At 67.8% G+C, this 54,587-nt stretch carries 57 protein-coding genes and 1 pseudogene (1 of these 58 only partly in view); 27 read left to right on the forward strand and 31 right to left on the reverse strand.

The features are described from left to right. From D5301_RS16685 to D5301_RS16695, 3 genes are all read left to right on the forward strand, one after another. On the forward strand, positions 1-141 hold the 3' end of the coding sequence (locus tag D5301_RS16685) for an arylesterase (RefSeq protein WP_049444410.1). 504 nt of this gene lie to the left of the window's left edge; only the last 141 of its 645 coding nucleotides appear in the window; its start codon lies off the left edge, out of view; it ends in the stop codon at positions 139-141. An 87-nt stretch (positions 142-228) separates the two neighbouring features. Then, on the forward strand, positions 229-942 hold the full coding sequence (locus tag D5301_RS16690; RefSeq protein WP_002811889.1) for a response regulator transcription factor: 714 nt from the start codon (positions 229-231) through the stop codon (positions 940-942). 156 nt (positions 943-1,098) lie between these two features. Continuing rightward, positions 1,099-2,370: a HAMP domain-containing sensor histidine kinase gene (locus tag D5301_RS16695; protein ID WP_110711077.1), complete on the forward strand. Its 1,272-nt coding sequence runs from the start codon at positions 1,099-1,101 to the stop codon at positions 2,368-2,370. Positions 2,371-2,665: 295 nt separating this feature from the next. On the opposite strand, the gene D5301_RS16700 is transcribed toward D5301_RS16695, so the two are convergent. Continuing rightward, entirely contained in the window at positions 2,666-3,367 is a 702-nt protein-coding gene (locus tag D5301_RS16700) for an SGNH/GDSL hydrolase family protein (RefSeq protein ID WP_153856320.1), read from the reverse strand. Between the two features lie 213 nt (positions 3,368-3,580). On the opposite strand from D5301_RS16700, the gene D5301_RS16705 reads away from it, so the two are divergent. The 10 genes from D5301_RS16705 to D5301_RS16750 all read left to right on the forward strand — a co-directional run bounded on the left by D5301_RS16705 (position 3,581) and on the right by D5301_RS16750 (position 11,548). Beyond that, complete coding sequence (locus D5301_RS16705; RefSeq protein WP_049435654.1) at positions 3,581-3,976, forward strand: diacylglycerol kinase; 396 nt, start codon at positions 3,581-3,583, stop codon at positions 3,974-3,976. Between the two features lie 32 nt (positions 3,977-4,008). Next, on the forward strand, positions 4,009-4,758 hold the full coding sequence (locus tag D5301_RS16710; RefSeq protein ID WP_153856321.1) for a TerC family protein: 750 nt from the start codon (positions 4,009-4,011) through the stop codon (positions 4,756-4,758). Positions 4,759-5,023: 265 nt separating this feature from the next. Next, a complete protein-coding gene (locus D5301_RS16715) occupies positions 5,024-6,184 on the forward strand; it encodes an MFS transporter (protein ID WP_153856322.1) in 1,161 nt (386 codons plus the stop codon). A gap of 566 nt (positions 6,185-6,750) precedes the next feature. Beyond that, positions 6,751-7,371, forward strand: a complete 621-nt coding sequence (locus tag D5301_RS16720) for a LemA family protein (protein ID WP_032130538.1) — start codon at positions 6,751-6,753, stop codon at positions 7,369-7,371. Between the two features lie 3 nt (positions 7,372-7,374). Then, the gene (locus D5301_RS16725) at positions 7,375-8,259 is read left to right on the forward strand and encodes a TPM domain-containing protein (protein WP_110711080.1); all 885 of its coding nucleotides are present in this window, start codon (positions 7,375-7,377) and stop codon (positions 8,257-8,259) included. Then, entirely contained in the window at positions 8,259-8,753 is a 495-nt protein-coding gene (locus D5301_RS16730) for a TPM domain-containing protein (RefSeq protein WP_153856323.1), read from the forward strand. The genes D5301_RS16725 and D5301_RS16730 overlap by 1 nt, the downstream gene beginning before the upstream one ends. Before the next feature lie 51 nt (positions 8,754-8,804). Continuing rightward, on the forward strand, positions 8,805-9,692 hold the full coding sequence (gene lgt, locus D5301_RS16735) for a prolipoprotein diacylglyceryl transferase (RefSeq protein WP_153856324.1): 888 nt from the start codon (positions 8,805-8,807) through the stop codon (positions 9,690-9,692). After that, positions 9,689-10,483: a thymidylate synthase gene (locus tag D5301_RS16740; RefSeq protein ID WP_153856325.1), complete on the forward strand. Its 795-nt coding sequence runs from the start codon at positions 9,689-9,691 to the stop codon at positions 10,481-10,483. The genes lgt and D5301_RS16740 overlap by 4 nt, the downstream gene beginning before the upstream one ends. A gap of 8 nt (positions 10,484-10,491) precedes the next feature. Continuing rightward, complete coding sequence (locus tag D5301_RS16745) at positions 10,492-11,043, forward strand: hypothetical protein (protein WP_032129921.1); 552 nt, start codon at positions 10,492-10,494, stop codon at positions 11,041-11,043. A 13-nt stretch (positions 11,044-11,056) separates the two neighbouring features. Next, positions 11,057-11,548, forward strand: a complete 492-nt coding sequence (locus D5301_RS16750; protein ID WP_153856326.1) for a dihydrofolate reductase — start codon at positions 11,057-11,059, stop codon at positions 11,546-11,548. Positions 11,549-11,637: 89 nt separating this feature from the next. Here the strand turns inward: D5301_RS16750 and D5301_RS16755 are convergent, their stop codons facing one another. The 10 genes and pseudogenes from D5301_RS16755 to D5301_RS16800 all read right to left on the reverse strand — a co-directional run bounded on the left by D5301_RS16755 (position 11,638) and on the right by D5301_RS16800 (position 21,530). Continuing rightward, positions 11,638-12,285, reverse strand: coding sequence for a DUF1287 domain-containing protein (locus D5301_RS16755; RefSeq protein ID WP_153856327.1), 648 nt, complete (start codon positions 12,283-12,285; stop codon positions 11,638-11,640). Further along, positions 12,282-13,307 (reverse strand): symmetrical bis(5'-nucleosyl)-tetraphosphatase, encoded by a 1,026-nt coding sequence (locus D5301_RS16760; RefSeq protein ID WP_121504905.1) that lies wholly within the window; start codon positions 13,305-13,307, stop codon positions 12,282-12,284. Before D5301_RS16760 ends, D5301_RS16755 begins: the two co-directional genes overlap by 4 nt. A 15-nt stretch (positions 13,308-13,322) precedes the next feature. Continuing rightward, positions 13,323-13,706, reverse strand: coding sequence for a Co2+/Mg2+ efflux protein ApaG (gene apaG / locus D5301_RS16765; protein WP_005412297.1), 384 nt, complete (start codon positions 13,704-13,706; stop codon positions 13,323-13,325). 13 nt (positions 13,707-13,719) lie between these two features. After that, positions 13,720-14,523, reverse strand: coding sequence for a 16S rRNA (adenine(1518)-N(6)/adenine(1519)-N(6))-dimethyltransferase RsmA (gene rsmA / locus D5301_RS16770; protein ID WP_049398140.1), 804 nt, complete (start codon positions 14,521-14,523; stop codon positions 13,720-13,722). Continuing rightward, a complete protein-coding gene (pdxA, locus tag D5301_RS16775) occupies positions 14,520-15,500 on the reverse strand; it encodes a 4-hydroxythreonine-4-phosphate dehydrogenase PdxA (protein WP_049398141.1) in 981 nt (326 codons plus the stop codon). Before pdxA ends, rsmA begins: the two co-directional genes overlap by 4 nt. A gap of 18 nt (positions 15,501-15,518) precedes the next feature. Continuing rightward, positions 15,519-16,847, reverse strand: a pseudogene (locus D5301_RS16780) (peptidylprolyl isomerase); the annotation flags it as partial. Then, positions 16,844-19,345, reverse strand: coding sequence for an LPS-assembly protein LptD (gene lptD, locus D5301_RS16785; RefSeq protein WP_324187341.1), 2,502 nt, complete (start codon positions 19,343-19,345; stop codon positions 16,844-16,846). The pseudogene D5301_RS16780 and the gene lptD, both read right to left, overlap by 4 nt. 89 nt (positions 19,346-19,434) lie before the next feature. After that, a complete protein-coding gene (locus D5301_RS16790) occupies positions 19,435-20,373 on the reverse strand; it encodes a histone deacetylase family protein (RefSeq protein WP_110711090.1) in 939 nt (312 codons plus the stop codon). Positions 20,374-20,382: 9 nt separating this feature from the next. Continuing rightward, positions 20,383-20,937 (reverse strand): cob(I)yrinic acid a,c-diamide adenosyltransferase, encoded by a 555-nt coding sequence (locus D5301_RS16795; protein WP_110711091.1) that lies wholly within the window; start codon positions 20,935-20,937, stop codon positions 20,383-20,385. An 8-nt stretch (positions 20,938-20,945) separates the two neighbouring features. Further along, positions 20,946-21,530, reverse strand: a complete 585-nt coding sequence (locus D5301_RS16800) for a hypothetical protein (protein ID WP_088024424.1) — start codon at positions 21,528-21,530, stop codon at positions 20,946-20,948. A 108-nt stretch (positions 21,531-21,638) separates the two neighbouring features. Here D5301_RS16800 and ubiH point away from each other — a divergent pair, with 108 nt between their 5' ends. Next, positions 21,639-22,847: a 2-octaprenyl-6-methoxyphenyl hydroxylase gene (gene ubiH / locus D5301_RS16805; protein WP_110711092.1), complete on the forward strand. Its 1,209-nt coding sequence runs from the start codon at positions 21,639-21,641 to the stop codon at positions 22,845-22,847. Continuing rightward, on the forward strand, positions 22,844-24,025 hold the full coding sequence (locus D5301_RS16810) for a UbiH/UbiF family hydroxylase (RefSeq protein WP_153856330.1): 1,182 nt from the start codon (positions 22,844-22,846) through the stop codon (positions 24,023-24,025). The genes ubiH and D5301_RS16810 overlap by 4 nt, the downstream gene beginning before the upstream one ends. Before the next feature lie 202 nt (positions 24,026-24,227). Here D5301_RS16810 and D5301_RS16815 read toward each other — a convergent pair whose 3' ends face one another. The 6 genes from D5301_RS16815 to D5301_RS16840 form a co-directional block, all read right to left on the reverse strand. Continuing rightward, on the reverse strand, positions 24,228-24,626 hold the full coding sequence (locus D5301_RS16815) for an EF-hand domain-containing protein (protein WP_153856331.1): 399 nt from the start codon (positions 24,624-24,626) through the stop codon (positions 24,228-24,230). 64 nt (positions 24,627-24,690) lie between these two features. Continuing rightward, positions 24,691-25,758 (reverse strand): 23S rRNA (cytidine(2498)-2'-O)-methyltransferase RlmM, encoded by a 1,068-nt coding sequence (gene rlmM / locus D5301_RS16820; protein WP_153856332.1) that lies wholly within the window; start codon positions 25,756-25,758, stop codon positions 24,691-24,693. Further along, complete coding sequence (locus tag D5301_RS16825) at positions 25,742-26,302, reverse strand: nucleoside deaminase (protein ID WP_004154307.1); 561 nt, start codon at positions 26,300-26,302, stop codon at positions 25,742-25,744. The genes rlmM and D5301_RS16825 overlap by 17 nt, the downstream gene beginning before the upstream one ends. 97 nt (positions 26,303-26,399) lie before the next feature. After that, complete coding sequence (locus D5301_RS16830; RefSeq protein ID WP_153856333.1) at positions 26,400-27,122, reverse strand: DUF6348 family protein; 723 nt, start codon at positions 27,120-27,122, stop codon at positions 26,400-26,402. Between the two features lie 50 nt (positions 27,123-27,172). Further along, positions 27,173-27,826 carry a hypothetical protein gene (locus D5301_RS16835; RefSeq protein WP_110711096.1) on the reverse strand — a complete coding sequence of 218 codons (654 nt, stop codon included), beginning with the start codon at positions 27,824-27,826 and terminating at the stop codon, positions 27,173-27,175. Positions 27,827-27,869: 43 nt separating this feature from the next. Continuing rightward, entirely contained in the window at positions 27,870-29,618 is a 1,749-nt protein-coding gene (locus D5301_RS16840; protein ID WP_049398150.1) for a glutamine--tRNA ligase/YqeY domain fusion protein, read from the reverse strand. Between the two features lie 212 nt (positions 29,619-29,830). Between D5301_RS16840 and D5301_RS16845 the strand changes: the two genes are divergently transcribed. Further along, on the forward strand, positions 29,831-30,094 hold the full coding sequence (locus D5301_RS16845) for a DUF2007 domain-containing protein (RefSeq protein WP_010481810.1): 264 nt from the start codon (positions 29,831-29,833) through the stop codon (positions 30,092-30,094). A gap of 30 nt (positions 30,095-30,124) precedes the next feature. Then, entirely contained in the window at positions 30,125-30,790 is a 666-nt protein-coding gene (msrA, locus tag D5301_RS16850) for a peptide-methionine (S)-S-oxide reductase MsrA (RefSeq protein ID WP_049460935.1), read from the forward strand. Between the two features lie 567 nt (positions 30,791-31,357). Here msrA and D5301_RS16855 read toward each other — a convergent pair. From D5301_RS16855 to ahpC, 5 genes are all read right to left on the reverse strand, one after another. Beyond that, positions 31,358-32,314 (reverse strand): transaldolase, encoded by a 957-nt coding sequence (locus D5301_RS16855; RefSeq protein WP_153856334.1) that lies wholly within the window; start codon positions 32,312-32,314, stop codon positions 31,358-31,360. A 50-nt stretch (positions 32,315-32,364) separates the two neighbouring features. Continuing rightward, positions 32,365-32,769, reverse strand: a complete 405-nt coding sequence (gene rnk / locus D5301_RS16860) for a nucleoside diphosphate kinase regulator (protein WP_065722817.1) — start codon at positions 32,767-32,769, stop codon at positions 32,365-32,367. Between the two features lie 123 nt (positions 32,770-32,892). Beyond that, entirely contained in the window at positions 32,893-33,855 is a 963-nt protein-coding gene (locus D5301_RS16865; protein ID WP_094000372.1) for a LysR substrate-binding domain-containing protein, read from the reverse strand. Between the two features lie 85 nt (positions 33,856-33,940). Continuing rightward, positions 33,941-35,533, reverse strand: coding sequence for an alkyl hydroperoxide reductase subunit F (gene ahpF / locus D5301_RS16870; protein WP_153856335.1), 1,593 nt, complete (start codon positions 35,531-35,533; stop codon positions 33,941-33,943). A 225-nt stretch (positions 35,534-35,758) separates the two neighbouring features. Continuing rightward, positions 35,759-36,322: an alkyl hydroperoxide reductase subunit C gene (gene ahpC / locus D5301_RS16875; RefSeq protein ID WP_014036055.1), complete on the reverse strand. Its 564-nt coding sequence runs from the start codon at positions 36,320-36,322 to the stop codon at positions 35,759-35,761. Between the two features lie 322 nt (positions 36,323-36,644). On the opposite strand from ahpC, the gene prmC reads away from it, so the two are divergent. Together prmC and pip are read left to right on the forward strand one after the other, a co-directional pair. Then, positions 36,645-37,502, forward strand: a complete 858-nt coding sequence (gene prmC, locus D5301_RS16880) for a peptide chain release factor N(5)-glutamine methyltransferase (RefSeq protein ID WP_153856336.1) — start codon at positions 36,645-36,647, stop codon at positions 37,500-37,502. 48 nt (positions 37,503-37,550) lie between these two features. After that, positions 37,551-38,492 carry a prolyl aminopeptidase gene (pip, locus tag D5301_RS16885; RefSeq protein ID WP_014646006.1) on the forward strand — a complete coding sequence of 314 codons (942 nt, stop codon included), beginning with the start codon at positions 37,551-37,553 and terminating at the stop codon, positions 38,490-38,492. A gap of 167 nt (positions 38,493-38,659) precedes the next feature. Here the strand turns inward: pip and D5301_RS16890 are convergent, their stop codons facing one another. Then, positions 38,660-39,544 carry a LysR family transcriptional regulator gene (locus D5301_RS16890; RefSeq protein ID WP_110711101.1) on the reverse strand — a complete coding sequence of 295 codons (885 nt, stop codon included), beginning with the start codon at positions 39,542-39,544 and terminating at the stop codon, positions 38,660-38,662. 105 nt (positions 39,545-39,649) lie between these two features. On the opposite strand from D5301_RS16890, the gene D5301_RS16895 reads away from it, so the two are divergent. Both D5301_RS16895 and D5301_RS16900 read left to right on the forward strand, forming a co-directional pair. Next, a complete protein-coding gene (locus D5301_RS16895; RefSeq protein WP_153856337.1) occupies positions 39,650-41,068 on the forward strand; it encodes an MFS transporter in 1,419 nt (472 codons plus the stop codon). Further along, positions 41,065-41,736, forward strand: coding sequence for a hypothetical protein (locus D5301_RS16900; RefSeq protein ID WP_110711103.1), 672 nt, complete (start codon positions 41,065-41,067; stop codon positions 41,734-41,736). The genes D5301_RS16895 and D5301_RS16900 overlap by 4 nt, the downstream gene beginning before the upstream one ends. Before the next feature lie 83 nt (positions 41,737-41,819). Here D5301_RS16900 and D5301_RS16905 read toward each other — a convergent pair whose 3' ends face one another. Genes D5301_RS16905 through D5301_RS16920 form a run of 4 tightly spaced genes read right to left on the reverse strand, consistent with a single transcriptional unit; the run spans position 41,820 to position 44,674 of the window. After that, positions 41,820-42,617 carry an N-formylglutamate amidohydrolase gene (locus tag D5301_RS16905; protein ID WP_324187342.1) on the reverse strand — a complete coding sequence of 266 codons (798 nt, stop codon included), beginning with the start codon at positions 42,615-42,617 and terminating at the stop codon, positions 41,820-41,822. Then, a complete protein-coding gene (locus D5301_RS16910; protein WP_110711105.1) occupies positions 42,610-43,164 on the reverse strand; it encodes an NUDIX hydrolase in 555 nt (184 codons plus the stop codon). Before D5301_RS16910 ends, D5301_RS16905 begins: the two co-directional genes overlap by 8 nt. After that, positions 43,161-44,096: a 5'-3' exonuclease H3TH domain-containing protein gene (locus tag D5301_RS16915; protein WP_153856338.1), complete on the reverse strand. Its 936-nt coding sequence runs from the start codon at positions 44,094-44,096 to the stop codon at positions 43,161-43,163. Before D5301_RS16915 ends, D5301_RS16910 begins: the two co-directional genes overlap by 4 nt. Further along, entirely contained in the window at positions 44,093-44,674 is a 582-nt protein-coding gene (locus D5301_RS16920; RefSeq protein ID WP_110714259.1) for a nitroreductase, read from the reverse strand. Before D5301_RS16920 ends, D5301_RS16915 begins: the two co-directional genes overlap by 4 nt. A gap of 331 nt (positions 44,675-45,005) precedes the next feature. Between D5301_RS16920 and D5301_RS16925 the strand changes: the two genes are divergently transcribed. Both D5301_RS16925 and D5301_RS16930 read left to right on the forward strand, forming a co-directional pair. Continuing rightward, the gene (locus D5301_RS16925) at positions 45,006-47,327 is read left to right on the forward strand and encodes a DUF1631 domain-containing protein (RefSeq protein WP_110711107.1); all 2,322 of its coding nucleotides are present in this window, start codon (positions 45,006-45,008) and stop codon (positions 47,325-47,327) included. 52 nt (positions 47,328-47,379) lie between these two features. Next, the gene (locus D5301_RS16930; RefSeq protein ID WP_110711108.1) at positions 47,380-48,459 is read left to right on the forward strand and encodes an NAD(P) transhydrogenase subunit alpha; all 1,080 of its coding nucleotides are present in this window, start codon (positions 47,380-47,382) and stop codon (positions 48,457-48,459) included. Positions 48,460-48,578: 119 nt separating this feature from the next. Here D5301_RS16930 and D5301_RS16935 read toward each other — a convergent pair whose 3' ends face one another. From D5301_RS16935 to D5301_RS16945, 3 genes are read right to left on the reverse strand one after another with little or no spacing between them, the layout of a single operon-like run. Further along, positions 48,579-49,040 carry a DUF3106 domain-containing protein gene (locus D5301_RS16935; RefSeq protein ID WP_110711109.1) on the reverse strand — a complete coding sequence of 154 codons (462 nt, stop codon included), beginning with the start codon at positions 49,038-49,040 and terminating at the stop codon, positions 48,579-48,581. A gap of 3 nt (positions 49,041-49,043) precedes the next feature. Next, the gene (locus D5301_RS16940; protein WP_110711110.1) at positions 49,044-49,370 is read right to left on the reverse strand and encodes a hypothetical protein; all 327 of its coding nucleotides are present in this window, start codon (positions 49,368-49,370) and stop codon (positions 49,044-49,046) included. Continuing rightward, positions 49,367-49,951, reverse strand: coding sequence for an RNA polymerase sigma factor (locus tag D5301_RS16945; RefSeq protein WP_110711111.1), 585 nt, complete (start codon positions 49,949-49,951; stop codon positions 49,367-49,369). Before D5301_RS16945 ends, D5301_RS16940 begins: the two co-directional genes overlap by 4 nt. A gap of 97 nt (positions 49,952-50,048) precedes the next feature. On the opposite strand from D5301_RS16945, the gene D5301_RS16950 reads away from it, so the two are divergent. Continuing rightward, a complete protein-coding gene (locus D5301_RS16950) occupies positions 50,049-50,369 on the forward strand; it encodes an NAD(P) transhydrogenase subunit alpha (RefSeq protein WP_005408173.1) in 321 nt (106 codons plus the stop codon). Beyond that, complete coding sequence (locus D5301_RS16955; RefSeq protein WP_153856339.1) at positions 50,366-51,826, forward strand: NAD(P)(+) transhydrogenase (Re/Si-specific) subunit beta; 1,461 nt, start codon at positions 50,366-50,368, stop codon at positions 51,824-51,826. The genes D5301_RS16950 and D5301_RS16955 overlap by 4 nt, the downstream gene beginning before the upstream one ends. A gap of 160 nt (positions 51,827-51,986) precedes the next feature. On the opposite strand, the gene D5301_RS16960 is transcribed toward D5301_RS16955, so the two are convergent. Then, positions 51,987-52,406: a hypothetical protein gene (locus tag D5301_RS16960; protein ID WP_153856340.1), complete on the reverse strand. Its 420-nt coding sequence runs from the start codon at positions 52,404-52,406 to the stop codon at positions 51,987-51,989. Between the two features lie 122 nt (positions 52,407-52,528). Between D5301_RS16960 and sufT the strand changes: the two genes are divergently transcribed. Both sufT and D5301_RS16970 read left to right on the forward strand, forming a co-directional pair. Beyond that, the gene (sufT, locus tag D5301_RS16965; protein WP_005415385.1) at positions 52,529-53,080 is read left to right on the forward strand and encodes a putative Fe-S cluster assembly protein SufT; all 552 of its coding nucleotides are present in this window, start codon (positions 52,529-52,531) and stop codon (positions 53,078-53,080) included. Between the two features lie 59 nt (positions 53,081-53,139). After that, positions 53,140-54,234, forward strand: coding sequence for a branched-chain amino acid aminotransferase (locus tag D5301_RS16970; protein WP_110711115.1), 1,095 nt, complete (start codon positions 53,140-53,142; stop codon positions 54,232-54,234). Positions 54,235-54,587 lie beyond the last annotated feature (353 nt).

Consider the following 54,587-nt stretch of genomic DNA (forward strand, 5'->3'; position numbering starts at 1 on the left):
AAGGTGCCGCTGCTGCCCTTCCTGCTGGAGGGTGTGGCCCTGCAACCGGGCATGATGCAGGCCGACGGGCTTCATCCGACCGCGCAGGCGCAGCCGAAGGTGCTGGACAACGTCTGGCCGCTGCTGCGTCCGCTGCTCTGAACGATTTACTTCCCTCTTGACGGAACTTCACATCGCGTCCACCGTCGATCCGGCATGTTTCACAAAGCTGAAGTTAGAGGGAATCACATGCGTCAGACGAAGGAGACCTCCGGCTTGGTGCTGGTGGTCGAAGACAACCGCAACATCTCCGAGATGATCGGGGAATACCTGGAAGGTCGCGGCTTCGAAGTCGACTATGCACAGGACGGCCTGGATGGCTACCGCCTTGCGGCGGAAAACAGCTATGACGTCGTGGTGCTCGACCTGATGTTGCCGCGCCTGGATGGCATCGAAGTGTGCCGTCGCCTGCGCAACGATGCGCGCAAGTCCACCCCGGTGCTGATGCTCACGGCACGCGATACGCTGGACGACAAGCTCACCGGCCTCGGTTTCGGCGCCGATGACTACCTGACCAAGCCGTTCGCGATCCAGGAACTGGAAGCCCGCCTGCGCGCGCTGATCCGCCGCGAGCGTCGCCAGGTCGGTTCGGAAGTGCTCAAGGTCGCCGACCTGGTGCTCGATCCGGTCAGCATGCGCGCCACCCGTGCCGGTACCGAGCTGCAGCTGTCGCCGATCGGCCTGCGCCTGCTGACCATCCTGATGCGCGAATCGCCGCGCGTGGTCACCCGCCAGGAGATCGAACGCGAGATCTGGGGCAATGGCCTGCCGGATTCGGACACCCTGCGCAGCCATCTGTACAACCTGCGCAAGATCATCGACAAGCCGTTCGACCGTCCGCTGCTGCACACCGTGCAGAGTGCCGGCTACCGCATTGCCGACATCGCCCAGCCGATGGCCTGAGCAGGGCCCGCGCCGGTGCAGCAGCAGGCCCGGCCGGGATCCGGCCACGCACGAGGGCAGGGGATGACCGGATGGCGTTGCCACCGGTCATTTCCCATGCATCCGCACGGCGCGGCGCGCTGCCTATAATCGCAGCGCTCTGACCGGGACCCCGCAATGCCGCACGGCCTGCCGCGCAAGATCCGTATCGCTTTCATCCTGCAGGCAGTGCTGGCCAGCCTGGGTATCCTGCTGGGTGCCTGGCTGGTGTCGCTGGTGATCAAGCACAGCCTGGTCGGTGCCGCCCTGCGCGAGGAAGCGACGTACTTCTGGACGCTGCACGAGGCCTCGCCGGTGCAGCCGCCACCCAACACCCAGAACATCCGCGGCTACCTGCTGGAAAGCGGGCAGTCGGCCCTGTCGTTGCCTGCCAACCTGCGCAACCTGGAGCCAGGCTTCCACGAACTGCCCAAGGACGATCAGCTGGTGCTGGTGGATGTGCGCCCGGCCGGCCGGCTGTACCTGGTGTTCCTGCGTTCGCGCGCGGAGATGCTGGCGTTCTGGTTCGGCATCGTGCCGGTGCTGCTGACCCTGCTGGCGGTATACGGCGCCAGTTGGGTGACCTACCGTGCCTCCAAGCGCCTGGTGTCACCGGTGAACTGGCTGGCGCGGCGCGTCTCGCGCTGGGACCCGGGCCACCCGGAGGCGGCCGACCTGGAGCCGAACAAGCTTCCGGCGGACATGCAGGGCGAGACCCGGCAACTGGCGGCCGCGCTGCATTCGCTGGCCAACCGGGTCAGCGCGCATGTGGCACGCGAGCGCAACTTCACCCGCGATGCCAGCCACGAGCTGCGCACGCCGCTGACCGTCATCCGCGTCGCCAGCGACATGGCCCTGGGCGATGAAACCCTGCAGCCGCGCCTGCGCCGCAGCCTGCAGCGCATCCAGCGTGCCGGCCGTGACATGGAAGCGGTGATCGATGCGTTCCTGATCCTGGCCCGCGAGGCCGACGTCGAGCCGCAGATCGAGCTGTTCGACGTCAACGACATCGTCCGCTATGAAGTGGACAACGCCAACGAGCTGCTGGGCACGCGCCCGGTATCGGTGCACCTGCACAGCGACGGCCCGGTGCAGCTGCATGCCCCACCGCGGGTGCTGCAGGTGGTGGTCAGCAACCTGGTGCGCAACGCCTGCAGCTACACCGATGAAGGGCGTATCGACGTGCACGTGCTCAATGACCGGGTGGTGGTGCGCGATACCGGTATCGGCATGTCCGCCGAGGCGCTGTCGCGCGCCTTCGAGCCGTTCTACCGCGCCGAACCGAGCCGTCCGCAGGGCACTGGCCTGGGCCTGTCGATCGTGCGCCGGCTGTGCGACCGCTTCGGCTGGAAGGTCAGCCTGGCCAGCGAGCCGGGCGAGGGCACCGAAGCCACGGTGATCTTCCGGTAGAGGGCTTTGGCCGGGCTGCGCCCGGCACCCGCCGAGGCAACATCAACATCAAAAGCGGGCATTCCGAGGAGTGGCGGGGCGGTGTGGGTGTGCAGGACACGCCGTAAACCCATCCATGGGGGCTCGATGGCGCCATCCATGGCGCCAACGGTCCTGCACACCCACACCGCCCCGCCTTCGACAGTTTCCCGCGATCCGCAGTGGATCCACGCCATGCGTGGATGAATTCAGTAGATCCACGCCATGCGTGGATAGTGTTGCGGTAGCGCCGGGCCATGCCCGACGCACGCCTGCGTCAATCGCACTTCACCTTCGGCGCCAGCGCCCTGGTCCAGATCGCGTAGCCGGCCGGGGTCATGTGCAGCATGTCCTCGCGGAACAGCGTCGCGTCCGGCTGTCCATCGGCGCCGAGCATCGGCGTGTAGACGTCGGTGAAGCCGGTATTGGGCAGCTTGGCCAGCGCGGCCTTGATCAGCGTGTTGGCCTCGTTGATCGCCGGCAGCAGGTGCGCGCGCGACGGGCTTGGCTTGATCGACAGGTACTCCACCTTCGTCTTCGGCAGGTCGCGATGCACGCGCTGCACGAAGGCAACCACATCGTCGCGCACCTGCACGGCGCTGCGGCCGCTGTTGAGGTCGTTGTCGCCGGCGTAGAAGAACACCTTGCATGGCGCATACGGCACCACGATGCGGTCGGCGTACCAGGTGCTGTCGCGGACTTCCGAGCCGCCGAAGCCGCGGTTGAACACCGGCTGGCCGGGGAAGTCGGTGGCCAGGCTCTCCCAGAAGCGGATCGAGGAGCTGCCGATGAACTCGATGCCACCACGCGGCGGCGGGTTGGCCTGGTCGGCGCTGGCGAAGTGGGCCATGTCGCCGGCCCAGGCCACGTTGGAGACCTGCTCGGGCACGCGCGGCGGCTTGGCCGGGCTCAGCGCCTGGGCCAGGGGGGCGGCGGTCAGCAGGCCCAGCATCAGCAGGCAGGTACGGCGACGGGACATCAGGCGCTCCAGCAGGGAAGGGGAAAGCCATCATAGAAGCTGGGGCGGGCCGGGGCTTGCCCCTGGCAGTCCATTCACCGGGCCGGTGCCGGGATGCGGCTGGCGGCCTTGTGGCAAAATGGCGGCCATCTGCCTATCCCTGTGCACCCATGATTCCCTGCCGTGCGTCTGAGCGGTCGCTGCGCCGCGCCCCTGTTGCTGGATGTTCCACCCGTGGCTGATCAGTTCGGCCATCTGCCCCGTGGCCCGCGCCGCATCTTCCAGGCCGCGCGCTGGTCCTGGCAGGGCCTGCGCGCCGCCTGGCTGCATGAGTCCTCGTTCCGGCTGGAGGTCTACCTGCTGATCCTGTTGACCCCGGTCGCGATCTGGCTGGGCCAGACCCCGGTCGAACGCGCGCTGCTGATCGGCTCGATGCTGCTGGTGCTGGCGATGGAACTGGCCAACTCGGCCATCGAGGCGGTGATCGAACGTTACGGCAGCGAGATCCACGAGCTGGCCGGCCGCGCCAAGGACATGGGTTCGGCGGCAGTGTTCGTGCTGATGATGAACGTGCTTCTGTGCTGGGCGCTGGTCGTGGTCCCGCATGCAATGGCCGGCAATTACGGCTGATCCCCATTCCCCCACTGCCCTGAAGAGTTTCCATGTCCTTTGAGTTCCTCGCCGACCCCAATGCCTGGGTGACCCTGTTCACCCTGAGCGCACTGGAAATCGTGCTCGGCATCGACAATCTGGTGTTCATTTCCATCGCGGTCAGCAAGCTGCCGGAAGAGCGTCGCCCGTTCGCGCGCAAGCTCGGCATCGCCGTGGCCTGCATCACCCGCATCGCCCTGCTGGTGTCGCTGGCCTATCTGGCGCACATGTCCGCCAACCTGTTCACCGTGGCTGGTATGGGCATCTCCATCCGCGACCTGGTGCTGATCGTCGGTGGCCTGTTCCTGATCATCAAGGGCTGCATGGAGATCAAGGAACTGATCAGCGGTGGCGAGGATGAAGACCCCAGCACCACCAAGGCCTCGGCCGTGTTCGGCTATGTGATCGCACAGATCGCGGTGATCGACATCGTGTTCTCGCTCGACTCGGTGATCACCGCCGTCGGCATCGCCGACCACATTCCGGTGATGGTCGCCGCCATCCTGCTGTCGGTACTGGTGATGCTGCTGGCCGCCAACCCGCTGGGCCGTTTCATCGATGCCAACCCGACCGTGAAAATGCTGGCCCTGGCCTTCATCCTGATGATCGGCGCGGTGCTGATCCTGGACGGCCTGGACGTGCACGTGCCCAAGCCCTACATCTACGCCGCGATGGGCTTCTCGGTGCTGGTGGAGTGGCTGAACCTGCTGATGCGCCGCCGCGCCCGCGAACACAACGTGCCGGGCGCCGGCAACTGGTAAGCGGATCACACGCAAGCGTTTCACCCAGAACCCCCGGCCCGGCCGGGGGTTCTGCGTTGCGGGGCCCTATAGAGCCGAGCCCATGCTCGGCTGTTTCCTGCCGGTCAGCCGAGCATGGACTCGGTTCCACAGGGTGAGCAGGGGTTCGGCCGCCACTTGTGAACCCTGGTCAACAGTGTTTCCCCGCTGCAGGGCTTAATCCGGCGCGACGATGCGCGCAGGCTACGCGCTCTTTTCCAGAACCTGCCCCACGCAGGATGACCCCATGAACTCCAGAGCCGCTCTGTTGGCCCTCGCCGTCGGCGCTTTCGCCATTGGCACCACTGAATTCGCCCCGATGGGCCTGCTGCCGGTCATCGCCGACGGCGTCGGCGTGGGCATTCCCACCGCCGGCATGCTGATCACCGCCTACGCCGTGGGCGTGATGCTGGGCGCACCGGTGATGACCCTGCTGATGGGGCGCTTCGGCAAACGCACTGCGCTGATGCTGCTGATGTCGATCTTCGTGGTCGGCAACCTGTTGTCCGCACTGGCGCCGAACTACGGCCTGCTGCTGTTGTCACGCCTGGTCACCAGCCTCAACCACGGTGCCTTCTTCGGCATCGGTGCGGTGGTCGCCGCCAGCCTGGTGCCGAAGGAAAAGCAGGCTGCCGCCGTGGCCACCATGTTCATGGGCCTGACCATCGCCAACATTGGTGGCGTGCCGCTGGCGACCTGGGTCGGCCAGCAGCTGGGCTGGCGCCTGTCCTTCGCCGGCACGGCGGTGCTGGGCCTGGTGGCGATCACTGCACTGGGCCTGGCGCTGCCGGCATCCGCGCCCGATGCGCGCCCGGACGTGCGCCGCGAACTGAAGGCGATCCTGCAGCCGCAGGTGCTGTTGGCGATGGCCACCACCGTGCTCGGTGCCGGTGCGATGTTCACCCTCTACACCTACGTGGCGCCGGTGCTGACCGAGCTGACCGGCGCGTCCAACGCCTTCATTGCGATGTCGCTGGCGCTGATCGGCATCGGCTTCACCTTCGGCAACGGCATCGGCGGGCGCATGGCCGACTGGTCGCTGGATGGCGCCACCCGCATCCTGCTGGCGGTCCTGGCCGTGCTGATGTTCGTACTGCCGCTGGCCTTCATGCACCACGCCACTGCGGCGCTGGGGGTGCTGCTGTTCGGTGCCGCGACTTTTGCGATCGTGCCGCCGTTGCAGATCCGGGTGATGCAGGCGGCCAGCGAGGCGCCGGGCCTGGCGTCGTCGATCAACGTCGGTGCGTTCAACCTGGGCAATGCCGTGGGTGCGGCGCTGGGCGGTGCGGTGATCAGTTCGGGCCTGGGCTACGCCGCGATTCCGGTGGCCGGTGGCCTGCTGGCGGCCTCGGGGTTGCTGCTGGCGTGGCTGGGGCGTCCTCGCACTGCGGTGGCTGAAGCCTGCTGAGAGGGGAGGGTTTCCGGCAGGGCTTGCAGCCCTGCACCCGCTAAAGGCCAAGGCAACCGCCGAAGCAACAGCAACCGCAACAGCCGGCGCTGGTTTTCTGAGGGTTGGGCGGGGCGGTGTGGGTTGGCAGGACACGCCGTGAACCCATCCATGGGGGCTCGATGGCGCCATCCATGGCGCCAACGGTCCTGCCAACCCACACCGCCCCACCTCCGACAGATTGCCGCGATCGGTCGGAACGGCGTTCCGCTCTGGTAGGTGTCGACCTTGGTCGACACGAATGCCTGAAGAACCGGCTTTTGCTTTTGATTTTTTCTTTTGATCTTCCCGCGGTGCGCAGGAAATTGTCCGTGGCCGGGAGGGTGGGTTGGCTGGGGGACGCCGTGAATACGTCCATGTAGGCTCGGTCGCGCCATCCATGGCGCTCACGCCCCCAGCCAACCCACCCTCCCGGCCAACCCAAGAGAACCAGCAAACAACCCACCGCGGAGGGGGCGGCGCCCGATGGCCGGTCTTTCACCCGAACCATGGCATGCTCGGCGCCAAGCCCACCCGGAACCTCCGCCATGCGCCTGTTCACCCGCGTCCTGCCCCTGATGCTGTTGGCCTCCCTGCTCTCCGGCTGCGGCTACAACGCCATCCAGCAGAAGGATGAAGCGGTCAAGGCCAGCTGGTCGGAGGTCATCAACCAGTACAAGCGCCGCGCCGACCTCGTGCCCAACCTGGTGCAGACCGTGAAGGGCTTCGCCAGCCAGGAAGAGCGCGTGCTGACCGAAGTCACCAACGCCCGTTCGCGCGTCGGCCAGATCAACGTCAACGCCGACGACGAAGCCTCGCTCAAGCAGTTCCAGCAGGCCCAAGGCGAACTTGGCAGCGCGCTGTCGCGGCTGCTGGTGGTCACCGAGAACTATCCGGAACTGAAGTCCAACCAGAACTTCCGCGACCTGCAGGCGCAGCTGGAAGGTACCGAGAACCGGGTCACCGTCGCCCGCGGCCGCTATATCCAGCAGGTGCAGGACTACAACACCTACATCCGCTCGTTCCCGCAGGTGATCACCGCCAAGATCTTCGGCTACAAGACCAAGCCGAACTTCACCGTGGACAACGAAGCGCAGATCTCCAACGCGCCGGCGGTCGATTTCGGCAACGCGCCGCAGCAGCAGCCGGCACCGCAGCCGGGGACCTGATCGATGCGCCTGGCCTCTGCGCTGCTGGCCCTGCTGCTGTGGCTGCCGCTGGCCTCGCATGCGCAGCAGCTGGCGCCGGTTCCTGCGCTGGATTCGCCGGTGGTCGATACCACCGGCACGCTGGACGCCACGCAGAAGCAGGCGCTGGTGCAGCAGGCGATCGAACTGCAGCAGCGCAAGGGAAGCCAGCTGCAGGTGCTGGTGGTGCCGACCACCCAGCCGGAGGACATCGCGCAGTACACCACGCGGGTCTTCGACCAGTGGCAGATCGGCCGCAAGGGCGTGGATGACGGGGTGCTGCTGGTGGTGGCCAAGGACGACCGGCGCGTGCGCATCGAGCCGGGCTACGGTCTGGAAGGCGCCATTCCCGATGCCATCGCCAACCGGGTCATCCAGGAATACCTGGTGCCGCGCTTCCGCAGCGGCGACTACGCCGGTGGCATCACCGACGCCACCGCGGTGCTGGTCAAGCTGATCGACGGCGAAACGCTGCCGGCACCGGTCAGCGGCCATCGCGGGCGTGAGCCCAGCGGTGGTGGCGATACCTGGTTCCTGGCGCTGTTCATCGGTGTGTTCGCCGGCAGCATCCTGCGCGGCGTGTTCTCGCGCGTGCCGCGACCGCTGCGAGGCCTTCTCGGCGGCGCCGGTGCAGCGCTGGCGGCGTTCCTGTTCACGTCCACGCTGCTGGCCAGTGGCCTGGCAGGCGTCGTAGGGCTGATCGTGGCCATGCTCTCCGGCCATCCGGGCCGCTTTGCCGGTGGCGGCGGCTGGGGCGGTGGCAGCTGGGGCGGCGGAGGCGGCTTCGGCGGGGGCGGTGGATTTGGTGGTGGTGGCTGGGGTGGCGGTGGTGGCCGCTCCGGTGGTGGCGGTGCTTCGGGGGGCTGGTGATGATCCAACGTCTATGTCGGCACGTGTTTTCGCCGTCGGTACGGCGCGCGTTCCCGCCCGCCACATTGCAGGCGATCACCGAGGCCATCGCCGCCGGTGAGCAGCGTCATGGCGGGCAGGTGGTGTTCGCGGTGGAAGCGGACCTGCCGCTGGCCGCGCTGTGGCACAGGGTCACCCCGCGCCAAGCCGCCGAGCATGCCTTCGCCCGCCTGCGCACCTGGGATACCACCCACAACAACGGTGTACTGATCTACCTGCTGCTGGCCGACCACGCGATCGAGATCGTCGCCGACCGGGGCCTGCACGGCCGGGTCAGCCCGGCGCAGTGGCAGCGTGTCTGCACCCACCTGCGCGAGGGGCTGCGCGGGCCGAACCCGGTCGAGGCGCTGCGTGGGGCCATCGAAGAGGTCTCGACCCTGGTGGAAGGGCACTTTCCGGCCTCGATGCGGTCAGACGATGACGGCCTGCCCAACACGCCCCAGCTCCTTGGTTGAGCCGGGGCCGCACTGGCCCGAGAATAGGCGTTCAACCGCAAGGCACCTTCCATGATCTATTTCCACGACATCGACCCCATCGCCCTCTCGCTGGGGCCGATCAAGGTGCATTGGTACGGCATCATGTACCTGCTCGGCTTTACTGCGGCCTGGCTGCTGGGCCGCAAGCGCATCGCCGACGGGCGCCTGCCGGGGGTCGATGCCAACGGCTTCTCCGACCTGCTGTTCTACGCCATGCTCGGCGTGGTGCTGGGCGGGCGCATTGGCTACATGCTGTTCTACGCGCTGGGCGATTTCCTGCACAACCCGCTGCTGCTGTTCAAGGTGTGGGATGGCGGCATGAGTTTCCATGGCGGCCTGCTGGGCGTCGTGGTTGCGTGCTGGTGGTGGTCGCGCCGCAACCGTCTGCACCTGTTCGACACTGTTGATTTCATCGCCCCACTGGTGCCGATCGGCCTGGCTTTGGGTCGGGTTGGCAATTTCATCGGTGCCGAGTTGTGGGGCAAGTACACCGACGGTACCTGGGGCGTGGTGTTCCCGTCCGGCCTGCCGGCCCCGCTGAACCAGCTCGACCACGCGACCCTGCAGGCGCAGTTTGCAACCGGTGCGCTGAACCAGTACGCGCGCCACCCTTCGCAGTTGTATGAAGCGGCGCTGGAAGGCCTGGTGATGTTCACCGTGCTGTGGTGGGTCTCGGCCAAGCCGCGTCACCGCTATGTGGTGTCGGGCCTGTTCGCACTGATGTACGGGATCTTCCGTTTCGGCCTCGAGTTCGTGCGCATGCCCGACAACGGCGTCTACATCGCCTTCGGCTGGCTGACCAAGGGCCAGATCCTCAGCCTGCCGCTGATCGCCTTCGGCCTGGTGCTGCTGGTGATGTCGCGCCGTGCGCCGGTACTGCAGCCGCAGCTGTCGGTGGCTGCCGAGGGCAAGGCATGAAGCCCTACCTGGACCTGCTCTCGCACGTGCTGGAACACGGTGCGGAGAAGAGCGATCGCACCGGTACCGGCACCCGCAGCGTGTTCGGCTGGCAGATGCGCTTCGACCTCAACGAAGGCTTCCCGCTGGTCACCACCAAGAAGCTGCACCTGCGCTCGATCATCCACGAGCTGCTGTGGTTCCTGAAGGGCGACACCAACATCGGCTACCTGAAGGACAACCAGGTGCGGATCTGGGACGAGTGGGCCGACGAGAATGGCGACCTCGGCCCGGTCTACGGCAAGCAGTGGCGCAGCTGGGCCACCGCCGACGGCCGCGAGATCGACCAGATGCAGTGGCTGGTGGACGAGATCAAGCGCAACCCCGACTCGCGCCGGCTGGTGGTCAGCGCCTGGAACGTGGGCGAGCTCTCGCAGATGGCGCTGATGCCGTGCCACAACCTGTTCCAGTTCTACGTGGTGGATGGCAAGCTCAGCTGCCAGCTCTACCAGCGCAGCGGCGACATCTTCCTCGGCGTGCCGTTCAACATTGCCAGCTACGCGTTGCTGACCCACATGGTGGCGCAGGCCACCGGCCTGGGCGTGGGTGACTTCGTGCACACGCTTGGCGATGCGCACCTGTATTCGAACCACTTCGAGCAGGCCCGCGAGCAGCTGTCGCGTGAACCGCGCGCGCTGCCGACGCTGTGGTTGAACCCGGAGGTGACCGACCTGTTCGGCTTCCAGTTCGACGACATCCGCATCGACGGCTACGATCCGCATCCGGCGATCAAGGCGCCGGTGGCGGTATGAGCGCGCGCATGCTGTCCCGGTGCCTGTTGGCGCTGTGCGCTGCGCTGCCTCTGGGCATGGCCCAGGCCGCAGCGGCGGATACACTGTCGCTGGCCAGGCAGGTCAATGAGCAGATCGTGCACAAGCACATGCGCGAGGAAGTGCAGGCGTTCGCCGGGGCATTCAACGGCAGCACGATGCTGCCCCAGGATGTTCCGGAAGGCTGCCGGGCGCAGATGCGTGAGGCGGTAACCGGCATGTACACGGCGATGACCGAGCACCTGAAGGCGGGCGTCGAGAACCCGGCGTATCAGCGTGAGCTTGAACAGGGTCTGGCCACCGTCTATTCCAACGACCAGCTGAAAGCGTTCCTGGCGCGCGGCGCCAGCGACGATATCGCTGCGCTGTCGGCAGAGATCCTGTCGGGACCGGGCCTGAAGGAGATCGAAGAGGCGCAGAAGCAGAAGATCCTCGCTGGCCTGGATGAGCAGACCACGTCCAGCCCTGCGCTGGCTGCGGCGTTGCAGGCCGCCAGTGCCGCAAACGCTGCCTGCGAACGCCTGCAGATCGACGCCAGCTGAGGAGGTGGTAGCAATGAAGCTGTCGATGATCGTGGCGCTGGACCGCAACCGTGGCATCGGCCAGGGCAATGCCATGCCCTGGCACCTGCCGGATGATTTCAAGCATTTCAAGGCGCTCACCCTGGGCAAGCCGATCCTGATGGGGCGCAAGACCGCCGAGTCGATCGGCCGCGTGCTGCCGGGGCGGACCAATCTGGTGCTGACCCGCAGCGGCCAGGTGCCATTCGAGGGCATGCGTGCGGTGGCGTCGCTGGACGAAGCGAAGTTGATTGCCGAAGGCGAGGGCGCCAGCGAGCTGTGCATCATCGGCGGCGGCGAGATCTTCCACCAGCTGCTCGACCAGGCCAGTGACCTGTACCTGACCTGGGTCGACGCCGAAGTGCCCGCCGATACGCATTTCCCCGAAGTGGATGCGCAGGACTGGCAGGAAGTGAGCAGCGAGCCGCATCCGGCCGACGAACGCCACGCCTACGCGTTCCGCTTCGTGCACTACGTGCGCCGCTGATCGCAATGCACCTGTAGAGCCGAGCCATGCTCGGCTGCTTTCCGCGGACACATCCCATAGCCGAGCATGGTTCGGCTCTACAGGATTGCCTACGGCATCCGGTAATGGCCGATGATCGCGTGCTGGAACAGCAAGTTCTCTTCGCGGGTGCCGCGCGCGATGTTGTGCAGGATCAACGGGGTGCCGTCGGCCCGGCGGCGGTCGGACACGATGCCGACATGCAGCAGGCCGTTGCCGTTGAGCTTCCAGGCAACGATGTCGCCCGCCGCGTAGTCGGCAGCGGAAGCGGTGATTGGCTGCTGCCAGCCCTGCCGCTCGAACCAGCGCATCAGGTTCGGTACGCGCCGATGATCGATGTTGCGGTCCGGCCGTGACAGGCCCCAGATCGCCGGATAGGCACTGAAGTTGCCGCGCATGTCCTCGTGCACGCGCGCCTGCAGGTCCAGTCCCAGTTCGCGCAGGGCGCGCACCACCACGTCGGTGCACACGCCGCGATCCAGTGGCACGTCGCCGCCGGGATAGGCCAGCACCTGGTAAGCAGGATCGTAGCGGGTGGTGACGCCGATCTGCGCGCGCGCTGCTGCCACCAGTGGCGGCGAAGGCGCCTGTGGTGGCGTCGGTGTGCGTTCAGCGCTGTCCGCAGCCGTGGGAGCAGTCGGCGAGCCGGGTTGGCAGCCGCTGGCCAGGGCCAGCGTCAGCAGCAGCACCGTCCATGGTGCCCAGCCGTGCCGCGTCATGCCTGCGGCGGGGTGCTGTTGTTGTTGGGACCGCCGGAGCCACCACCACCACCGCCACCACGGCGACGACGACGGCGCGGGCCGCGGTTGCCCGGGTTGGCGGCCGGAGCATTGCCGCCGCCCTGTTCCTTGCCCTGCGCCGGTGCAGCCGGGCGCTCGTGCGCCGGGCGCGCTGGCGGGCGGGCGTTGGGCACGGGTGCCGGTACATCGCGGCCTGGCACCTGCACCACGCGCAGTTCATCGGTATCGAGCTGGATCGCGGTCAGCTTGCCGCCCCAGACCGCGCCGGTGTCGATGGCGTGCACGCCCTGGGTGATGGTCAGGCCCAGCGCCGACCAGTGGCCGCAGACGACCTTGAGGTCACGCTCGACCCGGCCCGGCACTTCGAACCAGGGATACAGCCCCTGTTCCTGCGTGCCCGGCGTGCCCTTGTCCTCGATGCCGATACGCCCGCGCGGGGTGCAGTAGCGCATGCGGGTGAGCACGTTGATGATCGCGCGCGAGCGGTCGTAGCCGGACAGGTTCGGTGCCCAGCTCGGCTTGTCGCCGTACATGTTGCGGAACAGCTTGCGGTAGCCGGCGCCGTGCAGCTGCACCTCGACTTCGGCGGCATGCTTCTCGGCCATCTGCGTGGTCCACTTCGGCGCCAGGCCGGCATGCACCATCATCCAGCCCAGCTCACGGTCCACGTGCACCAGCTTCTGCAGGCGGAGCCAGTCCAGCAGTTCGTCGCGGTCCTCGGCCTGCACGATGCGCAGCAGGTCCGGGTTGACCTTGCGCTGTTCCTCTTCAGTGCGTGCACCCACGGCCAGCAGCGAAAGATCGTGGTTGCCCAGCACCACCACGCTGTGCTCGCGCAGCGAGTGCACCAGCCGCAGCGTTTCCAGTGACTGGCCACCGCGGTTGACCAGATCGCCGCAGAACCACAGGGTGTCCTGCGCCGGGTCGAAGCGGATCTTCTCCAGCAGTCGCTGGGTGACGTCATAGCAGCCCTGCAGGTCGCCGATCGCCCACACACTCATCGTTCGGCCTCCGTGTCAGTGCAGGGTACGCGGGATGGCCAGCACGAAAGGTGCGACCGGCGCGGCAAATTCGGTGCCGTCGTCGGCGACCATGTCGTAGTGGCCCTGCATGGTCCCGTGATCGGTCCCCAGCATGACACCGGACGTGTAATGGAAGTCTTCACCGGGACGCAGGCGCGGCTGCTCGCCGATCACCCCGTCACCATCGACATGCTCGACGCGGCCGTTGGCATCGGTGATGCGCCAGTGGCGTGCGACCAGGCGCGCGGCAACACGCCCCTGGTTGTGGATGCGGATCGTGTAGGCGAACGCATAGCGCCCGTCTTCCGGCGCGGATTGATCGTCGAGGAAGCGCGGAGCGACTTCGACGGAGATGGCATAAACGTCAGCGTCTTCCATACCGGCAGTGTAATCAGGAGGCATTGGCCAAAGCGATGAATTCGGCCACGTCCAGCTGTTCGGCGCGGGCATCGGGACGCACGCCGGCGGCAACGAACTGTTCGGCGGACACCACGTTGTTCAGGGCGTTGCGCAGGGTCTTGCGGCGCTGCCCGAAGGCGGCCTTGACCACCTCGGCGAAACGCTTGTGGTCGTGGATGTTGATCGTGGCCGGGTCACGCGGCACCAGCCGCACCACGGCCGAATCGACCTTCGGCGGCGGCCGGAACGCGCCCGGCGGCACCACGAACAGCGAGGTCACCTGGCAGTAGGCCTGCAGCATCACGCTGAGCCGGCCGTACACCTTGCTGCCGGGGCCGGCGGCCATGCGGTCGACCACTTCCTTCTGCAGCATGAAGTGCATGTCGCGGATCACCGCCGCATGTTCCAGTGCATGGAACAGGATCGGCGAGGAGATGTTGTAGGGCAGGTTGCCGACCAGGCGGATCGGCTGGCCGGCAGCCAGCTCGGTGAAGTCCACGCGCAGCACGTCGCGGTGGACGATGGTCAGCTCGCCCAGCGGCTCGGCGGCGGCGGTCAGCGGCGCGATCAGGTCGCGGTCGAACTCGATCACCGTCAGTTTCGGATGCACGCGCAGCAGCGGCAGGGTGATCGCGCCCTGGCCGGGGCCGATCTCGACCAGGCGGTCACCGTCTTTCGGGTTGACCGCCATCACGATCTTGTCGATGTAGTGGCGGTCGGCCAGGAAATGCTGGCCAAGCTGCTTCTTGGCCGGGGCGGTGAACACCGGGCCGGAGGGGGAATGCGGGGAATTCATGCGCTCAGTGTACGTTGCCGCGCAAGCTGCGCACACAACGTCGTTGCCGCCTGCAGGCTGGAAGGATCGGCAATGCCGCGGCCGGCAAGGTCCAGCGCGGTGCCATGGTCCACCGCCACGCGCGGGTAGGGCAGGCCCAGGGTCAGGTTCACCGCCTGCTCGAAGCCCGAATACTTCAGCACCGGCAGGCCCTGGTCGTGGTACATCGCCAGCACGGTGTCGAAGCCTGCCAGCTTGGCCGGCAGGAAGGCGGTATCGGCCGGCAGCGGCCCGATCAGGTCCATGCCCTCCGCGCGCAGGCGCTGCAGCAGCGGGATGACCAGGTCCAGTTCCTCGCGGCCCAGATGACCGTCTTCACCGGCATGCGGGTTCAGGCCGAGCACGGCGATGCGTGGCGCGGGCAGGCCGAATTCGCGGCGCAGCGCGGCGTGCACGGTGCGCAGGGTGTGTTCCAGGCCGGGCGCGGTGATCGCGTCGGCCACCTCGCGCAGTGGCAGGTGGGTGGTGGCCAGGGCCACGCGCACGATGTGGTTGGCCAGCATCATCACCACCTTCACCCCGGCCTGGTCGGCCAGCAGTTCGGTGGTGCCGCTGTAGGCGATGCCGCCTTCGTTGATGACCGCCTTGTGCACCGGGCCGGTGACTACGCCGTGCAGTTCGCCGGACAGGCAGGCCTGGCCGGCACCGAGCAGGGCGCCGATGACGGCGCCGGCATTGGCCGGATTGGCCTGGCCGAAGTGGCTGGGCACGGTATTGGCCACCACGCGCACACGCAGATCGCCGGGGACGCGTGCTTCGGCGTCCTCGGGCAACAGCTGCAGGGGCAGGTTCAGCGCGGCCGCGGCCGCGCGCAGGGTATCCGGGTCGGCGAAGGCCAGCAGCCGGCAATCTTCACGCGGCTGCTGGACGAGGCGGACACACAGCTCCGGGCCGATCCCGGCGGGCTCGCCCGGTACCAGAGCGAGCTCGGGGCGCATCGGTCAGGACTGCGGCGGCGTGGCGGTGTTTTCCGCGCGGTCGCCGCTGCGGAAGCTGACGTAGGCTTCGCCACGCAGTTCCTGCAGGAAGCGGTTGTACTCGTCTTCCAGCTTGCGGCGGCCGATGGTCTCGCGGACCTGGGCACGCTGGTTGTCAGTGGTCACGTCGGTCTGGCGGGTGCCCACGCGCTGCACGATGTGCCAGCCGGCATCGGTGCGGAACGGCTGGCTGACGCCGCCGTCCTGGATGCCGGACACCTGCTGGCCGAACGCCGGACCGAACGCGTCGGCCGGGAACCAGCCCAGATCGCCACCCTGGCCTCGGCTGTTGTTGTCCTCGGAGGACTCCTTGGCCACGGTCTCGAAGTCTGCGCCGCCGGCAATGCGGGCGCGCAGCGTGTCGATCTTGGCCTTGGCGGCGGCGTCGGTCTGGTGGTCATCCACACGCACCAGGATATGGCGGCCGTGGTACTCGGTGATGGTGTTGCCACTGGCTGCAGCGCTGGCATCACGCACGTCCACCAGCTTCAGCAGCTGGAAGCCGCTGGGGCCGCGGATCGGGCCGACCACTTCGCCGGGCTTCATCTTTTCCATCAGCTGTGCGAAGGCCTGGGGGATTTCATCCAGGCTGCGCCAGCCGAGGTCGCCGCCTTCCAGCGCGTTGGGGCTGTCCGAATAGCGCACGGCGGCGGCATTGAAGTCCAGCTCGCCCTTGTCCAGCAGGCCCTTCACGCCGTCGGCCTTCTTCTGGCCGGTGGCGATCTGGTCGGCGTTGGCACCGTCGGGCAGGGCGATCAGGATGTGCGCCAGGTGGTACTGGTTACCGACCGTGGCCTGCTGCTTCAGCGCGGCATCGACTTCGCCCTCGCTGACGCTGATGCGGCTCTGCGCGAAGCTCTGGCGCAGGCGCTGCACGGTGATTTCGTCGCGCACCGATGCGCGGAAATCATTGAAGTCGATACCGTCATGGGCCAGGCGCTGGCGCAGGGCATCCAGGGTCGAACCGTTCTGCTGGGCGATGGCATTCATCGCCTGGTTCAGCTCCTGGTCGCCGATGCGGATGCCGCTGCCCTGGGCACGGGCGACCTGCAGCTTGACCAGCACCAGGCGCTCGAGCACCTGGCGGCTGAGCACGTCTTCCGGCGGCAGCTGGTTTTCACGGCCGACGTACTGCGCCTTGATGTTGGCGATCGCACGCTGGAGCTCGCTCTGCAGGATCACGTCCTCATCGACGACGGCGGCGATGCGGTCAAGCGGCTGCGCCTCCTGGGCAAGCACCTGCAGGGGGGCGGACACGCTGGACACCGCCAGCAGCGAGGCGAGTAGAACGGGGAAGCGCTTGGTCATGGGATCAGATTCGGATCGTAGTCATCCCGGGTCGCCCCGGTGTTGCTGGGCGGCACGAGATAGAGGTCGTCGCGGTTGTAGCCGAGGATAGCACGGCGCAAGGTGCGGTCCGTGTCCTGGCCGATGGAGCTCAGGCCCTTGAGGACGAACTCCAGCTGGATGGAGTTGTTCATCTCGCCTTCGCGGTTGCGCACGTAGCGGCGGGCCACTGCACGCACGGCCAGGCAGCAGCTGTCCCACTGCACGCCGGCGATGATCTCCAGCGGTTCCTTGTCCTGCAGCGAGTAGTAATACCGGCCCACCAGGCTCCAGCGCGCATTCAGCGGGTACAGGAACGACAGGTCGGCCTGCTCCAGCAGGGTCCGGTCATGCTTGTTGGCGGTTGCCGGGGCGCCGGCATTGATGCGGTAGCGGTAGCTGAGGTTGATCACGCCATCGTTGGGCATCAGATAACGGGCGCGGACGCTGGCCAGATCCTCGCGCTTGTACTTCGGGTCCCACTGGTAGGTGGCGCCCAGGGTCCAGCGGTCGTTGATCATGTAGTTGCCGTCGGCGATCCATGCCGACTTGCCCTTCTCCACCGGCGCGCCGCCCGGCGTGGTGCTCACCCGCGATTCGTCGAAGTACTGGATCTGGCCGATCGAGGCCGAGAAGCGCTCCTTGCCGGTGGTCTGGTCGATGAAGCGGGTACTCAGTGCCAGGGTCAGCTGGTTGGCATCGTTCTGGCGGTCGGCGCCGGTGTAGCGCGAATCGCGGAACAGCTGGCCCCAGCTGAAGGTGAAGTCACGGGTATCGAAGATCGGCAGCTCATCCTGGTTGCGGTAGGGCGTGCGCAGGTAGAACAGGCGCGGTTCCAGCGTCTGCAGGAAGGACTTGCCGCGGATGCTGGTCTCGCGGTCGAAGAACAGGCCGGCGTCGATGCTGCCGATCGGCAGGCTGCGGCTGGGCGACGTGTTGCCGCGCAGCTGTTCCGGCGTGGCCGTGGTCGGGTCGATGCCCTGCGAGCGCAGGATCTGGGCCTGGATGCCGTCCACCCCGTCGACCAGGCCGCGATCCAGCTGGTAGGCCGTATAGCGGTAGGCCAGGGTCGGGGTGATGTACCAGGCCGCGCCGCTGATCGGGAACGACACGTAGGGCTTCAGGTCCAGGCGCGAGCCACCGCTGACATTCAGGCCCTTCGTCTTCCGATCACCGTTGCGCGTGTACTGCAGATCCTCACCGGCGTCGGTGCCGTACTTGAAGTTGATGTCGTCGTGGGTGAAGCGCACGGCCTCGGCGTAGATGCCAGTTTCCAGCCACGGCAGGACCGGCTTGTCCCAGTTGAAGTACAGGCGCGGCTGGCGGTTGTAGGGCAGCGCGCTCTCGTTGAGCGTGTAGTCGGTCAGCTGCCAGCGGTCGGCCATGATCCCGGCCGTCCAGTTCTTGCCGGTACCGTACAGGCCGATGGTGCTCTGCAGGTTGGACGCGGTCACACCGACCAGGCGGTTGGCGAAGTCCTCGACATAACGCTCGTCGCTGACCCAGGCCAGGTTGGCGCGGGCCTGCCAGTGGTCGTCCACGTTGTGGTAACCGGAAAACATCACGCGGCCGCGGTCGCGGTCGCGCAGGCGGTCGTTGGGCATGAACGATGTCAGCACCTCGCCACGGCCGCCGTTGTAGAGGTAGCGGAACTCGTTGTCGAGCAGCAGGCCGCGCCGGCTCATGTAGCGCGGGGTCAGCGTATCGTCGTAGTTCGGCGCCAGATTGAAGTAGATCGGCTGCGCGTAGTCGACGCCGTTGCGGCCGGACATGCCCAGCTGCGGGAACAGCAGGCCGGTCTTGCGGCGATCATCGATCGGGAACTTGAAGTACGGCGCCCACAGCACCGGCACCTTGCCGATGCGCAGCACGGCGTTGCGGGCCGTACCGAAGCCTTCGTCGTTGTCCACTTCGATCTGCGGCGCCGACAGCTTCCACACCGGCTGCGACGGGTCGCAGGTGGTGTAGGTGGAGCGGTGCATCTGGCCGACCGCGCCCTGCAGGTCGACCGATTCGGCATCGCCGTTGCCCCGGCGCGACACCAGCTGGTACTTGATGTCGGAGATCTTGTGGGTGTCGCTTTCCTGGTTGCCCTCGGCGCGCTTGGCGATCATCCGGATCGACCCGTCCTGGTAGCGGACGTTGCCGTCGGCGATGTAGTTGCCGGTCTCGGTATCGAAGCTGAGCTTGTCGGTGCCGACGAACTGGTCGCCGCGGCGCAGTGCCACGTTGCCCTCGTACTGCGGCACCGTGGTGGTGCCCAGCAGCTGGTCACCCTCGATGTCGGTCGGCTGGTTCTCGCGCGCGGCGGCGGCGCTGGCCTTGTCCTGGCCGGGAACCGGGGGGGGGGCGTCGGTGAACGCGGGAATGACGTCGGTGGCCGGGCACAGGCCCCAGTTGAGCGGCTTTTCATCGGCCATCGCCGGCAGGCTGATGGCGATGCTCAGAGGCAGGGGAAGCAGGCGGAGGGCTCGGCGCACGCGGTTCGGATTCGGGCGAAAACGGACGGTAGCTTGCCCCATCCCTTGCATAGGGGCAATGAAGGGCGCCGCAGGGGGCCGGTTCGGGTTCATCCGGCGGCGGCGCTGGAAGCCGATGACATCAGGGCCTGGACGTGGGCCACGCTGCACTCGGCGAGGGCCTGCAGGTCGTAGCCGCCCTCCAGCATCGACACCACCCGGCCGGCCGCGTGACGACGCGCCAGCGCGTGCAGTTCACGGGTGATCCAGGCGAAATCGTCGGTCTCCAGCATCAGGTCGGCCTGCGGGTCGCGCAGGTGGGCGTCGAAGCCGGCCGAGATCAGCAGCAGCTGCGGACGGAAGTCGTCGATGGCCGGCAGCATCTCGTCGGCCCAGACATTGCGGAAGCGGAACCCCCCACTGCCCGGCGGCAGCAGGATGTTCATCAGGTTGCCGGCACCGCGGTCGCGGCGCAGGCCGGAATTGGGAAACAGCCCGGCCTGGTGGGTGCTGTAGTACGAGACCCGGGCGTCGTGCTGGAAGATGTCCTGGGTGCCGTTGCCGTGGTGGACATCGAAATCGACCACCGCGATCCGCTCCAGGCCATGGCGGTCGCGGGCATAGGCGGCGGCGATGGCGATGTTGTTGAGCAGGCAGAAGCCCATCGCCGTGCTGCTGGTGGCGTGGTGGCCCGGCGGGCGTACCGCGCAGAAGGCCAGCGGGTCGTCGCCCAGCATCACCGCATCGACCGCGGCCACGCCGGCGCCGGCGGCATGCACAGCGGCGCTGGCCGAGCCGGGTGAGGTCCAGGTGTCCATGTCCAGCTGGCGCAGCGGTGCGGTCTGCGGTTGCAGCACGAAGTCGAGCAGGGCGCTGTCGTGGACCCGGGTCAGTTCACCGAACTTGGCCGGTGGTGCTTCGCGCCACTCCAGCTGGCCGGGGAACGCGGCGTGCAGCGCGTCCAGCACATGCTGCAGGCGTTGCGGGCACTCGGGATGGCCCGGACCGGGGTCATGCAGCAGGCAGGACGGGTGGGTATAGACCAGCATCGTGTCGACTCAGCGCTGGCGCTGCTGTGGCTGCCACAGCGCTTCGCCATGGCCATCGGCGCGGGCCAGTACGCGGGCCAGTACGAACAGCAGGTCCGACAGCCGGTTGAGGTACTGCAGCGCCTCGCTGCGCACGGCCTCGTGGCGGGCCAGGGTGACCGTCTCGCGCTCGGCGCGGCGGACGATGGTGCGCGCCAGGTGGCAGCGCGCGGCGGCTTCGCCACCGGCCGGCAGGATGAACTCCTTCAGCATCGGCAGGTCGGCATTGTAGTGGTCCAGCTGCTGCTCCAGCGCCGAGATATCGGCAGCGTGGATCGCGGCATGGCCGGGAATGCAAAGCTCGGCGCCCAGGTCGAACAACTGGTGCTGCAGATGCACCACCAGCGCGCGCACGTCCTCGGGCAGTGGTGCTGCCAGCAGCAGGCCGAGCGCGGCATTGGCCTCGTCGACGGTGCCGTATGAGGCGACACGGGCGTCATCCTTGGCCACGCGCTGGCCGTCGCCAAGGCCGGTACTGCCGTCGTCGCCGGTGCGGGTGTAGATGCGCGAGAGGCGATGACCCATGGCGCGGCTCAGTGACGGATGTCGCGGCGGGCCTGCTGGAGCTTCAACACCTGCTCCACGGCCAGCTGCAGCGCGGCAGCCAGCGCCACATAGATCGCCGTGGTGCGCAGGTAGGGCCCGAACCACTGTGCGTAGTTCTGTGCCCAACCGGCCAGCGTCGGTTCGGCCACGTTACGGCTGGTCCAGTAGAAGCCGCCCTGCGCCAGCAGGTGACAGACCGCCACCGAGGCGACCAGCAGCAGCGCGCCCTTGGCCAGTACCGGCCAGCGCGCACTCTGGTAGTTGCGGCCCAGCAGCATGCCGCCGGCCCACAGCGAGAAATAGGCCGGCAGCAGCAGCCAGTAGCCCGGGGAGACGCAGTAGTGCTGCCAGAAATCCAGGCCGCTGCTGCGGATCACGATCCAGTCCACCAGCACCGCGAACACCATCAGCAACGGGAACGCCCAGCGGGTCCAGCGCGCCAGGTAGAAGCCACCGATGAAGAACACGGCCCAGGAGGCATCGGGGATCGCCGCGAAGTGATTGACCCGGGTCGCCGCCAGCAGCAGTACGAGTACGGACAGGACGAAGGCGCGGTTGGCGGTGTCGGACATGGTGGGGGCCCGGAGCGGATTCAGGTTTCATTCTAGCCCGCCGCGCAGGTTGGCGCAGGTCGGGGGGCGTTGGGTGTTCGGGCGGGGCGAGCGCGTATCATGAACACCATGAGTGAACGACATGACGTGCTGATCGTCGGTGGCGGCCTGGTCGGTGCCAGCCTGGCCATCGCCCTGGACCGGCTGGGCCGCGATGTGGGCCTGCTCGAAGCCAGCCCGGCCGGCGAGCTGCCGGCGGTGTTCGACCAGCGCAACCTCAGTTTCGCGGCGGCCACCGTCAACGCGCTGACCGCGCTGGGGGTCATGCAGAAGCTGGCGATGGCGCCGGGCCCGATCCGTCGCATCCACGTCAGCCGCGCCGGCGATTTCGGCCGCGTGCAGCTGGAGGCTTCCGACTACGACCGGCCCTGGTTCGGCCAGGTGGTGGTGGCGCGTGACTTCGGCCAGGCGCTGGAAGCGCGCCTGCAGGAACTGCCACGGCTGCGCCGTTACCGGCCGATGCGGTTCCTGGGGCTGGGCGAGGTGATCGATGGCTACCGCCAGGTGCGGGTGGCCGACGAGGCCGGCGAGCGCGTGCTGCTGGCACGGCTGGTGGTCGGTGCCGATGGCACCACCAGCGGCGTGCGTGGCGCGCTGGGCATCGAGGTCGACCGTCATGATTTCCAGCAGACCCTGTTCGTGGCCCGCGTGCGCAGCCAGCGTGCGCCGGACGGCACCGCCTGGGAGCGCTTCACCGATACCGGCCCAACCGCCCTGCTGCCGCGTGGTGACCGCCACTTCGGCACTGTGCACGGTGTTGCGCGCGACCAGGCCGATGCGGTGATGGCGCTGGATGATGCGGCCTGGCTGCAGCGGCTGCAGGATGCGATCGGCTGGCGTGCCGGCCGCCTGCTCGAATCTGGCCCGCGCAGCGCTTACCCGCTCATCCAGGTGCTGGCGCGCGCGCTGGCCGGTGAGCGCACGGTGCTGCTTGGCAATGCCGCGCAGACCATCCATCCATTGGGTGCGCAGGGCTTCAACCTGGGCCTGCGCGATGCGCTGACCCTGGCCGAACTGCTGGAGGATGCGCATGAGGATGCCGGCAGCGACGCGCTGCTGCAGGCCTATGTCGCGCGCCGCGAGGACGACCGCCGGCAGACGGTGGCGTTCTCGGGTGGCCTGGCACGCCTGACCAGCAATCCGGCACCGCTGATGCGGCCGCTGCGCAGCCTCGGCCTGGTGGCTGCACAACGTGCCTCGGTGCAGTCGATGCTGGTCGGTGGTGCGATGGGCTTCCGTGGTGAAGTGCCGCGCCTGTGCCGCGGAGAAGCCGCATGAGCCGGCGCACGCGCCTGGACGTGGCCATCGTCGGTGGTGGCGTGGTCGGTGCCGCCTGTGCGCTGGCGCTGGCCGATGCCGGTCTGTCGGTTGCGCTGGTGGAGGGCCGCGAACCCGCGCCATGGCAGGCCGCACAGCCGGACCTGCGGGTGTTCGCCTTCGCCGCCGACAACGTGCAGCTGTTGAACCGCCTGGGTGTGTGGCCGGCCATCGCGCAGGCCCGCGCGTGGCCCTACCGGCGCATGCAGGTGTGGGATGCGGCGGGTGGCGAGGATCTGTTGTTCGACGCCGACCGCTTCGGTCGGCGCGAGCTGGGCTACATCGTCGAGAACGGCCTGCTGCAGGATCGCCTCTGGTCGGCGCTGCCGGCGGCGGGCGTGCAGCTGCACTGCCCGGCACGGGTGGAAGCGCTGGAGCAGGACGAGGACGGCGTGCGCCTGCGGTTGGATGACGGGCGCCGCCTGGAAGCGGCGCTGGCCGTGGCCGCCGACGGCGCCGAGTCGACCCTGCGCCAGCTGGCCGGAATCGAGGTCGAGCGGCATGACTACCACCAGCGTGGCGTGGTGGCCTACGTGGACAGCGAGCTGCCGAACCAGGCCACCGCCTGGCAGCGCTTCCTGCCGACCGGACCGCTGGCGTTGCTGCCGGTGGCCGAGCGCCGCAGTTCGATCGTCTGGACCCTGCCCGAAGACGAAGCTGCTCGCGTGCTGGCCTTGGACGAAGACGCCTTCAACCGCGAGCTGACACGGGCCTTTGCTGCGCGCCTGGGCGAACTGCGGCTGGCATCACCGCGTGCGGCCTTCCCGCTGCGTCGGCAACTGGCCCGTCACTACGTGGCTGGCCGCGTGCTGGCGCTGGGTGATGCTGCGCATGTGGTGCATCCGCTGGCCGGGCAGGGCGTGAACCTGGGCCTGCGCGATGTCGCCGCCCTGCAGCAGTGGCTGGCGCCGTCGGCCGAGCGCCGCGGCCAGCCGCGGCTGTCGCCACAGCGCCTGCAGCGCTGGGCGCGCGAACGGCGCAGCGACAATCAGATCGCCGCCTACAGTTTCGATGCGATCAATCGGCTGTTCTCCAACGACGAGATGCACCTGACCCTGGCCCGCGGCCGCGCGCTGGGCTGTGTCGGCAAATGGCCGCCGCTGGTGCAGGCGTTCTGGAAGCGCGCCGCCGGGGTCTGACCGGAATACCGGCCGCTCTGGCAGGTGCCAACGCCGCTCTGGTAGGTGCCAACCTTGGTTGGCACAAGGCTGGAAATACCCTCGCCTTATCCGGGCCCAGGATGCCTGATGGATGTGCCAACCAAGGTTGGCACCTACCAGAAGCGGGCTCCGTTACCGCCGTTGATCCACGCCATGCGTGGATGACGATCGCGCCGGTGGATCAATCAACCAGCCATCCAGCCAGGTCGGCACGGTCCAGCTTGCCGCGGTGCCTGCGATCCAGTGAATTGAACTCGTCGGCCAGCGCCGGGTTGGCCTGTGCTTCCTGGCGGCTGATGAAGCCATCGCCGTTCACGTCGAGGTCGCTGAAGCGGATGCGGTACTGGCCGATCACGCTGCTCGGTTCCAGCGAGCGAACGGTGACCTGTGCTTCGCCGGCCGGCTGCGGAATCTCGACGCTGCCGGTGACCAGACCGGCGCCCAGCGGTTGCTGGCGGATGGCGCCGCCGGTCGGGCCCAGCGGCTGGCTCTGCGCCGGCGTGGACGGGCCGTGTTGGGCCATGGCCGGTACCGAGGCCAGCAGGGCGGCCAACAGCAGGGCGGAACGCGGAATGTTCATGACAGGCTCCTTGCCAGAGGGTACCGGGAGCGTACTCCCGGCAACCTGTGCCGCCGATGACGGATCAGCGCAGCGGCGAGGCCAGCACGGTGATCTCTTCACGGTCGTGATAGAGCTGCTTGGCACGCACCACCAGCGGCTTGCCGGCCTGGTCCTGGAACAGGTCCAGGCACAGCCGGGTCTCGTCCCAGCGCTTCTTCATCGGCAGCTTCAGATTGAAGATCGCGTGCCTGCACCAGCCTTCGCGGAACCAGGTGGCCATGCGTTCGGCCACGCGGCGCGGCTGCTCGACCATGTCGCAGACCATCCAGTCCAGCGGCTGTTCCGGGTGCCAGTGGAAGCCATCGGCGCGCAGGTGCTCGACCAGGCCGGTGTCCAGCACATGCTGGCGCAACGGGCCGTTGTCGATGCTCAGTACGTGCATGTGCTGGCGGGTCAGCACCCAGGTCCAGCCGCCCGGTGCGGCACCCAGGTCGGCCGCGCGCATGCCGGGCTTGGCCAGCGCTTCGCGTTCTTCCGGCGTCAGCAGGGTCAGCAGTGCTTCGTCCAGCTTCAGCGCCGAACGCGAAGGCGCTTCGGGCAGCAGCTTCAATCGCGGAATGCCCAGTGCCCAGGGTGCGCTGTCGGCCGGGTCGGCCACGCAGACGAAGGCATGGGTGCCGTCGACGAACACCACGTGCAGGCGCGGCAGGCGGTCGTTCGGCTTGTCGGTGAGCTTGCCGGCCTTGCGCAGCGCCGGGCGCAGCGCGTTGCCGAAGGCACGGGCCAGCCCGGACAGCGGCTTGCCGGCGTCCGAATCGGGATGTTCCACCCACAGGTCGCCGAAGCGCGGCGCATCGGCCAGCACCTCCAGCATCGGGGTGATGCGGTCGGCCGGGTCCAGCTGCGGCAGCTCGGCCAGCACCACCAGCTTCTGCCGCGCGAAGATCAGCTCGCGCCAGCGCAGGCGCGGCGCCAGGGCGGCGGCTTCGTCGCACATGAACAGCACGTAGCCATCATTGCGCTGGGTGCGCGCGTAGCCGGCGAAACCGGCTTCACCGGCGCGGAACTGCAGTTCGCCGGCCAGCTCGGGCTCGAAGCCCTGCCGGCACAGGCACAGCAGGCCGATGCCGGTCTCAGTAACGGGCGCCATCGCTTTCCCCATAGGCGCGCAGCACGCTGCGTGCGGCGTCGCGGTTCAGGCCCTGCACCACTTCGATGCCGCGCTTGTTGAGCTCGCCCACCCAGTCAGCCGGCAGCGGGCCTTCGTCGAACGGGGTCAGTTCCTCGACGTCGGCCGAGTTGGCGCCGATCAGCAGGCGGTCGATGCCGGCCCACACCGTGGCGCCGTAGCACTGGCAGCACGGCTGCGAACTGGTGGCCAGGGTGACCGGCGACAGCACCGCGTTCAGGCGCGGGGTCTGCAGGCGCTGCTGGGCCAGCATGTAGGCCATGTTCTCGGCGTGTGCCAGCGAGGTCGCGTGCGGCATCACCCGGTTCACGCCGGCAGCGATCACCTTGTCATCCGGGCCGAACACCACCGCACCGAACGGGCCGCCACTGGCGTGCTCGACGTTCAGCCGCGACAGCTCGATCGCCAGCGCGACCTTGGCCTCATCGCCCGGATATCGACGATCCAGGTCGATCTGGTCGTGGATCCAGGCGGGAAGGGTCAGGTGGACTTGCGCGTACAGCATCGCGGGGGTGCCTCGTGTGGGATGGAAGAAAGTGCGGTTGCTTGGGAAACCGGCGCGCAGTGTAGCCGCACCGGCCTGTACCGGGTGTGGCGAGGGGTCAGCCCGGCGAGCCGGTGCGGATCACCACGTACTGCTTGCGGAATTCCAGCCCAGCCTGCGGCCAGCTGGCCGCGTAGGCGCGCAGCAGGGGCAGGGCGGCGGCGAAGTCGTGGCCGTTGACCCGGCAATCGGCCTCGCACAGGCCGTCGGCATCGCGCGAGGCGAACAGGCGGATGGCGAGGAACTGGCGGGCTTTCAGCAGCTCGTCGAAGGCCTCCATGCTGCGCGTGAACAGGCAGCAGGGGCAGGAGCCGTGGTCGTCCTCGCTGCAGGTGGAGGCATCCACCTCCTGTGCGCGATAGTGCGCCAACGGCCCCAGCACCACGGTGCGCTGCAGTTCTTCGCCTTCGTCGGCGCCCGGATAGGTCAGGCCCAACATCGGCAGGCCCTGCGCGTCTGCGGCGCCGACGGCGGTCTGCAGCGTCGCCAGGTCCACCCGCACCCAGGCCTGGAAGCCGGACAGCAGCGACGCCTGTTCGTCGGCACCGTTGGCGTGCTGGTACTCGAACAGGCCATCGGCGAACAACACCGGATGCTGGGCCTCGATGACGGTGGAGGTCTGCCACCCGCCGTTGTCGCGCGCGTGCGCGGCCATCGCGTGCGGGGTCAGGCGCAGGCCGCTGTCCAGCAGCAGCGCGCCGCCGTCGGCGCGGCTGGCGATGCCGGCGTCCTGCAGGACCTGCTGCAGCAGCGGGAGGAGAGCGGCGAAGGTCGTGGTCATGTCAGGCCTGTGGATGGATGGGGTGGAGCATCCAGGCAAGGCCTGGGGATCTAGTGGTCGAGCGCGTCGAGTTCGGCGCGATATCGCTGCGCGTCGGGCTGCTGTTGCGGATCGTTGCCGTGGTCGCGCAGCCAGGTTTCCAGCTCGCGGCGATAGTCCGCGCGGAAATCGGCATTGCCCGGGCTGAAATGCAGCTTGCGTGCCGCCACCTCCACCCGCTCGCGCGCGCTGGCACGGGCCTGGGCGATGCCGTGCGGTGATTCGTTGGTGAGGATGACGAAGTTGCGCGGGAAGCCCGGCGTGTACTTCACCACGAATGGCTGGTTCTGCGCCGGGATGCGGATGGCGTTTTCCAGCGGCCACAGCGAAGCGGTATTGGTGTGGAACACCACCTCCACATCGCGCCCTTCGGCAGTGCGCAGTACCGCTTCGTAGCGCCAGATGTACTGCTCGTTGAGCGTGGAGTTGGTTTGCTCGGCCTTGACGATCACCGCTTCACCACGCTCGCCCACCACGTTGAGGAAGGCGGCGTTGAGGAAGTGGCCGAGGAAGATGTTGAGCATCGCCAGCGGGAACACCACGATGGCGTAGCCCGGAAAGCGCCGCCACCACGAGACCAGCCCGGCCAGCACCATCGCTGCAAAGAACGTCAGCAGCGGATGCTGCGAGATGAACCAGAGCAGGGCGGACAGGGCGGTGATCATCGTCGGATTCGTGCGGGCGCCTTCCCGGCGCCCGTGCAGGTCCTCAGGCCGACCAGGTGTCGCGCAGGGTCACGCTGCGGTTGAACACCGGCTTGGCCTCGGTGTGGTCGCGGCGGTCGGCGACGAAGTAGCCGGTGCGCTCGAACTGGAACGACTGCTCCGGCGCAGCGCTGGCCGCGGCCGGCTCGACATAGCCGGTGACGGTGCGGCGCGATTCCGGGTTGAGGTAATCACGGTAGGTCTTGCCTTCCGATTCGTCGTCCGGGTTCGGCACCGAGAACAGGCGGTCGTACAGGCGGATCTCGGCCGGCACGCCATGCACGGCGCTGACCCAGTGGATGGTGCCCTTGACCTTGCGGTTGGCGCCTTCCATGCCCGGACGCGATTCCGGATCCAGCCAGCCACGCAGTTCGGTGATGGTGCCGTCGGCATCCTTGATTACTTCGTCGCAGCGGATGATGCCGGCGCCGCGCAGGCGCACTTCGCCACCCGGCACCAGGCGCTTCCAACCCTTCGGCGGCACTTCGGCGAAGTCCTCGCGGTCGATCCACACTTCGCGTGCGAACGGCACTTCGCGGCTGCCGAAGCTCTCGTCCTTCGGGTGGTTGCTGAAGGTGAGCTGCTCTTCATGGCCTTCCGGCAGGTTGGTCAGCACCAGCTTGACCGGGTCGACCACCGCCATGCGGCGCGGCGCTGCACTGTCCAGGTCTTCGCGCAGCGCGCCTTCCAGCACGCTGAAGTCGATCAGCGAATTCTGCTTGCTGATGCCCACGCGCTCGGCGAACAGGCGCATCGCGGCCGGGGTGTAGCCACGGCGACGCAGGCCCTGCAGGGTCGGCATGCGCGGGTCTTCCCAGCCGTCCACCAGCTGCTCGGTAACCAGCGCCATCAGCTTGCGCTTGCTCATCACCGTGTAGTTGATGTTCAGGCGCGAGAACTCGATCTGGCGCGGCTTGGCGGCTTCGCGCGGCAGGCCGGCGTCGACCAGCGGCTGGGTCAGCGTGTCGTCATGGGCGAAATCGACGTTGTCCACGCACCAGTCGTACAGCGGGCGGTGGTCTTCGAATTCCAGCGTGCACAGCGAGTGGGTGATGCCCTCGATCGAGTCGCCCAGCGCGTGCGCGAAGTCGTACATCGGATAGATCGGCCACGCGTTGCCGGTGTTCTGGTGCTCGACGTGCTTGATGCGGTACAGCGCCGGATCACGCAGGTTGATGTTGCCGCTGGCCATGTCGATCTTCGCGCGCAGGGTGCGCGCGCCATCCGGGAATTCACCGGCGCGCATGCGGCGGAACAGGTCGAGGTTTTCCTCGACGCTGCGGTCGCGCCACGGCGACGGGCGGCCCGGCTCGGTCAGGGTGCCGCGGTAGGCGCGCACTTCCTCGGCCGACAGGTCGCAGACATAGGCCTTGCCCTGTTCGATCAGCTTCTCGGCGGCCAGGTAATAGGTCTGGAAGTAGTCCGAGGCGTGGCGCAGCTCGTTCCAGCTGAAGCCCAGCCAGCGCACGTCGTCCTGGATCGCGGCCACGTATTCCGGGTCTTCCTTGGCCGGGTTGGTGTCATCGAAGCGCAGGTTGCACACGCCGCTGAACTCGCCGGCGATGCCGAAGTTCAGGCAGATCGACTTGGCATGGCCGATGTGCAGGTAGCCGTTCGGTTCCGGCGGGAAACGGGTCTTGATCGCCTGGTGCTTTCCGCTGGCCAGGTCCTCGCGCACGATCTGGCGGATGAAATCGCGCTTTTCGTGGCTGTCGGCGGGGGTCTCGGGGCTGGCGGGGGTGTGCTCGGACATGAGTCGGCGAAAAGAAAGGCAGAAAGACCAACAGTCTAGCGCGTACCGGGCAGGGCTGCCCGGTGGGGCGTGGGGATGCCGGCCAGCGGCCGGCACTACCAGGCCCTCTTCCCGGTAGCGCCGGCCGCTGGCCGGCGGAATGGTCATGCGCCGTCACCACCACCACTCAGCCCCCCGGCGTATGCTGGAACTCTCTCCCACGGAGCTGCCGCATGCACATCGTGTACAAGGCCGACAACCTGTTCGACGCCCACCTGGTCAAGCACGCGCTGGAGGATGCTGGCATCCCGGCCTTCGTGTTCGGCGAGTCGTTGCTGGGCGGCATGGGCGAGCTGCCGCTGTTTGGCGTGCTGCGGGTCGGGATCCCCGACGCGGCGCGGCCACAGGCCGAGGACATCGTGGCGGCGCTGGACTTGGGCCACGCGCCGGACGCCCCCATTTCCGATGCAGACGACATAGCCGGCCTTCCGGCGTAGGAGCGCATCATGTTGGGAATTGGCCAGGGCATCCTCGGCATCGGCGCCTTCAAGCAACGCCTGCCGCGCCCGGAAGAAGCACTGCCGGGGCGTGACCAACCGCTGCCGCTGCACAGCAACCAGCACTTCGTGAACAGCCATCCGCTGAAGGACCGTTTCGCCGGCCTGCAGCAGATCCGCTTCGCGCTGGGCTGCTTCTGGGGCGCCGAGCGCAAGTTCTGGACCGAACCGGGCGTGTACAGCACCTCGGTCGGCTATGCCGGCGGCATCACCCCGAACCCGACCTATGAAGAGGTCTGCTCGGGGCTGACCGGCCACACCGAAGTGGTGCAGGTGGTGTTCGACCCGGCGGTGGTGAGCCTGGAGCGGCTGCTGCAGCTGTTCTGGGAAAGCCACGACCCGACCCAGGGCATGCGCCAGGGCAACGACACCGGCACCCAGTACCGTTCGGCGATCCACGCTACCGACGAGGCGCAGTACGCTGCCGCGCTGGCCAGCCGCGAGGCCTACCAGGCGCAGCTGGCCGCAGCCGGCTACGGGCCGATCACCACCGAGATCGTGTACCCGGCACCGGCGTACTACTACGCTGAGGACTATCACCAGCAGTACCTGGCGAAGAATCCGAACGGCTACTGCGGCATCGGCGGCACCGGCGTGAGCTGCCCGATCGGGTTGGATGTGGAGGCGCCGCGCTGACGCGCGGTGGTCCGCCTGCGGCGGGCAACGTCAACATCAACATCCAATGCGGCTCTGGGTTGCTGATGATTTGGCGGGACGGGGGCGGCTGGCAGGACACGCCGTAAACCCGTCCCTGGGGGCTCGATGGCGCCATCCATGGCGCCAACGGTCCTGCCAGCCGCCCCCGTCCCACCTTCGACAGTTTCCCGGTGACGGTGGGCAAGAGCATGGGTTACTGACGAACTGAAAGAAAAGAAAAAGGACGCGGCCTTCGCCGCGTCCTTTTTCTTTTTTGCTTCTGCTTCCTGTAGAGCCGAGCCATGCTCGGCTGCGAGCAAGCGAAGCGCGCGACCCGCTGTTGCTCTTCTTTCTTTCTTCCGTGGCGGCCGGCCACAGAAAACTGTCAGAGGGCGGGCGGGTTGGGTTCGCGGGGGTGTCCGCGGCATGGATGCCGCGGCCAAGCCCCCATGGATGGGTTCACGGCGTCCCCCGCGAACCCAACCCGCCCGACCCAGCGCGGCTTTTGCTCCACGCAGTTCGCGACCAAGCCCCCGCCACGAGGGGCTCAGCCGTTGGCCGGAATCCTCACAGTTCCGAACGAATGCGCTCGCGCAGCGCCTGTAGATCCTTGGCAAATGCATCGATGCCGGTCGCCAGCTTCTCGGTCGCCATCGGATCGGCCGCCAGGTCAGCTGCGAACTTCGCGGCATCGATCGGGGCCACCGTCGCGCCATCCGCCGCACCGGCCACCAGCTTGCGCGGCAGCTCGCCGTGGTCGGCGTCCAGCTTCTCCAGCAGGTCCGGCGAAATCGTCAGGCGGTCGCAGCCGGCCAGCGCTTCGATCTGCGCGGTCGAACGGAACGAGGCGCCCATCACCACGGTCGGCGAACCGCGGCGCTTGAATTCGGCATACACGCCACGCACGAACTTCACGCCCGGGTCTTCATCGATGTTGGCCGGGGTCTGGCCGTTGGCCACGTACCAGTCCAGGATGCGGCCGACGAACGGCGAGATCAGGAACGCGCCGGCTTCGCTGCAGGCCAGCGCCTGGGTCGGGTTGAAGATCAGGGTCAGGTTGCAGTCGATGCCCTCGGCCTGCAGGATGCGCGCGGCTTCCACGCCTTCCCAGGTCGCGGCGATCTTGATCAGGATCTTCTCGCGCGGCACGCCGGCATCGGCGTACATCTGGATGAACTGGCGGGCCTTGGCTACGGTGGCAGCGGTGTCGTGGGCCTGGTCGGCATCCACTTCGGTGGACACGCGGCCCGGCACCAGCGTGCTCAGCAGCGCGCCGACGCCGATGGTCAGGCGGTCGGCCACGGCGTGCACCACCGCTTCGCGGTCGCCACTCTGCTGGCGGCCCCAGGCCAGTTCGCGTTCGATCAGCTCGGCGTAGACCGGCAGGTCCAGCGCCTTCTTCACCAGGGTCGGGTTGGTGGTGCAGTCCACCGGCTGCAGGCGCTTGATCGCCTCGTAGTCACCGGTATCGGCAACGACCACGGACAGTTCGCGCAGCTGGGACAGTTTGGACGGGGTACTCATTACGGCTCCTGGTGCAGGGGGATCGAATCGCGCGCGGTGCGCAGCGGTAATCAGGGGCGGTCGTTGTGGACCGCGGTCACGCGCAGGCGCAGCTTGCGGCCGCCGGGCGCGTTCCAGTCGATGCTCTGGCCGATCGAAAGGCCGAGCAGGGCACTGCCGACCGGGGCCAGCACGGAAACCTTGCCTTCATCGACGTTGGCTTCGCGGGGGAAGACCAGGGTCAGGACGTGCTTCTCGCCCGACACTTCATCTTCGCACTCCACGCGCGAATGCATCATGACGATGCCTTCGGGAATCTGGTCCGGTGCCAGCACGGTGGCACGGTTGAGTTCTTCAGCAAGCGCGAGCGCGGCAGGCGTCTGGCTCAGCGCAGGGGATTCGAGCATGGCGTCCAGGCGGTCCATGTCGAAGGTAGAAACGGTGATCGACGGCGGCAGGCCGCTGGCGGTGTTCATGGTGAAGCTCCTTGGTTGAAAGCCATGCAAAAGGCGGCACCTGCTGGCGCCGCCTGTCTGTATTGTGGGGACAAATGCGGCCGGAATCGACTCCTGCCGATTCCAGGCCGGTGTTGCGGGGGTTCAGCCGTTCAGCGCGGGGCCGGGCAGGGCGGGTGCATCGCTGGCGGCATTGAGCGCCTCCAGCGTGAACAGCGCCTGCGGCAGGCGCTTGAACTGGTCGGCCAGCTCCATCAGGAAGTCGTTCATGGCCGAGCTGCGCCGCCAGATCATGGCGATGCGGCGGCTGGGACGACCTTCGCCGGTGAAATCGAGCAGGCGGATGTTGTTCGAGCGCGGCACCGGCGGCTGCACCGACAGGCTCGGCAGCAGGGTGATGCCGACGTCGGCGGCGACCATCTGCCGCAGCGTTTCCAGGCTGGTGGCGCGGAACTCGGACTTCTCGTTGGCACCGAACAGGCGGCAGACTTCAAGCGCCTGGTCGCGCAGGCAATGGCCATCTTCCAGCAGCAGCAGCTTCTGCGTGGCCAGTTCCTGCACGTCCAGGTGTTCGCGACGGGCCAACGGGTGGCGCCCGGACACGGCCAGCAGGAACGGTTCCTCGAACAGGAACTCGGCATGCAGCTGGTCGTCGATCACCGGCAGGGCCAGCAGTGCAGCGTCTAGCTTGCCTTCGCGCAGGCGATCCAGCAGCACATCGCTCTTTTCCTCGACCAGCAGCAGTTCCAGCTCCGGGAAGCGATCGCGGATGCGTGGAATCACATGCGGCAGCAGGTACGGGCCGAGGGTCGGGAAGATCCCCAGGCGCACCGTACCGGCTTCCGGATCGCGGCTGCGTCGCGCCGCTTCCTTCAGCTGTTCCACTTCGGACACGATCACCCGTGCCCGTGCTGCTGCTTCCTGGCCGGCCGGGGTCAGCATCACCTTGCGCGGTGCACGTTCCACCAGCGGCAGGCCCAGCTCTTCTTCCAGCTTGCGGATCTGCGTGGACAGCGTCGGCTGGCTGACGAAGCAGGAGGCGGCAGCCCGGCCGAAATGCTTGTGGTCGGCCAGGGCTACCAGGTACTTCAGATCACGTAGGTTCATCCTTACACCCCAGGGGTAACGGACCGGCTGACGGCATGGTTACCCGACAGGCAGACAATGTTCCCGGTGATCTGGGAACGGTGGATCAGGCAGCTTCAGCAACGGCACCGCTGCTGCTGCTCACCGACGAGCGGATCAGGTGGTCGAACGCGCTCAGTGCGGCGGTCGAACCGGCGCCCATGGCGATGATGATCTGCTTGTAGGGTACCGTCGTGCAATCGCCAGCAGCGAACACGCCTGGCAGGTTGGTCTGGCCGCGGTCGTCGATGACCACCTCGCCACGCGGCGACAGCGCCACCACATCCTTCAGCCACTCGGTGTTGGGCAGCAGGCCGATCTGCACGAAGATGCCTTCCAGCTCGACGCGGTGGGCATCACCGCCGACGCGGTCCTTGTAGACCAGGCCGGTGACACGGCTGCCGTCGCCCAGCACTTCGGTGGTCTGTGCGCTGGTCAGCACGGTGACGTTGGCCAGGCTGCGCAGCTTCTTCTGCAGCACTTCATCGGCGCGCAGGCTGGAATCGAACTCCAGCAGGGTTACATGCGACACGATGCCGGCCAGGTCGATGGCCGCTTCCACGCCGGAGTTGCCGCCGCCGATCACCGCCACGCGCTTGCCCTTGAACAGCGGGCCATCGCAGTGCGGGCAGTAGGCCACGCCCTTGTTGCGGTACTGGTCTTCGCCCGGCACGTTCATCTGCCGCCAGCGCGCGCCGGTGGACAGGATCACCGAGCGCGACTTCAGCACCGCGCCGTTCTCCAGCTGCACCTGCACCAGGCCGTCGTCGCCGGCCGGCACCAGCGCACTGGCGCGCTGCAGGTTCATGATGTCCACCTCGTACTCGCGCACGTGCTGTTCCAGCGCCGTGGCCAGCTTCGGGCCTTCGGTCTCCTTCACCGAAATGAAGTTCTCGATCGCCATGGTGTCCAGCACCTGGCCACCGAAACGCTCGGCGGCGATGCCGGTGCGGATGCCCTTGCGTGCAGCATAGATCGCCGCTGCCGCACCGGCCGGGCCACCGCCCACCACCAGCACGTCGAAGGCGTCCTTGGCCGCGATCTTCTCGGCATCGCGCTTGCTGGCATTGGTGTCCAGCTTGGCCACGATCTGCTCGAGGGTCATGCGGCCCTGGTCAAACACTTCACCGTTGAGGTACACGGTCGGCACCGACATGATCTCGCGCTGCTCGACTTCGTCCTGGAACAGGGCACCGTCGATGGCCACGTGCTGGATGCGCGGGTTGAGTACCGCGGCCAGGTTCAGCGCCTGCACCACGTCCGGGCAGTTCTGGCAGGACAGCGAGAAGTAGGTTTCGAACTTGTATTCACCTTCCAGGTTCTGCACCTGCTCGATCAGCTCGGCGGTGGCCTTGGACGGGTGGCCGCCGACCTGCAGCAGCGCCAGCACCAGCGAGGTGAACTCGTGGCCCATCGGCAGGCCGGCGAAGGTCAGGCGGATGTCCTGGCCCGGGGTGCCCAGGTCGAAGGACGGCACGCGGCCCTGGCCATCGCGCAGCACCTGCAGCGAGATCTTGTCCGACAGGCTTTCCAGGGTCTGCAGCAGTTCCAGCATTTCCTGCGACTTGGCGCCGTCGTCGGCGTGCGCGGTGATCTGGATCGGGCGGGTCACGCGCTCCAGATAGGTCTTCAGCTGCGACTGCAGGTTGGCGTCCAACATCGGGTCATCTCCTGGCTTCAGGCAAACAGGGGGCGTGGCACCGCTGTAGAAGGTAGCGGACCAGCAGGGGGTAGGGGTGAACCCAAGACAGCGACCGTGGAAGGGGCTGGCTGGCCAAGGCGGGCGAGCGTTGGCTGTCTTGGGTTCACCCCCACGCCGGCGGGGGGACCGGCACGGGGATGAAGGGCGCGCCGTGGCGTGGGGCCACGGCAGGCCGGTACTGCCTTAGATCTTGCCGACCAGGTCCAGCGACGGGGTCAGGGTCTTCTCGCCTTCCTTCCACTTGGCCGGGCAGACCTGGTTCGGGTTGGCGGCGGTGAACTGGGCAGCCTTCAGCTTGCGCAGGGTCTCGGCGACGTCACGGGCGATCTCGTTGGAGTGGATCTCCAGGGTCTTGATCACGCCTTCCGGGTTGATGATGAAGGTGCCGCGCAGGGCCAGGCCTTCTTCTTCAATGTGCACGCCGAAGGCGCGGGTCAGCTGGTGGGTCGGGTCGCCGACCAGCGGGAACTGGGCCTTGCCGACGGCCGGCGAGGTTTCGTGCCACACCTTGTGCGAGAAGTGGGTGTCGGTGGTGACGATGTAGACCTCGGCGCCGGCCTTCTTGAACTCGGCGTAGTGGTCAGCGGCGTCTTCGATCTCGGTCGGGCAGTTGAAGGTGAAGGCGGCCGGCATGAAGATCAGGACGGACCACTGGCCCTTCAGGCTGTTGTCGGAAACCTTGATGAACTCGCCATTGTGGTAAGCGTTGGCTTCGAACGGCTGGATCTGGGTGTTGATCAGGGACATCGTTTTTCCTCTGGTGAAGGGGAGTGGGTGAATCGACAGGACCTAGGTTACCGATTCGCTCGCGATAAGAACAATCCATTGATTGCATCTATTTGATAGATGGAGTCTATCAAAATCCCATGAGCCGGCACTGAACCTTGCCGCCCTCATCCTGCAACTGCCTGTGTGACAAGGGAAAGCTCCCGGAGGCGCAGAATGCGGCCGATAGCCCCTCCTTATGCCCTCTGGCGAAACCTGAACGGATTCCAGCTTTTGTAGAGCCGAGCCCATGCTCGGCTGCGGGTGGAGCAGCCGAGCATGGGCTCGGCTCTACAATTGCGGCATGTCTTTCCAACCCGAACCCTCCCTGCGCCAGATCGTGGCCGAGGCCAGTGCCCGCCTTGGCGGCGTCGAGGCCCGCCACGAGGCCGAACTACTGCTGCTGCACGTGCTGGACCGCCCGCGCAGCTGGCTGTTCGCGCATGCCACCGATCCGCTGGCCGCCGCCGACCAGGCCGCCTTCGAAGCGTTGCTGGCCCGCCGCGTGGCCGGCGAGCCGGTGGCCTACCTGACCGGCCGCCGCGGTTTCTGGACGCTGGACCTGGAGGTCGACCCGGCCACGCTGATCCCGCGGCCGGAAACCGAACTGCTGGTCGAGCTGGCGCTGGAGCGCCTGCCATCAGACCAGGCGCTGCAGCTGGCCGACCTCGGCACTGGCAGCGGTGCGATCGCTCTGGCGCTGGCCAGCGAACGGCCGCAGGCGCAGGTGCTGGCCACCGATGCCAGCCCGGGTGCGCTGGCCGTGGCCGCGCGCAATGCCGCCCGCCATGAACTGCGCAACGTCCGCTTCGCCGAGGGCGGGCAGGACTGGTATGCGCCGCTGCAGGGCGCGCGGTTCGACCTGATCGCCAGCAACCCGCCGTACATCGCCAGCGACGATCCGCACCTGGCACAGGGCGACCTGCGCTTCGAACCGGCCACCGCGCTGGCCTCCGGCGTGGACGGGCTGGATGACATCCGCGGCATCGTCGACGGTGGCCTGGCCCACCTGCTGCCCGGCGGTTGGCTGCTGATCGAGCACGGTTGGGACCAGGGCGTGGCGATCCGCGCGCTGTTCGACGCTGCGGGTTTTGCGGAGGTGCAGACCGCGCAGGACCTGGAGCAGCGCGACCGCATCACCCTGGGCCGGCGTCCGGCCTAGAATGGAGGTTCTCCTGCCCCGGCAGGGCATCACCCTGGAGCTGCAAGCATGCGTACGCTGTACCCCGCCATCACCCCCTACGACGTCGGCACCCTGAAGGTCGACGACCGCCACACGCTGTACTTCGAACAGTGCGGCAACCCGGATGGCAAGCCGGTGGTGATGCTGCACGGTGGCCCGGGCGGCGGCTGCAGCGACAAGATGCGCCAGTTCCACGACCCGTCCAAGTACCGCATCATCCTGTTCGACCAGCGCGGTGCCGGCCGTTCCACCCCGCACGCGGACCTGGTGGACAACACCACCTGGGACCTCGTCGCCGATATCGAGAAGCTGCGCGAGCACCTCAAGGTTGATCGCTGGCAGGTGTTCGGCGGCAGCTGGGGGTCGACCCTGGCACTGGCCTATGCCGAAACCCATCCGCAGCGCGTGACCGAACTGGTCCTGCGCGGCATCTTCATGCTGCGTCGCTGGGAGCTGGAATGGTTCTACCAGGAAGGCGCCAACCGCCTGTTCCCGGATGCGTGGGAGCATTACCTCAAGCCGATTCCTTCGGTGGAGCGTCATGACCTGATCTCGGCCTTCCACCGCCGCCTGACCAGCGACGACGAAACCACCCGCCTGGAAGCGGCCAAGGCGTGGGCGGTGTGGGAAGGCGCGACCAGCTTCCTGCACGTCGATGATGACTTCATCAACAGCCACGAAGACCCGCACTTCGCGCTGGCCTTTGCCCGCATCGAGAACCATTACTTCGTCAACGGCGGCTTCTTCGAGGTGGAAGACCAGCTGCTGCGCGACGCCCACCGCATCGCCGATATTCCGGGCGTGATCGTGCACGGCCGCTACGACGTGGTCTGCCCGCTGGCCAATGCCTGGGACCTGACCAAGGTGTGGCCGAAGGCCAAGCTGGAAATCACCCCGGCTTCGGGTCACTCGGCGTTCGAGGCCGAGAACGTGGACGCGTTGGTGCGCGCCACCGATAGCTTCGCCTGATCGTTGATTGCCCAGGGGTCGGATCCCTTTCCCGCGGAAAGGGCTCTGACCCCGAGCCGCAACCCCATCCACGCACGGCGTGGATCTACCGCAGCCCGGTAGTGCCGGCCGCTGGCCGGCAACCCGGAAACGGTTGGATCCACGCAGGCGCCGGCCAGCGGCCGGCGCTACCAATCCCCAGCCAGCAACGCGTCGGCCAGTACCTGCAGCTTTGGCGAGCATTGCCGCGAGGGCGGATAGATCAGTGACAGTGCACGGCTGCGGCCTTCAAACGGCTGCAGCACGCGCTGCAGGCGGCCATCGGCCAAGGCGTCGGCCACGGCGAAATCCATCACCTGCACGATGCCGATGCCGGCGATGGCCGCTTCCACCAGCGGATCGCCGCTGTCGAACACCATCCGCGTCGGGGGCGTGAACTCACGCAGTTGCCCGTGCTGCAGGAACTGCCAGTCCACCAGCCGGCCGCTGCGCAGGTTGCGCACCGCCAGGCAGGCATGATCCTGCAGCGCGGCCACATCGTCCGGTGCGCCACAACGGGCCAGATAGCCCGGGCTGGCCACCGTCACCCAGCGCAGCGGCCGCAAGGGCCGCGCGACGATGCGCTGGTCGGCGATGACGCCGGTGCGCAGCGCGGCATCGAAGCCTTCCTCGACCAGATCGACCAGGCGGTCGCTGAGCACCGCTTCCACCTGCAGCTGCGGATGCTGCTGCAGCAACGGCGCCAGCATCGGCACCAGCACCTTGCGCCCGAACATCGACGGCGCACTGATCTTCAACGTGCCCGAGGGCGTGCACGGGCGGTCGGCCAGTTGCCGCTCGGCATCGTCCAGGCCGGCCAGCAGCGGCGACACCTGTTCCACGAACTGGCGGCCATCCGGGGTCAGCGCCACGTTGCGGGTGTTCCGCTGCAGCAGCTTCACCCCCAGCGTGGCTTCCAGCCGCCCGATCGCGCGCGACAGGCCGGACTGGCTCAGGCCCAGTTGGCCGGCGGCCACGGTGAAACTGCGCGCTTCGGCCACCTGCACCAGCATGCGCACCGCATTGAGGTCCATCGAAGCTCCATTCATGCCGAAAATCATGACAGATATGGTCGGGGAGGGGTTTATTGATTGGCTCGCATCAATGAGACTGCGCTCCCCCACCGCGCCAGACCGCCGATGCCTCCCCTCAAATACCCGCGCTGGGCGCTGACCCTGCTGGCCACCGCCCAGCTGATCATTGCCCTGGATGCCACCATCATCTTCGTTGCCCTGCATGACATGGGCCGCGCGCTGCAGATCAACGCGCAGCAGCTGCAATGGGTGGTCAGTGCCTACACCGTGGCCTTCGGCGGCAGCCTGCTGCTGGGCGGGCGCGCCGCCGACCTGATCGGCCGCCGCCGCTTCTACCGGCTGGGCATGCTGCTGTTCGCGCTGGCCTCGCTGCTCGGTGCGCTGGCGCCGAACGCCACGCTGTTGATCATCGCGCGCGCGGCGCAGGGTATCGGTGCCGCGTTGCTGTTCCCGGCCACGCTGGCGCTGATCAACACGCTGTACGCGGAAGGCCCGGTGCGCAACCGCGCGCTGGCGATCTGGAGCATGGCCAGCGCGGTCGGCCTGGCGCTGGGCACGCTGCTCGGTGGCGTGCTGACCCAGGCGTTCGGCTGGCCGGCGGTGCTGGCGGTGATCGTGCCGCTGGCCACGGCGTGCGCGGTCGCAGCCGGTGCGTGGTTGCCGGCCGATGGTCCACGGGTGCGGGGCCGTTCATTCGATCTGGCCGGTTGCCTCACCGTCACGGCCGGCGGCAGCCTGCTGGTGACCACCCTGGTGCAAGGGCCGGAGTGGGGCTGGACGGCGCCGGCCACGCTCATCTGCCTGCTGCTTTCAGCCGTACTGTTGACGGTGTTCGTACAGATCGAAAAGCGCAGCCGTGACCCGCTGATGCAGTTTGCGCTGCTGCGCCTGCCCGGCCTGCGCGCGGCACTCGGCCTGACCTTCGCCTTCATGAGCAGCTATGGCGTGCAGTACTACTTCCTGGCGCTCTACTTCCAGGATGGCTATGGCTGGAGCCCGCTGCAGGCCGGTATGGCCTTCCTGCTGCCGACATTGGTGTGCACCTTCGGCATCCGGATTGCCGAACGCATGCTGCAGCGCCGTTCGCCACGGCAGGTGCTGGCCTGGGGCTTCGCCGCAGGTGCCGTCGGCATCGCCGCAGTGGCGCTGGCGATGCCGCATGGCGCCAGCTACTGGCCGCTGTTGCCGGGCATCGTGGTGCTCAGCGTCGGCCAGGGCATGAGCTGGACGGCGATGTGGATCGTGGCCGGGCAGGGCGTGCCGGGGCCGCAGCAAGGCGTTGCGTCCGGCATGGCGGCCACTGCCCAGCAGATCGGCGGCGCCTTGGGACTGGCGGTACTGGTGATGATCGCCAACGCTGCGCGCGGCACGCAGGCGGCAACCAGCCCGGATGCCCTGCAGGGCATGGTCAACGCACAGTACGGCGCTGCGCTGTTCGCCGCGCTCGGCGTGGTGATCGCGCTGGGCCTGCGCCCGGCGCCGGTAGACTCGGCAGCGACTCCCTGCCTGAGCACCGACGCATGATCGAACTGCTGGACCTGCAACAGACCCTGCATGCCTTCGCTGCCTGCAACGATGACGATGCGGTGTGGAATGCCTTCGGCTGGGTGATGGCGAGCGACGAGGACCTGCTGGCGGCACGGTTGTGGTTGCCGTCATCCAGTGATGAAGCGCTGGATGACGACGGCGAGCGGTCGGCCGCTTCGGCAGCGATGGGGCTGTTCCCGTATCTGGAGCCGGCCACGTTTGCCGACGTGCTGGATGTGCAGAAGCGGCAACGCCCGCTGTCGTCGCTGCAGGACTACGCGCAGGCGCTGGCCTACTACGCCGAGTACGACGCATTCCAGCAGGTCGAGGGTATCGACGAGGCCCTGGGCGAAGCGGGTGCTGAAGCACTGGCGGCGGCGCGCGAGGCAGGGGTGGGCGAAGGCATCTTCGCTTCGTTCGACCTGTGCCTGGTGGCATGCCCGGCAGACCAGCTGAAGGCCGCTGCGCAGCGCGTGGCGCGCCTGCTGGAGATGCCGGTGGGCGAGGCGCTGGCGTGCTGCCGCGCGTTGCCGCTGGTGCTGGGTGAAGCGCTGGATCGTCGCCGTGCGCAGGCGATCAAGGATCAGTTCGAAGCGATCGGTGCGACCGTGCAGGTGCACGGGTTCAAGCCGTTCCCGTGGATGGATGCGCCCGAATTGCGGTAGTGCCGGCCGCTGGCCGGCAACCCCGGGTCCGTTGAATCATTGCAGTTGCCGGCCAGCGGCCGGCACTACCAAGCCTGGGTAAATCACCCGGCGGCCAGCAGCTGCGGTTGCAGCGCGCCGAAGATCCGCGCCAGCCGCTCCGCCCATGCCTGCTGCCCGGCGGCATCGGCGATCAGGTCCTGGCGGATCTCCAGTTCCACATGCACCAGCCCGCGGCCTTCGCCATGCACCGGCACCGCGTAGTCGCTGGTGCTGCTGACCGAATACGGTTCGTTGTCGCCCACCACCAGGTCGCCTTCATCGCGCAGTGCCTGCAGCAGTGCATGCGCGAACCGCGTGTCCTGGTGGTACAGCACGCCGGCATGCCACGGCCGCTGCATGCCGTTCATCGTTGGCGTGAAGCTGTGCATCATCACCAGCAGGGTAGGGCGACCGGCATCGCGGCGTGCGTCCAGTTCCGCGTCGATGCGTGCGTGGTACGGCGCGTGGATCGCATCGATGCGCTGTTGCCGCTGCGCCGCCGACAGCCCGGCATTGCCCGGGACCACGGTGTGGTCGCTCACGTCCGGGATCAGTGTGGGCGAGGCCAGCGGGCGGTTGCAGTCGATCAGCAGCCGCGAATAGGTCTGTTCGATTGCCCAGGCATCCAGCCGTTCGGCCAGTGCGCGGGTGGTGCCGGCAATGCCGATGTCCCAGCCGATGTGGCGATCCAGTTCGACCTGCGGCAAGCCCAGGCCGGCGAGGGCACGCGGCACCTGCTGGCCGGCGTGGTCGGCCAGCAGCAGGTACGGCGACGCGCCCTGCGCCCGGTGGATCGCGTAGATTGCCGGATCATCGGCGCCAAGCAGCGCCGGCAGTGCATGCAGGTCGGCGTCAGCCACGCGGGCGCCCGTCCAGGTGGTGCTCGATCATCCACAGGCCGGCCCACAGCTTGGCATCCAGCTCGTAGCCTTCGCCCATCTTCTGCACCAGCCACGCCGCCGCCTGCGCGCGCGGAATCTCGTGCACGGTGATGTCTTCGCTGTCATCGCCGCCACCTTCGCCGATCCGGCGCAGGCCGGTGGCGCGTACGAAGGCGATCTTCTCGCTGCTGGCACCGGACGACGTCGGGCCGATCATCAGCACTTCGGCGTGATCGGCGGTCCAGCCGGTTTCTTCTTCCAGTTCGCGCACAGCCGAGACTTCGATCGACTCGCCGGCATCGATGTCGCCGACCAGGCCGGCCGGCATCTCGATGGTCGGGGCCTGCAACGGCACGCGGAACTGTTCGACGAACAGCACGTTGTCCTCGGGGGTGACGGCGATGATGATCGCCGCCAGGCCACCGGCGTGGGTGCGTTCGCTGTATTCCCAGGTGCCGCGCACCAGCATGCGCTGGTACTTGCCTTCATAGACGACGCGCGGGGCTTCGGTGTTGCGCTGGCTCATGCGGGCTCGCTGTGGGTGGGAAGAGGGTCGGCCACGCCGGCGGCATCGAACAGCCGGCGGCGGGTCATCGGGCCGAAGCGCAGGGTCTGGCACAGGCCGCCGAGCAGCTCCGGGTCGGCGGCCTGGCGCAGCAGCCCAGGCTGGCTGCCCTCCAGCGGCGCGTCCAGGGCGATGGTGGTCAGCTGGCGCCAGAGCTGGGCGTGCTCGCGCTGCTCGCGCAGGCGCACCGCCATCTGTGCGGCGCCGCGCAGGCGCAGGAACGGCACTTCGTCCAGGCGTTCGTACAGCGCATCCATGCTGCCGAAGTGGGCCAGCAGCACGGCGGCGGACTTGCTGCCGACACCGCTGACCCCCGGAATGTTGTCCACAGCATCGCCGCACAGCGCCAAGTAGTCGGCGATCTGGTGCGCGTGCACGCCGTGCCGCGCCTTTACGCCCGCCACGTCCCAGCGTTGGTTGCGCGCGTAGTCCCACTGCTCGTCGTGGTCGAGCAGCAGCTGCGACAGGTCCTTGTCGGCGGAGATGATCACCCCGCGATGGCTGCCACGGTGCACGTGCAGCGCACTGCCGATCAGGTCGTCGGCCTCGTACTCGTGGTGGGCCAGGACGGCCAGGCCGAGTGCCGCGCACAAGGCCTTGCAGTGCACGAACTGGCGCTTGAGCGCTTCCGGCGCCGGGTCACGGTTGGCCTTGTAGGCCGGATACAGGCGATGGCGGAAGCCGCTGTCCAGTGCTTCGTCGAAGGCGATGGCGATGTGCTGCGGACGCTCGCGTTCGAGCAGATCGAGCAGGAAGCGGGCGAAGCCGTGCACGGCGTTGGTCGGCCAGCCCTGCGCGTCCTGGAACTGGTCTGGCAGCGAATGCCAGGCGCGGAACACGTAGATGCTGGCATCAACCAGGTACAGCGACGGCGGCGGAGCCGGCAGGGTCATGCCGGCGGCGTCCAGTCGCGCAGCAGGGCCACCGGGTCGGGGCGCTCGCGCTCGGGCACGGCGGCCTTGGGTGTACCGATGTGGATGAAACCGGCGATCCGCTCGCCCTCGGCCAGGCCCAGATGGGCCTGCACGACTGGATCGAAGGCCATCCAGGCGGTCAGCCACTGCGCGCCGAAGCCCAGCGCCTGCGCGGCCTGCAGCAATGCGAAGCAGACGCAGCCGGCGGTCATCAGCTGTTCCTGCTCGGGCACCTTCGGGTCCGGACGCGGGCTGGCCACCACCACGATCACCAGCGGCGCATGGCTGAAACGCTGGCGGTCCTTCTCGAACACCGCCTCGCCAGCCTGCGGGTCGCGCTGGCGGCTTCGCTCGGCCAGGAAGTCGCCCAGAGTGTGACGTGCATCGCCGGCGATCTTCAGGAAGCGGAAGGGCACGCGCTTGCCGTGGTCGGGCACACGCACCGCCGAGGCCAGCATCCGCTGCAGGGTGGCCGGGTCCGGTCCAGGCTCGCCCAGTTGCCGCGAGGGCACTGAGCGGCGGGCATCCAGGGCGAGCAGGGCGGCGGGGTCGGGCATGGAGTCTGAACCGGTCATCACGGGTATTTGATTATAGTCGGGGTGGTCAAAGACGCCGTTTGTGTCGCGTCCGGACCTTGAATATCAAACTGTGATGAACGTCATGCCACTGGCGGGAAACGGACGACCGCTTCCCCTCGCCTCGCAGGCCTTGCACGGCTTACGATATCTATCTTGCCGGGCCGCCGGTCATGAGGTTTGAAGTGAGGACTGTTTCACTGTCCGCGACGGGCTGGCCGGCCTACCATCGACATACCGGTACATGGGGTGTACCGGTCGTCGCGATGTCCATGCTGTCTGTCGTACCAGAGAAGGTGGGGAGCCTTCCCGAATGATGAGCGTGCCCACACCGATGGGATCGCCGGGGCGTGACCCGGCCCAGCTCCAGCGTGCCCGGGACATGGTCCTGCCGGCGCTGTGCCAGGCGTTCGGGGCCGCACTGGCGCGCTTCGACGATGCCCTGTTCGACCGCGCCGGCAATGCTGGCTCGTCGCAGCTGCTGTTCCTGGATGCAATGCGCGAACTGCGCCGCCGCCGCGAGGACATCGCCGCCGCCTTCGCCGGCCACCTGCAGCGGGCCTGGGAGGCGCTGGCCAGCGGTGAACCGTTGTCGGCCGAAGCGACCCTGTCCGGTCCGGCCGAGGACGGCCTGAGCCTGCTGGCGGAACACGTGCTGGAATCGCGGCTGGCGGTACGCAACTTCGCCACCGTGCTGCTGCGCGACTTCAAGCCCGTGCTGGCGCGCCTCGACCGTCGCCTGGGCCGGCTGATCGGCGGCGCTGAACTGGATGCCGACCGCAATCCGATCAGCCCCGAGCATCTGGGTGTTGCCATCCATGAAGCCTTTGCCGGCTGCGAACTGGCCCCGGAAGTGCACCTGGTGCTGATCAAGCTGTGCGAGCGTGACCTGCGTGTGCCGGTGGGCCGTATTTACGAGAAGCTCGACGAACAACTGGCCGCGGCCGGGGTGATGTCGCAGATGGGGACGCCGCAGCGTCCGCTGTCGGCTGCGCCCGACCCGCGCATGGCCTCGGGCCTGGACGATCTGGTGGAGCAGCGCCAGAGCGCGGGCTTCGACAGCGAATTCGGCGATGAGGAACAGGCCGCACCGGCCTGGGCGCAGCGCTTCGCCGCGCGCTGGTCCGAGCGTCGTGGCCACATGCAGCAGCACCTGCCGGGCGAAGACGGTGGCAGCAGCGAGGCGTATGCGGGCCAGCAGGGGATGCTGCTGGAAGCACTGCATGAGCTGCTGCAGCAGACCCGTCATGTCCGCGAAGACGCCACCTCGGCCGCGCAGGTCGCGGTTGGCCAGCACCGCCCGTTGAGCCAGCGCGAGATGATGTCGGTGCTGTCGCTGCTGCAGGCCACGCCCAGCGCGACCCTGCGTGCGGCGATCGGCGAGGACGGCGAATCACTGGCGCAGCGGCTGAAGAGCGAAGTGCTGTCCAGCGCCACCCGCCTCGGCGTCGATCCGGGCCAGACCCGGCTGGACCCGCAGGACGAAGATGCGATCGATCTGGTCGGCATGCTGTTCGACGTGATGCTGGACGAACGCGAACTGGAAGGTCGCTCGCGCGAGCTGATCGGCCGCCTGGTCGTGCCCTTCGTCAAGGTCGCGATGCTCGACCGCCGCATGTTCGTGCAGAAGACCCACCCGGCCCGCAAGCTGCTCAACTCGCTGGCCGAAGCCTGCGAGGGCAATACCGGCGAAAGCCAGGCCGAGCGCATGCTGATGGCCAAGGTCGAGGAGATCATCGAACGCCTGGTGGCCGAGTTCAACGAGAACCTGGCGATCTTCCTGACCCTGGAAGAAGAGTTCCGCGAATTCCTCGTGCAGCATCGCCGCCGCGTGGAAATCGCCGAGCGTCGCGCCGCTGAAACGCAGCGCGGCCAGGAAAAGCTGGAAATGGCCCGCACCCGTGCCGGCGCCGAACTGGATCGCCGCATCGGTGACGCGACCCTGCCGCCGGCCATCGCCGAGTTCCTGCGCCAGCCGTGGCAGCACCACCTGACCCTGGCGCTGCTGCGCGAGGGCGAGGAGGGCGCGTCGGTGACCGAAGCGCTGAGCCTGGGCGACGGTCTGCTTGAGGAAGTGGCCGAGGCCCGCCGCCAGATCGTCGGCAAGCCGTGGCTGCAGGCCTGGCAGCCGGTGCTGAGCAAGGTCTTCGCCAGTGTCGGCGTGCACGGTGATGCCGCTACCGGCGCCATTGACGCCCTGCACGACACCCTGCAGGGCATTGCTGAATCGCGGCCGGAACTGCAGCGCGCGTTGCCGGAACTGCCGCAGGTCGCACTGCCGGCACCGCCAGTCGCTGAATCGCCGGCGGTGGAGTTGAGCGGGCAGATCGATGCCGATGACTTCGACAACGCCGACGCCGACCGCTTCCGCCGCATGGAAATCGGCAACTGGCTGGACTTCGTCGACAAGGACGGCAAGGTGCAGGCCGGCAAGCTGTCCTGGGTCAGCCCGATCTCCTCGCGCCTGCTGTTCGTCAACCGCCGTGGCGTACGCTTCTGCGTGGCCTCGCCCGAAGAACTGGCGGTGATGGTGCGGCTGGGCCGCCTGCGTGCCCACGTGGATGACGGTGCCTTCGACAGTGCCATGCAGGGCGTGATCGATCGGCTGGACCCGGGCAGCGCAACACTGCACTGAGCCGTGACTGCCTGCTAGGATCGGGAAAACTCACCGATCAGCGGGGACCTGCATGGCCGTGGCGTTGCTGGGGATCAAGGAGACCGCGCCGGGCGAACGGCGCGTGGCACTGACGCCGGAGACCGCGCGCAAGCTCGGTGCCTTGGGCATCACCGTCTGGTATGAGGCCGGCGCCGGTCTGGCGGCGGGATTTACCGATGCTGCCTATGACGACGCCGGTGCGCGCGTTTTCGATGAAGGTCGCTGGGCCGAGATCGATATCCTGCTGTGCGTGCAGGCACCGCCGGTGGCGGTGCTGGAGCAGCTCAAGCCCGCTGCCAGCGTGATCGGCCTGCTGACCCCGGCCAGCGATCCGGCACTTGCGGCACTGGCCGCTGGCGACCGCCTGCACCTGTTCCCACTGCAGCAGCTGCCGCGCACCACGCGCGCGCAGGCGATGGACGTGCTCAGTTCGCAGGCCGGCATGGCCGGCTACAAGGCGGCGCTGATCGCGGCCGAGCGCGCGCCGCGTTTCTTCCCGATGCTGACCACCGCGGCCGGTACCGTACGTCCAGCCAAGGTTCTGGTGATCGGTGCTGGCGTGGCCGGCCTGCAGGCCATCGCCACCGCACGTCGTCTCGGCGCACAGGTGGAGGGCTTTGATGTGCGTCCGGAAACCCGTGAGCAGATCCAGTCGCTGGGCGCACGCTTCCTCGATCTCGGGGTGAGTGCGGCGGGCGAGGGCGGCTATGCGCGCGCACTGACCGATGAGGAACGTGCCGAGCAGCAGCGCCGGCTGGCCGATCACCTGCGCAGCGTGGATGTGGTGATCTGTACCGCCGCCGTGCCGGGGCGCCCGGCGCCGACCATCGTGACTGCCGCGATGGTGGACGGCATGGCCACCGGCAGCGTGATCGTGGACCTGGCGGCGGAGAGCGGCGGCAACTGCGCATTGACCCAGCCGGGGCAGTGCATCGAGCACCAGGGCGTGACCATCGACGGCCCGCTGGGCCTGGCCAGCCGCGGCGCGACCCAGGCCAGCGAGATGTATGCGCGCAACCTGCTCAACTTCGTCGCTTTGTTCGTGCGCGAGGGCCAGCTGGGTTTCGACTGGGAAGACGAGCTGCTGGCGAAGACGCGCTGGCAGGCGTGAGTGACATGGGGTCAGATCCCTTTGCCGTAGGCTAAGGGATCTGACCCCTTTCCCCGGAATCTGCCAGGGGTCGGATCCCTTTGCGTCAGCAAAGGGCTCTGACCCCGTTCCTCGCGGCGTTACCGCGGCTTCACCGGCGGCGGGTTGTCGCGCACCCAGTCCCTGCGCTGTTCCGGCGTCATCTGCGACCAGCGCTCGCGCAGGGCGTCGCGCTGTTCCGGCGGCATGTCCCGCATCTGCCCGAACAGGGCACGTGCCTGCTCGCGCTGTTCCGGGTTCATGTGCTCGAAGCGGCGCAGGCCACGGCGGGCCTTGTCGCGCTCCTCCGGGCTCATCGACTGCCAGCGCTGGCCGTGTGACAGCATGCGCTGGCGCTGGCCGGCATCGGCACTGTTCCAGCGGTCGCGCAGCGGTGCCAGCAGGGATTCGCGCTGCGCTTCGCTCAGGTGTTCCCACGCCGGCAGCGGCGCGCTCGGCGCGGCGCGGGCGGCCGGGCCGGGCGCGGTGCTCTGCGCCAGCGCCGGAACGGCCGGCAGCAGCGCCAGGGTCAACAACAGTGGCAGGGTATGCAGTCGGGACATGGTTCACTCCATCGCCAGGTCGGTATCGCCCAGCCACAGGTACAGATCGGGATTTTCGTCGTACAGCGCGCTGTTGTCTTCCACCGAGGCCAGCACCGGTGCCGGCGCCGGGCCCGTCAGGGTGCCGTGGCCGCTGAACTGCAGGCCGACCCCCAATGCCACCACCAGCGAACAGGCACTGGCCAGCCACCAGCGCCAGCGCCCGCGATGGACAGCCGTGGCGCCGTGGCGAGCCTGGCGCAGCCGGGCCAGCGTTGCCGGCGACAGCGCCTGCAGCGACTGCGCGTGCAGGCTGCGCAAGGTGTCATCGGAAGGCAGGGAGCGGTTCACGGGTGGTTCTCCAGGTAATCCTGCAGCGCTTGGCGGGCGCGTGCCAGATGGGTTTTTACCGCGCCTTCGCTGCAGCCCATGGCGCGGGCGGTGGTCGCCCCGTCCAGGTCCTGCAGCACGCGCAGGGTGAAGGCCTCGCGCTGGCGGGCGGGCAGGCGGCGCAACGCGTCCACCAGCTGCTGGTACTGCTGGCGCTGTTCATGCGCCTGCGCCGGGTCCGGGCCGGGGTCGGCCCAGTCGATCTCGCCGCCTTCAGCGTCCTGGTTGTCGCGCCAGAACGGCAGGCGGAAGCGGCGCCGGCGCTGCAGGTCGATCACCCGCCGGCGCAGGATGCTCCAGAACAGCGGCGCCCATTCGGCAGCCGGCTTGTCGGCGTAGTCCAGCATGCGCAGCAGCGCGTCCTGCACCGCATCCATGGCGTCTTCGCGCTGCCGCAGGCCGGCCTCGGCGAAGCGGAACGCACGCGGGCCGACGCTGGCCAGGAACGCCTCCAGCGACGCCGGCAGGGCATCGGTCTCGGCGCTCGGGGGGACGGGGCTGCTCACCAGCACAGGGTACGGTTCCTCGCTCGGGCTCACCATCGACAACGCGTGAGCGCCGCCGCGGTTGACGCCGGGTGCGCGCGGGTTCAGCCCGTGGTTATGATGGGGCGACGAAGACAGAGCGGGAGCGTTGCCAGTGAGTGACGGGTTCGTGGCGCTGTACATCTTCATGCTGGCGGCCATCGCCGGCCACGTGATCATTTCGCGGGTGCCGGTGATCCTGCATACCCCGCTGATGTCGGGCTCCAACTTCATCCACGGCATCGTGCTGATCGGCGCGATGGTGGTGCTGGGGCACGCGCAGACACCGCTGGAGAAAGCCCTGGGCTTCCTCGCCGTGGTGCTCGGTGCCGGCAACGCCGCCGGTGGCTACGTGGTCACCGCGCGCATGCTGGAAATGTTCAAGCCGAGCGCGCCCAAGGGTGGCAAGGACGAGCCGAAGGAGCCGCAGGCTTGAACATCAGCACCGTTGAACTGCTCGATTGGCTGGTCAAGGCCAGCTACCTCGTCGCCGCCACGCTGTTCCTGCTGGGCCTGCAGCGCATGGCCTCGCCGCTGACCGCGCGCAGTGGCATCCGCTGGGCCGGGCTGGGCATGCTGCTGGCCACGGCGGCGACCTTCTTCCTGCCCGAACTGCACAACGTGCCGCTGATCCTGGTGGCACTGCTGCTGGGCGCGGGCCTGGCCTGGTGGTCGGCGGGCAAGGTCGCCATCACCGACATGCCGCAGATGGTGGCGCTGTACAACGGCATGGGCGGCGGCTCGGCGGCGGCGATCGGCGCGGTGGAACTGCTGCGCTACGCCTTCCTCGCCAACCGTGATACCAGCCACTGGAGCGCACAGGCGCTGGCCGACCTGGCTGCGCGCCAGCCGTCGGGCACGGTGCTGCTGCTGGCGGTGGTCGGCGCGGCGATCGGTGCGGTGTCGCTGTCCGGCTCGGTGATCGCCTGGGCCAAGCTCGATGGCCGCCTGGACAAGCGCGTGACCTGGCCCGGCCAGCAGGTGATGAACCTGGTGGTGGCACTGGCGGTGGTGGTGCTGGCGATCATCGCGGCCAGCACGCTCAGCACCTGGGCGATCGTCGCCTTCTTCGTGCTGGCGCTGGCACTGGGCGTGCTGATGACGCTGCCGATCGGTGGCGCCGACATGCCGGTGGTGATCTCGCTGTACAACGCGTTCACCGGCCTGGCGGTGTCGTTCGAAGGTTACGTGCTGGGCAACGAGGCGCTGATCATCGCCGGTATGATGGTCGGCGCGGCGGGCATCCTGCTGACCCGGTTGATGGCCAAGGCGATGAACCGGCCGATCCGCAACGTGCTGTTCTCCAACTTCGGCGGCGGCGCCGGCGGCGAGGCACAGGCGATCACTGGCGCGCAGAAGCCGATCGAAGCCTCCGACGTTGCCGCGATGATGGCCTACGCCGAACGCGTGGTGATCGTGCCCGGCTATGGCATGGCGGTGGCGCAGGCCCAGCACAAGATCTGGGAGCTGGCGCAGCGGCTGGGCCAGCGCGGGGTGAAGGTGAAGTTCGCCATTCACCCGGTGGCCGGGCGCATGCCCGGGCACATGAACGTGCTGCTGGCCGAGGCTGGCGTGCCTTACGACCTGATCGCCGACATGGACGACATCAATCCGGAATTCGCCAACACCGATGTGGTGCTGGTGATCGGGGCCAACGACGTGGTCAATCCGGTGGCACGCACCGACCCGGCCAGCCCGATCTACGGCATGCCGGTGCTGGACGTGGTCAACGCGCGCAACGTGGTGGTGATCAAGCGCGGCAAGGGCACAGGCTTTGCGGGCATCGAGAATGCGCTGTTCTACGCCGACAACACCCGCATGCTGTACGGCGATGGCGCCGAAGCGGCGGCATCGCTGGTGAGCGAACTGAAGGCGCTCGACGGCGGGCATTGAGGCCCGGGGTCGGATCCCTTTCCGCAGGAAAGGGCTCTGACCCCTTTGCCGGCCAACGGCCGGCACTACCCCCATCCACGCATGGTAGCTGCACTGGCAGGTGCGGACCTTGATCCGCACGCCTCTGCCGGCCCGCGGCCGGCACTACCTGCCGGTGGGCTCAGCGCGCCAGCCAGGCGCCCACGGCCAGGCCAAGGGCCAGCCACAGCCATTCCATCGCGCCGTTGGCGAGGCTGATCAGGGTCCAGGCCAGGTGCGGGCCCATCCGCATCGTGGCGTCCCACAGGTCCAGCCCGATCGAGCCGCCCATCCAGGCGCTGGCGATGGTCCAGTTGGCCACGGCGGCCACCAGCACGGTGCCCAGCACGACCAGGGCGATGCGCAGCAGGCCCGGGCCCAGCGTGCCCATGCGCAGCATGAACACCAGTTCCAGGGCGGTCAGTACCGCCATCCAGCCGACCTGCCGGCCGGTCATCAGCGCCAGCATCATCCAGGCGAGGGGAGCAACAAGCAGACCCAGCAACAGCATGATGGGCCAGAGCCAGGTCACGGTCCTGGCACGCGCGGCATTGGAGGACATCGAAGCTCCCTGAAGATCACCCACAGGATACTGTGGTTTGCCGCAGTGCACCGGCGGCGGCAGGGCGGCTGGGCTAGAATGCTGTCTTGCGTGGCCTTGGCCACGGCCCCATATCGGTCCCCATGTATTCCCGTAGCAGCGAACCTGTCCACTTCGAACGCGATTGCGAGGCCGTGATGGTCCCGCAGGGCGACACCGTGACCCTGCCCGCCGGCAGCTATGGGTACATCACCCAGGCGCTGGGTGGCAGTTATTCGGTGTTCGTCGAGGGCAACCTGTTCCGCATCGCCGGCAAGGACGGCGACGCCATCGGCAAGGAGGCACCGGCACCGCTCGAGCTGCCGGCCGACGCCACCGATGAACAGGTGGAGCAGCTGGTGTGGCAGCAACTGCGGACCTGCTTCGATCCGGAAATTCCGGTGAACATCGTCGAACTGGGCCTGGTCTACGAGGTCGAGATCAAGCACCTGGACGAAGGCAAGCGCGAGATCGACGTGAAGATGACCCTGACCGCGCCGGGCTGCGGCATGGGCGAGATCCTGGTCGACGATGTGCGCAGCAAGCTTGAAATGATCCCGACGGTGGCCGAGGCCGACGTCGACCTGGTGTTCGACCCGCCGTGGAACCAGCACATGATGTCCGAGGCGGCCCGGCTCGAGACCGGCATGCTTTGACCCACGGCCCGCAGTGACGCGGGCCGGGCACTACCCGCAACCAGAACAGGAAATCTCCGGTGTCCCAGTCCATTCCCAGCTTCGCCGTCACCCGTTCGGACCACCCGCGCAGCGCTGAAGAGCGCGCCCAGATCCTGGAGAAGCCGGGTTTCGGCCTGCACTTCACCGACCACATGGTGGAAGTGCGCTGGGACAAGGACACCGGCTGGCACAACGCCAACGTGCGCGCCTACGGTCCGCTGCAGCTGGACCCGGCCGCGGCCGTGCTGCACTACGGCCAGGAAATCTTCGAGGGCATCAAGGCCTACCGCCATGCCGACGGTTCGATCTGGACCTTCCGCCCGGATGCCAACGGCCGTCGCCTGCAGCGTTCGGCGCAGCGCCTGGCGCTGCCGGAACTGCCGGTGGAGATCTTCGTCGAATCGCTGAAGCAGCTGATCGCCGTCGACAGCGCCTGGGTGCCGTCGGCCGATGAGTCGAGCCTGTACTTCCGTCCGTTCATGATTGGCGACGAAGCCTTCCTCGGCGTGCGTGGCGCGCACAAGGCCGGCTACTACGTCATCGCCAGCCCGGCCGGCCCGTACTTCGCCAAGGGCGTCGCCCCGGTGTCGATCTGGCTGTCGACCGAGTACGCACGTGCGGCCAAGGGCGGCACCGGCGCTGCCAAGTGCGGTGGCAACTACGCCGCGTCGCTGCTGCCGCAGCAGAAGGCGCAGGCGCAGGGCTGCTCGCAGGTGCTGTTCCTCGACCCGGTCGAGGGCAAGTACCTGGAAGAACTGGGTGGCATGAACGTGTTCCTGGTCTACAAGGACGGCACGCTGGTTACCCCGCAGCTGTCGGGCAGCATCCTCGAAGGCATCACCCGCGAGAGCATCCTGCAGCTGGCCCGCGACCGCGGCATGAAGGTCGAAGAGCGCAAGGTCAGCATCGATGAGTGGAAGCAGGGCGTGGCCTCCGGCGAGATCACCGAAGTGTTCGCCTGCGGCACCGCTGCAGTGGTCACCCCGATCGGCCAGCTGAAGGGCGAGGGTTTCTCGGTGGGCGACATCAACGCGCCGGCCGGCGAAGTGACCATGTCGCTGCGCAAGGAACTGACCGACATCCAGTACGGCCGCCTGCCGGACCGCCACAACTGGCTGGTCAAGCTGGGCTGATCGCCCGCGCCTGATTGTAGAGCCGAGCCCGCGCTCGGCTGCTCTTCCGGAAAGCCCGTCCCAGTGACGGGCTTTCTGCGTTCTGGTCAGACGGTTGGGGTCAGATCCCTTTTCCCACGGAAAAGGGATCTGACCCCGGATCAGCGGACGCCGATGTCGGCAAAGTCATCGCAGGACACGTGATGACCCAGTCAGGTGCGTGCAGGGCAGGAGAAAGTTCCTTCACCTTCACAAACCCTCGACCCGAAAAGTCTCAGAACGAACATTTCATCTTGCTGAAAAGACGCTGAAAATCTTGTGGTGTCCGGTTTTGGTCATTAGCGTCATCTGCACGGCGGATCGTTAGGGGGATC

The organism is Stenotrophomonas sp. MH181796, assembly GCF_009659995.1.
Lineage (GTDB): Bacteria > Pseudomonadota > Gammaproteobacteria > Xanthomonadales > Xanthomonadaceae > Stenotrophomonas > Stenotrophomonas riyadhensis.

Coding starts and splice junctions, on each gene's coding strand:
- D5301_RS16690 (WP_002811889.1), top strand. CDS start 229: ATGCGTCAGACGAAGGAGACCTCCGGCTTGGTGCTGGTGGTCGAAGAC.
- D5301_RS16695 (WP_110711077.1), top strand. CDS start 1,099: ATGCCGCACGGCCTGCCGCGCAAGATCCGTATCGCTTTCATCCTGCAG.
- D5301_RS16700 (WP_153856320.1), bottom strand. CDS start 3,367: ATGTCCCGTCGCCGTACCTGCCTGCTGATGCTGGGCCTGCTGACCGCC.
- D5301_RS16710 (WP_153856321.1), top strand. CDS start 4,009: ATGTCCTTTGAGTTCCTCGCCGACCCCAATGCCTGGGTGACCCTGTTC.
- D5301_RS16715 (WP_153856322.1), top strand. CDS start 5,024: ATGAACTCCAGAGCCGCTCTGTTGGCCCTCGCCGTCGGCGCTTTCGCC.
- D5301_RS16720 (WP_032130538.1), top strand. CDS start 6,751: ATGCGCCTGTTCACCCGCGTCCTGCCCCTGATGCTGTTGGCCTCCCTG.
- D5301_RS16725 (WP_110711080.1), top strand. CDS start 7,375: ATGCGCCTGGCCTCTGCGCTGCTGGCCCTGCTGCTGTGGCTGCCGCTG.
- D5301_RS16730 (WP_153856323.1), top strand. CDS start 8,259: ATGATCCAACGTCTATGTCGGCACGTGTTTTCGCCGTCGGTACGGCGC.
- lgt (WP_153856324.1), top strand. CDS start 8,805: ATGATCTATTTCCACGACATCGACCCCATCGCCCTCTCGCTGGGGCCG.
- D5301_RS16740 (WP_153856325.1), top strand. CDS start 9,689: ATGAAGCCCTACCTGGACCTGCTCTCGCACGTGCTGGAACACGGTGCG.
- D5301_RS16745 (WP_032129921.1), top strand. CDS start 10,492: ATGCTGTCCCGGTGCCTGTTGGCGCTGTGCGCTGCGCTGCCTCTGGGC.
- D5301_RS16750 (WP_153856326.1), top strand. CDS start 11,057: ATGAAGCTGTCGATGATCGTGGCGCTGGACCGCAACCGTGGCATCGGC.
- D5301_RS16755 (WP_153856327.1), bottom strand. CDS start 12,285: ATGACGCGGCACGGCTGGGCACCATGGACGGTGCTGCTGCTGACGCTG.
- D5301_RS16760 (WP_121504905.1), bottom strand. CDS start 13,307: ATGAGTGTGTGGGCGATCGGCGACCTGCAGGGCTGCTATGACGTCACC.
- apaG (WP_005412297.1), bottom strand. CDS start 13,706: ATGGAAGACGCTGACGTTTATGCCATCTCCGTCGAAGTCGCTCCGCGC.
- rsmA (WP_049398140.1), bottom strand. CDS start 14,523: ATGAATTCCCCGCATTCCCCCTCCGGCCCGGTGTTCACCGCCCCGGCC.
- pdxA (WP_049398141.1), bottom strand. CDS start 15,500: ATGCGCCCCGAGCTCGCTCTGGTACCGGGCGAGCCCGCCGGGATCGGC.
- D5301_RS16790 (WP_110711090.1), bottom strand. CDS start 20,373: ATGCTGGTCTATACCCACCCGTCCTGCCTGCTGCATGACCCCGGTCCG.
- D5301_RS16795 (WP_110711091.1), bottom strand. CDS start 20,937: ATGGGTCATCGCCTCTCGCGCATCTACACCCGCACCGGCGACGACGGC.
- D5301_RS16800 (WP_088024424.1), bottom strand. CDS start 21,530: ATGTCCGACACCGCCAACCGCGCCTTCGTCCTGTCCGTACTCGTACTG.
- ubiH (WP_110711092.1), top strand. CDS start 21,639: ATGAGTGAACGACATGACGTGCTGATCGTCGGTGGCGGCCTGGTCGGT.
- D5301_RS16810 (WP_153856330.1), top strand. CDS start 22,844: ATGAGCCGGCGCACGCGCCTGGACGTGGCCATCGTCGGTGGTGGCGTG.
- D5301_RS16815 (WP_153856331.1), bottom strand. CDS start 24,626: ATGAACATTCCGCGTTCCGCCCTGCTGTTGGCCGCCCTGCTGGCCTCG.
- rlmM (WP_153856332.1), bottom strand. CDS start 25,758: ATGGCGCCCGTTACTGAGACCGGCATCGGCCTGCTGTGCCTGTGCCGG.
- D5301_RS16825 (WP_004154307.1), bottom strand. CDS start 26,302: ATGCTGTACGCGCAAGTCCACCTGACCCTTCCCGCCTGGATCCACGAC.
- D5301_RS16830 (WP_153856333.1), bottom strand. CDS start 27,122: ATGACCACGACCTTCGCCGCTCTCCTCCCGCTGCTGCAGCAGGTCCTG.
- D5301_RS16835 (WP_110711096.1), bottom strand. CDS start 27,826: ATGATCACCGCCCTGTCCGCCCTGCTCTGGTTCATCTCGCAGCATCCG.
- D5301_RS16840 (WP_049398150.1), bottom strand. CDS start 29,618: ATGTCCGAGCACACCCCCGCCAGCCCCGAGACCCCCGCCGACAGCCAC.
- D5301_RS16845 (WP_010481810.1), top strand. CDS start 29,831: ATGCACATCGTGTACAAGGCCGACAACCTGTTCGACGCCCACCTGGTC.
- D5301_RS16855 (WP_153856334.1), bottom strand. CDS start 32,314: ATGAGTACCCCGTCCAAACTGTCCCAGCTGCGCGAACTGTCCGTGGTC.
- rnk (WP_065722817.1), bottom strand. CDS start 32,769: ATGAACACCGCCAGCGGCCTGCCGCCGTCGATCACCGTTTCTACCTTC.
- D5301_RS16865 (WP_094000372.1), bottom strand. CDS start 33,855: ATGAACCTACGTGATCTGAAGTACCTGGTAGCCCTGGCCGACCACAAG.
- ahpF (WP_153856335.1), bottom strand. CDS start 35,533: ATGTTGGACGCCAACCTGCAGTCGCAGCTGAAGACCTATCTGGAGCGC.
- ahpC (WP_014036055.1), bottom strand. CDS start 36,322: ATGTCCCTGATCAACACCCAGATCCAGCCGTTCGAAGCCAACGCTTAC.
- prmC (WP_153856336.1), top strand. CDS start 36,645: ATGTCTTTCCAACCCGAACCCTCCCTGCGCCAGATCGTGGCCGAGGCC.
- pip (WP_014646006.1), top strand. CDS start 37,551: ATGCGTACGCTGTACCCCGCCATCACCCCCTACGACGTCGGCACCCTG.
- D5301_RS16890 (WP_110711101.1), bottom strand. CDS start 39,544: ATGGACCTCAATGCGGTGCGCATGCTGGTGCAGGTGGCCGAAGCGCGC.
- D5301_RS16895 (WP_153856337.1), top strand. CDS start 39,650: ATGCCTCCCCTCAAATACCCGCGCTGGGCGCTGACCCTGCTGGCCACC.
- D5301_RS16900 (WP_110711103.1), top strand. CDS start 41,065: ATGATCGAACTGCTGGACCTGCAACAGACCCTGCATGCCTTCGCTGCC.
- D5301_RS16910 (WP_110711105.1), bottom strand. CDS start 43,164: ATGAGCCAGCGCAACACCGAAGCCCCGCGCGTCGTCTATGAAGGCAAG.
- D5301_RS16915 (WP_153856338.1), bottom strand. CDS start 44,096: ATGACCCTGCCGGCTCCGCCGCCGTCGCTGTACCTGGTTGATGCCAGC.
- D5301_RS16920 (WP_110714259.1), bottom strand. CDS start 44,674: ATGCCCGACCCCGCCGCCCTGCTCGCCCTGGATGCCCGCCGCTCAGTG.
- D5301_RS16925 (WP_110711107.1), top strand. CDS start 45,006: ATGATGAGCGTGCCCACACCGATGGGATCGCCGGGGCGTGACCCGGCC.
- D5301_RS16930 (WP_110711108.1), top strand. CDS start 47,380: ATGGCCGTGGCGTTGCTGGGGATCAAGGAGACCGCGCCGGGCGAACGG.
- D5301_RS16935 (WP_110711109.1), bottom strand. CDS start 49,040: ATGTCCCGACTGCATACCCTGCCACTGTTGTTGACCCTGGCGCTGCTG.
- D5301_RS16945 (WP_110711111.1), bottom strand. CDS start 49,951: ATGGTGAGCCCGAGCGAGGAACCGTACCCTGTGCTGGTGAGCAGCCCC.
- D5301_RS16960 (WP_153856340.1), bottom strand. CDS start 52,406: ATGTCCTCCAATGCCGCGCGTGCCAGGACCGTGACCTGGCTCTGGCCC.
- sufT (WP_005415385.1), top strand. CDS start 52,529: ATGTATTCCCGTAGCAGCGAACCTGTCCACTTCGAACGCGATTGCGAG.